Origin of the sequence: Aquabacterium sp. (assembly GCF_041909175.1) — a bacterium.
GTDB lineage: Bacteria > Pseudomonadota > Gammaproteobacteria > Burkholderiales > Burkholderiaceae_C > Aquabacterium.
This window is the reverse complement of the sequence record NZ_JAYRDZ010000010.1, coordinates 1-57,671: the sequence shown is the minus strand read 5'-3', so window position 1 is coordinate 57,671 and position 57,671 is coordinate 1. Positions and strand designations below refer to the sequence as shown.

Genomic DNA, 57,671 nt, shown 5'->3' with positions numbered 1-57,671 from the left:
CGATGGAGCAGATCAGCGGTACGGTCCAGCAAAGTGCCGACACGGCCCGTCAGGCGACCCAGTTGGCCACGTCGGCCAGTTCGGTAGCAGAGAAAGGCGGGCAGGTGGTCAACCGTGTGGTCTCCACCATGGAAGACATCTCGGCCAGCAGCAAGAAGATTGGCGACATCATCGGTGTGATCGATGGCATCGCCTTCCAGACCAACATCCTGGCCTTGAACGCCGCCGTGGAAGCGGCTCGTGCCGGTGAGCAAGGCCGGGGCTTTGCCGTGGTGGCGGGAGAGGTGCGCAACCTGGCACAACGCTCGGCAGAGGCAGCGCGCGAGATCAAGAGCCTGATCAACGCCAGTGTCGAAAAGGTGGAAGCGGGCTCGCAACTGGTCGGAGATGCCGGCGCCACGATGGCCGACATCGTCACACAGGTACGGCGTGTGGCCGATCTGATTGGCGAGATCAGTGCGGCCACGCAGGAGCAGACCTCGGGTATTGGCGAGGTGAGCACGGCCGTGGGCCAGCTCGACCAGGTAACCCAGCAGAACGCGGCCCTCGTCGAAGAAAGCGCAGCGGCAGCGGAGAGCCTGAAACAGCAGGCCATTTCGCTGGTCGATGCGGTCAGCGTGTTCCGGTTGGCAGCACACTGAGCTGCTGCAGCAGGGCAACAGAAGGGGGCGGTCAGCCCCCTTTTTTTCATGGGCTCACTGCACCGCGAAACTGCGCGAAATGCCCACGAAGCCGGATACCTGCCCCAGCAGGTTTTTGGCGTCACCATAGTGGACGACGCGGTAGGTTCCGGCAGACGTGCCGGCTGGAATGATCCAGGTGATGTTGGCCCACGAGTCAGAGATGCCCTGGCGCGTCCATTTGTAGCGGGTCGACCAGTCTCCGTCGTCGGCCACGCGCTCCCAGGACGACCCCGTCCAGCGTTGTACTTCCAGGAAGGTGCCGTTGCGGCGCAGGTTGTTGCGGGGGTGCCCGCTGTAGAAGGTCACCGACACCGTATCGCCGGCCGCATAGCTGCTCAGCGGCTGAGTCACCACATCGCCAAACTTCTTGCCCAGTGGCGTGGTGTCCAGCACCACCCCAGGTTGCAGGTCAACCTGCTGGCTGCTGAGGTCTTGTGGGGTGAGCGTGTTGGTGGAAGCCTGCCCGAGCGACAGGTCCTGCGCCAGCCGGTCCAGCTCCTGCATGTAGGCGGTTTGCGTCCACTTGCCGAAGTGGGTGGCGCCACCTTCATAGTCCTGGACGTCATATTCCTCGGGCGTGGTGATGTAGCCGCTGTAGGCATTGCTGTAGCCCAGCGTGATGACCCGCGTGATGTCCACACCCAATGTGCGTGCCAGTTGCCGGCGGATGCGGTAGCCCGACATGATGGTGGGCTCACCCGGCACCGTGGCCAGGTAGACGTTGCCCAGCTTGATCACCTGGATGGGCATGATCTCCGGGGTCCAGTGGATGGGCATCATGGTTCCGGAGGGGATGAAGATCTCCTTGGGTGCCTGGCAGGCCTTCAAGGCAGCAGAAGGTGCAAACACCAGTCCACCCACGAAGGCGACAAAGGGGTTGCTCTGACCTTCGTTGATGAAGTCGGGTCCGGGGCCGTCTTCTTCGCTGCCCGCGGCAAAGGTGGTGCCCAGGGCTGCGGGGCAGGTGGTGTGATTCTGACCGTCGGTGGTGTAGGCGCCTCCCACCGTGATGGCACTCATGTCGATGTAGCGCATGCGGTAGTCGATGCTGCCGCTCAGCGTGCTGACGGTGTCAGCCGACAAGGTTCGGGCCTTGTCGGACTGGCGCAGGCCGATCAGCCGGGTGTTTTCAACCGGGTCTTCCGTGGGGCCGCTGCCGGGTTGGAGGTTCAGGTTGGGCGACATGTCCCCGGCGTTGGTCTGGGCGAAGGCCGCGATGAAGCTGGCATGGTTGTCCAGATAACGCACACCGGCGACATCATGCTCCCATTGATAGGCCGCATAGCCCTTGTTGTCCGGGCTGATCAGGCGGTTGCTGGGCGGCATGCTCGTGCCGTGTGTGGGAAAGAAGCTGATCGCACCGACCGGCGTGCCGGATTTGCGGACGGTCAATACGCTCATGAGCGGGTCGATCTCGTTGGGAAACACGGCCCGGTCGGCAGCCTTGTTGGCCCGAAACGCGGTTGCCGAGCGGTTCACGCTCGCGGTGGTGAGCTGCCCTTGTGCGAAGCTGATGTCGGCTGACGAGCGGTTGTTGTGCGCCTTCACTGCCGCATCGACCATGCCGTCCACCATGGCGTTGAAGGTTTTGGCCTTGAAGCCGAACGTGGTGATCGAGTAGAGGATGCGGTGCGAGTAGCCCCCTGGGCCCGAATGCGTGTGCGTGGCCGTGAGCACCACATTCTGCTCGGTGTAGGTGCTGCCGTAGCGCGCCTTGAGCGCCTTCATCACCGCCTGGTGAACACCCTGGCTGATGATGTCGACATCGGCCACGATGAGCAGCACCCGCTTGCTCGTGTAGGGGTCTTCGAAGACAAAAGCCCGGGCGCGCTGGCGCTGGTGGATGCCGGCTGTGGTCTGCGCCGGATCGGCATACCCGAACATGCCGACTTCAGCCGCTTCGCCCGTGATGTCGCTGATGCCGACCCCGACGTTGTAGCTGGCAGCCAGGGTGGCTGAGGCCAGGCTGGTCAGTGCCAGCGCGGAAACGAAACGGGCCGCAGTGCGGCCCAGATTGGCAGAAGGCATAGCAGTCACCTCGTTGTCGTCTGGATTGATTGCCGTTGAACGATAGGCAATCCGATCCATTCGATGTGTCAGGTGGCTGTCAGTCCTTCCCCCAGGTTTTCCTTGATGGTGTTAACCAGCTATCACGCTGCAGCCAGCTGGCGTTGCGGGCGGCTTGGGAAGGCGTGGCGGATGATGCGCCAGATCACCTGACCGAACTGGGTGAACAGCGAGCCGGTGTTGTAGTAGATGCCATAGCGGGCACAGATCTCGCGCACCTGCTTGCCCATTTCGGCATAGCGGTTGGCCGGCACGTCAGGGAAGAGGTGGTGCTCGATCTGGTTGCTGAGGTTGCCCGACAGCAGGTCCATCAACTTGCCGCCCGTCAGGTTCGACGACCCGCGGATCTGGCGCAGATACCAGTGACCGCGGCTTTCGTTCTTCAGCACCTTGGCAGGGAAGAGCTGCACATTGCTGGTGAAGTGGCCGCAGAAGATGATGGTGTAGGTCCAGATGTTGCGAATGCCGTTGGCCACCAGGTTGCCAGTGAAGACGGACCAGAAGCTCGGCAGGGCCAGCAAGGGGAAGACCACGTAGTCCTTGATCAGCTGGCGTGCCACCTTGCGACCCACCGGGCGGGCCTGACGAGCCAGTCTGGCCGGTGTGGTGTGGCCCGTGAACAGACGACCCAGCTTGAGGTTCTGGATGGCCACGCCCCACTGGAACATCAGCGCAAAGATGATGGCGTAGATGGGCTGCAGCAGGTAGACCGGCGACCAGCGCTGTTCAGGGAACAGGCGCATCACACCGTAGCCGATGTCGTCGTCCATGCCCTGCACATTGCAGTAGGTGTGGTGCTTGTAGTTATGGGTGTGACGCCAGTTGTCGCTGGTGGCCACGATGTCCCATTCGAAGGTCTTGCCGTTGAACTTGGGGTCGCCCATCCAGTCGTACTGACCATGGATGACGTTGTGGCCCAGTTCCATGTTGTCGAGGATCTTCGACAGGCCCAGCATGATGGCGCCCGTCAGCCAGGCGGCAAACAGCCAGGTTTCAGGCAGGAAGATGCCCGCCATCAGCAGGGCGCGGCCACCCAGTTCCAGGTAGCGCACGGCCGCCGCCACACGGCGGATGTGGCGTGCATCCCGTTCGCCCAGGTCGGCCACCGTGCGGGCACGCAAGGCGTCGATTTCGGCGCCAAAGCGTTCCAGTTCTTCGGGGGAGAGAGTGCGGTTCTGAATGTTGCTCATGTTGCGCGTGCTTCAGAGGTCAAGGGAAATGTCGGTACAGGGACGGCTGACGCAGATGCGTACCGTCGTGTCGGGTTCGGCGTCTCGGTCGCCGGTGTAGGTGTCTTCTACCGTGCCTTCCAGCTTGGTGCAGACACAGGTATGGCAGATGCCCATGCGGCAACCGTGGCGAGGGTGCACCCCTTGCGCCTCCAGGGCTGACAGCAGGGACAGGCCAGCCGGCACGGTCAAGGTCTTGCCGCTGCGGTTGAGCTTGAGCTGCACCGTTTCGTTGCCTTGGTGCAGATTGATCGGGGTCGCAGGGGTAAAGGCCTCGGCCTTGAACAGCTGAGCTGCGCCAGTCACGGCGCGGGCAGACTCTACAAAACCACCAGGGCCGCAAGCGTAGATCTGCTGCTCGCCCAGGTTGTCCACCATCTGTGTCAGCAACGCGCTGCTGATGCGGCCAGACAATTCGTCAGCCAGGCGGTGCGGTTCGCGTGTCAGGATGAGGTGCAGCTTGAAGCGAGGGTAACGCTGGGCCAGTTCCTGCAACTCGCGTGCGAAACACACATCAGCGCGGGTCCGGGCCCAGTAAGCCAGCGTCAGGTTCACCGGCATGTTCTGGTGGGCCAGTTGGCGGATCAGGCTCATCAGCGGGGTGATGCCACTGCCGGCAGCCAGAAACAACCAGGCACCTTCAGGCTTGGCTGGCAGGGTCAGCTCACCAAACGCGGGCCCGATTTCCAGCACGTCGCCCACCTTCAGGTGCTGGCACAGATGGGTACTGACCACGCCACCAGGCACATGCTTGATGGTGATTTCCAGGCGGCCATCACGACGCGGTGCGTTGCTGAGGCTGTAGCTGCGGGTCACGCGGCGGCCATTGACCTCCACGCCCACGTTCACGTGCTGGCCGGCAACAAAGCCGCCCACGTGACGATTGGGCTTGAGCACGAGCGTCACGGCGTCGTGTGCTTCGACACGGCGCTCGACCACGCGGGCGAGCGCACGTGACCACGACCAGGCAGGGTTGATGTGTCCGGCCCAAAAGTCGAAAACGGACGAATCAACCAGGGGTTGAATCAGGCGGGCCAGCGGGCCTTGGGTAGATACGGATGTGGACACAGATACTCCGACAATCATTCGGCTACTTGAAAGTATACGATAAAAGACATCTGTCTATACAGCTGTGCATCAATTTGTATAGATAATGGTGTCAGTTCTATTTGACGCAGCCATGACGTTTCAACAGCCCAGCCCGTCATCTTTGACAGCCGACAGCAGTCACCACGCGACGACATCGCCTGGGCGCAAGGCAGTCATTTCGCGCGATGACATCATTGCCGCCGCGCTCAAGCTGCTGGGCCCGCACCGCAGCCTGTCGACGCTCAGTCTGCGTGAGGTGGCTCGAGAGGCGGGCATTGCGCCCAACAGCTTCTACCGACATTTTCGCGACATGGACGAGCTTTCTGTGGCGCTCATCGATCTGGCTGGACAATCTTTGCGCCAGATCATTGGCCTGGCTCGCCAGCGGGCGACCACCCATGGCAGTGTGGTACGGGGCTCGGTCGAGGCGTTCATGGACCAGATGCGTGCCGACGACAAACTCATGCACATTCTGCTGCGTGAAGGTACTGTCGGGTCGGATGCCTTCAAGCAGGCGGTGGACCGCCAGCTCAATTTCTTCGAAGAAGAGTTGCGGCTGGATCTGATCCGGCTGGCCAAGGCGCATCGCACGGGCTTGTACGAGCCGGCGCTGACGGCCAAGGCCATCACGCGGCTGGTGTTTGCCATGGGCGGCTCTGCCATGGAGATGCCGGAGAGCCGTCAGAAAGAGTGGGTTGATCAGGTCTCGCAGATGGTGCGCATGATCGTGACCGGCACGCAAGCGTTGGCTGGCAACGTCATCCGTGATTCATCGACCCAGAAATGAGCTCGGCATGTCATGTGCTTTACATGACAGCGTTATAAATAAACAGCTGTTTCATGTTGGCTGACCATCCGGGGTGCTGATGCCTGATCTGCTGGTTCGACTGTTGCTTGCGCCTGTGCTGCTGTTTCAGGGGCGCTGGGTAAGGCGTGTCACCCCGGTGTTGCCTGAGCCGCCTGGGCCGCGAGAGGGGGTGGCAGGTGCCGGCCCCACTTTGAGGTTGCTGATTCTGGGAGACTCGGCTGCTGCGGGTGTGGGTGTCAGTACCCAGTCCGAGGCCCTGTCCGGCCAATTGCTGCGGGCTCTGGGCAGCCGGTACCGGGTGGAGTGGAAGATGCTCGCCCGTACGGGTCAGACCACCGACGATGTGCTGCAACAGATACGGGCCATGCCCGACGATCGTTTCGACGTGGTGGTCACATCGCTGGGTGTCAATGACGTGACCTCGATGGTCGAGCCTGATGCCTGGCTGTCAGAACAGAATGAGCTGGTCTGCCTGCTGGCAGAGCGCTTCCATGCACGGCATCTGTTGTTGTCCGAGGTGCCGCCCATGCATGTCTTCCCGGCCTTGCCGCAGCCCTTGCGGTGGTATCTGGGGCAACGGGCCTTGTGGCTCAACCGCCTCTTGCCCGAACTCGTTCGTCATCACCCCGAATGCGAGGTGGTGCATGCGCGCTTCCCTCTGCAGCCGGCCTTTGTGGCACGAGATGGCTTCCATCCCGCTGCGCCAGCCTATGCTTTCTGGGCTGACGAGTTGGCGCGTGCCATCAGCCGTCGCATGGCCGTCACCACGGTGTCATCGGCCTGAGTCACAGTAGACGCTGGCACAATCGTCAGCTTCCGCACTGCTGTTTTCGGTCAACCATGCGATTGCGCCCCGGTTTCACTCCCTGTGTCAGGTTGAGGGGGCGCTGCGCCCGATGTGAGGTGCGGCCATGATTCCGGGGCTGGTTCTGCTGCTGGGGTGCCAACTGCTGGGCGAGGCTTTGGTGGTCCTGACGGGCCTGCCTGTGCCGGGCTCGGTGGTCGGGATGGCCATGGTGCTGGTCGCGATGATTCTGCGAGCGGGGCGCATGCCTCAGGTTCGGCAGGCAGGCAATGCCATGTTGATGCTGGTGCCGCTGTTGCTGGTGCCGATCAGTGTGGGCGTGATGGAGCAATGGGACGTGTTGAAAGCCGCATGGCTGCCTCTGGTGGTGGCGCTGGTGGTCAGTGTGGTGCTGGGGATGGCCGCGACAGTGTGGACCATTCGCCTGATGCGCCGTTGGGATGACAGGAGCGACACATGAACGCCGATGTCTGGCTGCATGCGGGGCAGGCTGTGGTGCATCACGCCCTGTTTCCGTTGTTTCTGACCCTGGCCGCTTATGCGGCTGGCAACTGGATGTACCGGCGGGCAGGGCAGTCGCCTCTTGTTCACCCGCTCATCATGGCGGTGGCCATCGTCATCATCGTGTTGAAGACGCTGGGTCTGTCCTATCACGACTATTTCGAATCGACCCGTTTCCTGCATTGGTTGCTGGGTCCTGCGATCGTGGCCCTGGCGGTGCCCCTGTATGGCGAGCTCAAGCAGTTGGGCGCCCGCTGGCGCGCCCTGATGGCTGGCCTGGTGGTGGGCAGTGTGGTGGCGGCTGTGTCGGCCATGATGCTGGTGTTGCTGCTGGGCGGTGGTGTGGCCCTGGCCAAGGCCATGAGTACGAAATCTGTCACGACGGCGCTGGCATTGGTGCTGGCTCAGGAGATCGGCGCATCGGCGCCCATTGCCTCGACCATCGTGCTGGTGACTGGTTTGCTCGGTGCCGTCATCGGGCCCTGGTTGCTGCCGAAGCTGGCCCCGGGTGACGAGGCTGCACATGGCATGGCCTACGGTACCTGCGCTCACGCCATTGGCACCTCCAAGGCGCTGCAGATCAGCGAGACCTGTGGCGCCTTTGCGGCCCTGGCCATGGGCATGAATGGCTTGCTGACAGCCTTGCTGTTGCCCATGCTGATGGCATGGTGGGGGCACTGATGGGATGCACCAAGTTGGTGGCCCGTAACTTGCTCATGTTTTTGTCATAAGCGAACTGATCGCTGATTTGTCCGGAGATCTGTGTGTCTATTCATGTCGCCCTGAACCACGTCACGCACTACCGTTACGACCGTCTGGTCAATCTGTCTCCACAGGTGGTCCGGCTCAGACCGGCGCCCCATTGCCGTACACGCATCCTGTCCTACTCGCTCAAGGTCGAGCCTGCCAACCACTTCATCAACTGGCAGCAGGATCCGTTCTCCAACCACCTGGCCCGTCTGGTCTTTCCCGAGCAGACCCAGGAATTCAAGATCACGGTCGATGTGGTGGCCGAGATGGCCGTCTACAACCCCTTCGACTTCTTCCTGGAGCCGGAGGCCGAGAACTATCCCTTCACCTATGAAGCGGGCCTGAAGCACGATCTGGCGCCCTATCTGGTCAAGGATGAGCCTACACCTGCCTTCCAGGCGTTCATCGACACGATCGACCGCTCCGAAGTCCGCACCATCGACTTCCTGGTCGGCCTGAACCAGCGCCTGCAGCACGACATTGCTTACACGATCCGCATGGAGCCAGGGGTGCAAACGCCGGAGCAGACCCTCACATTGAAGTCGGGCTCCTGTCGCGACACCGGCTGGCTGCTGGTGCAGACCTTGCGCCACATGGGGCTGGCCGCCCGTTTCGTGTCGGGCTACCTGATCCAGTTGAAGGCCGACGTGGCTGCGCTGGACGGCCCCTCGGGCACCGATGTTGACTTCACCGACCTGCACGCCTGGTGTGAGGTTTATTTGCCCGGGGCTGGCTGGATCGGTCTGGACCCGACCTCCGGTCTGTTGGCCGGTGAAGGCCATATCCCGGTGGCCTGTACACCCGAGCCCACGACGGCTGCGCCAGTGACCGGCGCGGTCGATGAGTGCAAGGTCGAGTTCGAGCACGCCATGAGCGTGACACGCATCTATGAGTCGCCGCGGGTGACCAAGCCTTACACCGAAGACCAGTGGCAGGACATTCAGATCCTGGGCAAGGCCGTCGATGCCACGCTGCAGCAAGGCGATGTGCGCCTGACCATGGGTGGTGAGCCCACCTTCGTGTCTGTGGATGACCGCGAAGGCGCTGAATGGAACACCGATGCCCTGGGCCCGACCAAGCGTGGCCTGGCCACCAGCCTGGTTCACAAGCTGCGTGAGCGTTACGGCAAGGGGGGCTTCCTGCATTTCGGGCAAGGCAAGTGGTATCCCGGCGAGCAGTTGCCGCGCTGGGCCCTGTCGATCTTCTGGCGCACCGATGGGCGCCCGTGCTGGCATGACCCCAGCCTGTTCGCCGACGAGCGCACCAGCCCGGTCTACACCAGCGAGGACGCCAAGCGTTTCATCGACTCCCTGGCGATCCGGCTGGGCGTGGGCCCGTCGTTCATCCAGCCCGGTTACGAAGACACCTGGTACTACCTGTGGCGTGAGCGTCGACTGCCGGTGAACGTCGACCCCTTGGATTCCCGCGTGGATGACGAGCTGGAGCGCGTGCGCCTGCGCCGGGTCTATGACCAGGGTCTCAAGCACGTGGTGGGCTATGCCTTGCCCCTCAAGCGCGACTGGAACGTCGGCATGAGCGGTCCTGCCTGGGTGACCGGACCCTGGTTCTTCCGTGATGAGCGCATGTACCTGATCCCCGGTGACTCGTCCATGGGCTACCGGCTGCCGCTGGATTCGCTGCCTTGGGTCTCCAAGGGCGACTACCCCTTCATGCACGAGCACGACCCCTTTGCGCCCAAGCCTGATCTGGCAGACAACGCCATGCTGCGTGCGCAGTACGGTTCCCACCAGGTGGGGGCTGGTTTTGCACAGGGCGGGGCGGTTTCTGTGCAGGGTCAGACCGTCACTGGCCTGGGTGGCGCCGCACAAAATGGCGAGTGGGGCAACCTGCGCGCCAACCCGGTTCTCGGCGCAGCCGGCCCCGCTACGGCGACGAATGTCGACACGAGTCGCGTGCCCAGTCGTTTCGAATCGGCCCACTGGATCACCCGTACGGCTTTGTGCGTGGAAGTGCGCAACCCGGATCGCGCCAGTGGCCCCAAGGTCGAGACCGAAGGCCAGGGTGGAGGCGTCATGTACGTCTTCATGCCACCCTTGACCAGCCTGGACGATTACCTCGACCTGTTGGCAGCGGTGGAAGCCACAGCCGCCGACCTGCGCTACCAGATCGTGCTGGAAGGCTACCCGCCGCCGCGCGATGCCCGCCTCAAGCTGCTGCAGGTCACTCCTGACCCCGGTGTGATCGAGGTGAACATCCATCCAGCGTCGAACTGGGACGAACTGGTCGATCACACCGAGTTCCTGTACCAGGCCGCCCATGAAACCCGTCTGTCGACCGAGAAGTTCATGGTGGATGGTCGGCATACCGGCACGGGTGGTGGCAACCACTTTGTGCTGGGTGGTGCCACGCCGTCGGACAGCCCCTTCCTGCGCCGCCCCGACCTGTTGTCGAGCCTGCTGACCTTCTGGCACAACCACCCGTCCTTGTCCTATCTGTTCTCGGGGCTGTTCATCGGCCCCACCAGCCAGGCGCCGCGTGTGGACGAGGCCCGTACCGATCAGGTCTACGAGGTCGAGCTGGGCCTGCAGGAAATCGAGCGCCAGATGGCCATCTGGAACCAGTGCCCGCCCTGGATGATCGACCGCACGCTGCGCAACCTGCTCATCGACGCGACCGGCAACACCCACCGCAGCGAGTTCTGTATCGACAAGCTGTACTCGCCCGACGGCCCCACCGGCCGCCTGGGTCTGCTGGAGTTGCGTGCGTTCGAGATGCCGCCCCATGCCCGCATGAGCCTGGTGCAGCAGTTGTTGTTGCGCTCGCTGGTGGCGTGGTTCTGGCGCGAGCCCTACAAGGGCCACGGTGCACAGCGCCTGACCCGTTGGGGCACCGGCCTGCATGATCGCTTCATGCTGCCGAGCTTTGTCGAGCAGGATTTCGACGACGTGCTGGCCGAACTGGCTCAGGGTGGCTTTGAGTTCCAGCGCGAGTGGTTCGCCCCCCACTTCGAGTTCCGCTTCCCATACATCGGTGAAGTGGCCGTGTCGGGCGTGCGCCTGACCCTGCGTGGGGCCCTGGAGCCCTGGCACGTCATGGGTGAAGAGGGGGCTCCAGGAGGAACGGTTCGCTATGTGGACTCGTCGATGGAGCGTCTGGAGGTGCGCGCCACCGGTCTCAATGGCAACCGCCATGTCGTGACGGTGAACGGCCAAGTCGTGCCTTTGCACCCCACGGGGCGTGTCGGCGAGTACGTGGCGGGTGTGCGCTACCGCGCCTGGCAACCGCCGTCGTGCCTGCACCCCACCATCGGGGTTGATGCGCCGCTGGTGTTCGACCTGGTCGACAGCTGGCTCAAGCGCTCGGTGGGCGGGTGCCAGTATCATGTGGCTCACCCAGGTGGACGCAATTACGATACCTTCCCAATCAATTCGTACGAGGCCGAAAGTCGGCGTCTGTCACGGTTCTTCCGCATGGGGCATACCCCGGGCGTGATGAACATCAAGCCACTCAAGCCCGGCATCGAGCATCCGCTCACGCTGGACCTGCGGGCGACCAAGATCGGTGGTATCTGACACTTGACCGGGCGGGGGCGGGCTGCCCCCAGCGCCGGACACCACTGTCTTCTCCGACAATACGGGCAGTTCATGTGAATTGCCCCTTTTTTATTTTTAATGTCTTCTTTGCAGCTGTTCGACGACGAGCCCGATCCTTCCGTGACCGCGGAGGCGCTTTTGCGCCGTGCCCGGCCGGCTGAGGCAGGGCATTACGACGAGCTGCGCGAGGCCGATGGCAGCCTGCGCCCCGCATGGCAGGCGTTCGCCCGTAACCTGGGTGGCCCGCTGGATGACCTGACCCAGCGTCAGGACCTGCTGGGACGCCAGATCCACGAAGACGGCATCACCTACAACGTCTACAGCTCGCCAGATGGCATGACCCGTCCCTGGTCACTGGAGGTGTTGCCCTATCTGATTTCGGCTGACGACTGGCGTGCGCTTGAAAAGGGCGTGGCCCAGCGCGCCCATCTGCTCAACCAGATCGCCAGTGACATCTACGGCGATCAATCTCTGCTGCAGCAGAACCTGCTGCCGGCTGCGCTGATTCAGGGCCATCCGGGGTACCTGCGGGTTTTGCGTGGCACCCAGCCGCGTGGGGGCATCTACCTGCACCTGATGGCGTTTGACATGGCCCGCGGCCCGGACGGCAACTGGTGGGTCGTCTCGCAGCGTACCCAGGCACCATCGGGGCTGGGCTACGTCATGCAGAACCGCCTGATCGTCTCGCGGCTGTTTCCCGAGGCCTTCCGGGCGCTCAACGTGCAGCATCTGGCCAGTGGCTTCCGGCGTTTGCTCGACACGGTGCAGATGCTGGCCGAACCTTGTGCCCAGGGTGAGTCGCCTCGCCTGGCGCTGCTGACGCCGGGCCCCTTCAACGAAACCTATTTCGAGCAGGCCTACCTGGCGCGCTATCTGGGTGTGCCGCTGGTTGAAGGTGGCGACCTGATCGTGCGCGACGAGCGGTTGTATTTGAAGACCGTGCAGGGGCTGGAGCCCATCCACGGGCTGCTGCGCCGGCTGGACGACGATTTCTGCGACCCGCTCGAGTTGCGCTCCGACTCCACGCTTGGGGTGCCTGGGTTGATGCAGGCTGTGCGCGCAGGCAATGTGGTGATGGCCAATGCGCTGGGTACGGGCTTTCTGGAGTCACCCGCCATCCACGGCTTCTTGCCGGCCTTGTCTCGCCATTTGCTGGGTGAAGACCTGTCTCTGCCATCCCTGCCGACCTGGTGGTGCGGCGAAGAGGCCGCCTGGCATGAGGTCGAGCCGAACCTGGAGGATCAGGTCATCCGCGCGACCTACCCGAACCAGCATTTCGATGCGGTGATAGGGCGCTCCTTGTCGCCCGAATCACTGGAAAACTGGCACCGGCGCATTGCACACAACCTGGAGGCGCACACCGTTCAGACCTTTGTGCCCTATCCACAGGCCCCGGTGTGGGCGCAGGGGCAGTGCACCATGCGAGGCGCATCCTTGCGTGTTTATGCCCTGGCTGACGGGCGTGGTGGCTGGCAGGTGCTGCCAGGTGGCATGACACGCATTGCCACCCGTGACGCAGGCCCTGTGTCAATGCAGTTGGGCGGCTCCAGCCTCGATACCTGGGTGATGACCGACGGCCCGGTGGATACCTTCTCGATGCTCAAGCAGTCGGTCAAGCTTGACGAACTGCTGCAGCGGCAGCGCCCGGTTGCCAGCCGCATCGGTGAAAACCTGTTCTGGATGGGGCGCTATACCGAGCGCACTGAATTGCAACTCCGCCTGATGCGCGGCCTTGCCAGCGTGCTGTCCGATGACGAAGATGCCGACCCCGATGTGGGGGAGGCCCTGACCGACCTGGCCATCTACAACGGGCTGGCCCCTCGTGAAACGCCCAGTCTGGCCAAATCGCCCAGGGTGTTCGAACGGGCGGTGGTGGAGGCGCTGGCCGATCGCCAGGCCACGCAAGGCGCCTACAGCATCGCCTTCAACCTGACCTCGCTGGAGCGTGTGGCCCAGGCTCTGCGCGAGCGGCTGTCGCCTGAGCATTGGCGTCTGTTGCGCGACATGGGGTCGGACTTCAAGGACCGCCTGCACGGTGACGACGATGCCCTGGCACGCCTGCCAGACCTGTTCAAGGCCGACATGGCGCTGGACAACCTCGCCATGCAACTGGCTGCCGTCACGGGCGCCCAGACCGACCGCATGACCCGCGATGCTGGCTGGCGCCTGCTCACCGTGGGTCGACTGATCGAGCGCCTCATTGGCTACGCCAGCTTCCTCAAGGCTTTCTGGCTGCATCATGCAGTCCACAGCCACAAGGGGTTCGATCTCTTGCTGGTGCTGTTTGACAGCACCATCACCTTCCGCGCGCGCTTCCAGCGTCGGCTGGAGTTGCCCGCGCTGGTGGCGTTGCTGGTGCTGGACGAAGCCAATCCGCGGGCGCTGGCTTGTGTGTTGCGCCGCCTGCGCACAGAGCTGGGCAAGCTGCCCGACCGCGGTACCCGTGATGACTTGTTGGCGCTCTTGCCCCAAGAGGGGGTTGGCATGAGCCTGGAAGAGCTTTGTGAGCCCTTGCTGGGTGAAATTGCGATGCTCAATCTGTCGCAACGGCTGATCGAGGCCGGTTGGCGCTTGTCTGATGAGCTGGGCCGCATCTACTTTGCCCACGCCGAGCCCAACGAACAGATGGTGAGCGCCTGATGGACCACCCCACGCCCACTGCACGGCTGAGTGTCGAGCACGAAACGACCTACCGCTATGCCCATCCGGTCGAGATGGCGCAGCACATTGCCTGTTTGCGGCCCTTGAGCGATGCCGGTCAGAGCCTTGAGATGTTCGAGATGGATGTCGAGCCTGAGCCCGCCCAGCACAGCACCCGTAGCGATGGCTTTGGCAACAGCCGGGCCTATTTCGCCCTCAACGCGGCACACAGCGAGCTCTGTGTGGTGGCGCGCAGCGTCGTATCGGTGGTTGACCGCTATCATGGCCTGAAGGCGGACCAGAGCCAGACCTGTGGCGAGGTGCGTGAGCTGTTGCGTTACCGCGCAGATGGGACCTTTCAGGCGGCCAGCGAGTTTGCCTTCACCTCGCCATTCGTGCCCCTGCACGAAGAATTGCGTGAATACGCGATGCAGTCCCTGCGTGACGACTGGCCTTTGGCCGAGGGGGCCATCGAACTGATGCAACGCATCCACGCCGACTTCACCTACGCCCCGGCTTCCACCGACATCTCCACCCCCATTCTCGATGTGTTCGAGCGCCGCAAGGGGGTGTGTCAGGACTTCGCCCATCTGATGCTGGGCTGCCTGCGTGCCTGCGGTCTGGCTGCGCGCTATGTCAGTGGTTACCTGCTCACACGGCCTCCCGCAGGGCAGCCTGCCATGGTGGGGGCTGATGCCTCTCATGCCTGGATCAGCGTCTGGTGCCCCGGCCTGGGGCAAGCGCTGGCTGATGACTGGCTGGATCTGGACCCGACCAACGACTGCATTCCGGGCACGCAACACGTACGCGTGGCCCATGGACGCGATTTCGGCGATGTCACGCCGCTGCGCGGCGTGATCCGAGGTGGCGGCCGGCACACCTTGTTGGTGCGCGTGACGACGCGATTACTGTCTGATCATGTGGTCGAATAGGTCAAATGCACCACATTTGATTCATGTCGCACTTTTGTGTGGCGTGGCGCCCGAAACCTGTGCCAAGTCAACCCTGCGGCAATCAGGGTTGGCACACTCTGTGCATTGCTCAGACTGACCGCTGTTTTCAAGGGACCCCTGACGGGACGAAGTGAATGCGATTCTTCGACGAAATGAACGTCAGCAGCGCCCAGGTGCGCGACCATTACAAGACCTACGAGCGCTGGTTGGCTCGGCAGCCTCGCGAGCTCATGCAGTCCCGCCGAGAGGAAGCCGAGATGATCTTCCGGCGTGTCGGGATCACCTTTGCCGTCTACGGCGACAAGGATGAAACCGGCGCAGGCACCGAGCGCCTGATCCCGTTTGACCTGATACCCCGCATCATCCCGGCCGCAGAATGGCGCGAGATGGAAAAGGGCCTCAAGCAACGGGTCACCGCTCTCAACCGTTTCCTGCAGGACATCTACCACGACCAGGAAATCCTCAAGGCGGGGGTCGTGCCAGCCGAGCCGGTCCTCAACAATGCCCAGTTCCGCAAGGAGATGATGGGGCTGGATGTACCCGGTGGCATCTATTCGATCATCTCGGGCATCGACATCGTGCGGGCCTGCAACCCCGACGGTTCGGGCACCTACTACGTGCTGGAAGACAACCTGCGCGTGCCCAGCGGTGTGAGCTACATGCTCGAAAACCGCAAGATGATGATGCGCCTGTTCCCTGACCTGTTTGCAGAGAACCGCATTGCGCCGGTCGCGCATTACCCCGACTTGCTGCTCGACACCCTTCGCTCGGTGGCGCCGGCTTCGGTCAACGAGCCCACGGCCGTGGTGTTGACACCAGGCATGTACAACTCGGCCTACTTCGAGCACGCCTTCCTGGCGCAGCAGATGGGTATCGAGCTGGTCGAAGGTCAGGATCTGTTCGTCAAGGATGACTTCGTCTACATGCGCACCACCCGCGGTCCGCAGCGTGTCGATGTGATCTACCGCCGTGTGGACGACGACTTCATGGACCCCGAGGTGTTCCGCAAGGACTCTTCGCTGGGTGTGGCTGGTTTGCTGCGCGCCTACCGCGCGGGTAATGTCACGCTGGCCAATGCCTTCGGTACGGGGATCGCCGACGACAAGTCGATCTACCCCTATGTGCCCAAGATGATCGAGTTCTATCTGGGCGAGAAACCCATCCTGCACAACGTGCCGACCTACGTCTGCCGTGAAAAGGATGATCTGAAGTACACCCTGGACAACCTGGGCGAACTGGTGGTCAAGGAAGTGCACGGGGCAGGGGGCTACGGCATGCTGGTGGGCCCTGCGTCCACCAAGGCCCAGATCGAAGAGTTCCGCCAGGCCCTGCTGGCCAACCCCTCGAATTACATCGCGCAGCCGACGCTGTCGCTGTCGACTTGCCCGACCTTCGTCGAATCCGGCATCGCACCGCGGCACATCGACCTGCGCCCCTTCGTGCTGTCCGGCAAGACCGTGCAGATGGTGCCTGGCGGTCTGACCCGCGTGGCGCTCAAAGAAGGTTCGCTGGTGGTCAACAGCTCGCAAGGCGGTGGCACCAAGGACACCTGGGTTCTCGAATCATGAAAGGGTTGTGGCCATGCGCTATGACGGCTCTCGCGCCCAGACTTCACCTTTCCAGCCGGATGACCGCTCTGGTGGTTACCACGGCGCCGAACTGAACCTCCATACTCCCCGAACGGAGTCCCGTATGCTTTCTCGTACCGCTGACCACCTGTTCTGGATGGCCCGTTACATGGAGCGGGCCGAAAACACGGCTCGTCTGCTTGACGTCAACTACCAGGCAGCGTTGTTGCCCCAGTCCAGCGAAGCTGCCCTGCAGGGCTGGAAAGGCTTGCTGAGCATCAGTGAACTGCTGGGCCAGTATTCGAGCCGTTTTGAGACCATCAACGCGACGGACGTCACGACCTTCATGGTCAGCGATCCGAACAACCCGTCGAGCATCCTGTGCTGCCTGAAGGCAGCCCGCGAAAATGCCCGTGCGGTGCGCGGTGCGCTGACGACCGAAGTGTGGGAAACCATGAACCACACCTGGCTGGAGTTCAACCGCCTGCTCAAGACCAATGCCCTGCAGAAAGACCCGGCCGACCTGTTCGAGTGGGTGAAATTCCGCTCGCACCTGTCACGGGGTGTGACCTTGGGCACCATGCTGCAGGACGAGTCTTTCCACTTCCAGCGCATTGGGACCTTCCTGGAGCGTGCCGACAACACCGCTCGGTTGCTCGACGTGAAGTTCCATGGTCTGGATACCGAGTTCTTTGGTTCAGGTGCAGGCAACGAAACCAAGGAAGTCGACTTCTATCACTGGTCTGCCGTGTTGCGCTCGGTCTCGGCCTTCGAGATCTATCGCAAGGTCTACCGCAACGTGATCCGTCCGGAAAAGGTGGCCGAGTTGCTGATTCTGCGGGCCGACATGCCGCGCTCGCTGCTGGCCAGCATGAACGAGGTGGTGACCAATCTGCGCGCCGTGGCCAACGACCACAGCGACGAAACCATCCGCCGCGCAGGCCGCCTGCGCGCTGACCTGCAATACGGTCGCATCGATGAAATCATGGCCACGGGTCTGCACGCGTATCTGACGCAGTTCCTTGACCGAGTCAGCGACCTGGGCTTCGGCGTCAGCCGCGATTTCCTGATGCCCAGCAATTGAGCTTCCCGTGTGATGTAGAAGCAAAAAGCCGGCTGATGCCGGCTTTTTTGTGGTTGATCGAGGCTGATCAGGCTGCAGGTGGTACGTAGCCTTGTACCTGTTCGGCACCAGCGCCGAAGAAGAACTGCTCCATCTGGCGGGCCAGATACTGGCGCGCACGGGCGTCAGCCAGGTTCAGGCGGTTTTCGTTCACCAGCATGGTCTGGTGCTTCAACCACAACTGCCAGGCTTCCTTGCTGATGTCGTTGTAAATGCGCTTGCCCAGCTCGCCCGGGTACGGTGCGAAATCCAGGCCTTCGGCTTCCTTGTCGAGGTGCTTGCAGTGGATGGTGCGTGCCATATTGTCGTCAGTCCAGATGAGAAATCACTTGAGTGGCTTGACCAGCACCTGAGAGCGCCGGTCCCATTTGTAATTGCGTTTGCGCGCTTCGGGCAGCCAGTCGGGGTCAACCGGGGCAAAGCCACGTTTGATGAACCAGTGCATGGTACGCGTTGTCAATACAAACAGTGAAGATAAGCCCATTGCCCGAGCACGTTGCTCGATTCGCTTGAGGATGCGTTCGCCATCGCCCTGGCCCTGAACCGAGGGCGAGATCGTGAGCGCAGCCATCTCGGCCGTGCTGGCTTCGGGGAAGGGGTAGAGCGCGGCGCAGCCGAAGATCACGCCGTCGTGCTCGATCACGGTGTACTGGTTCACATCGCGTTCGATTTCCGTGCGGCTGCGCTTGACCAGTGTGCCGTCGCGCTCGAATGGTTCGATCAGTTGCAGGATGCCGCCGACGTCATCCGAGCTGGCCTCGCGCAGGCTTTCGAGCTTCTCGTCGACGATCATGGTGCCCACGCCATCATGGGTGAACACCTCCATCAGCAGGGCGCCATCGACCTTGAACGGGATGATGTGGACCCGCTCGACCCCGCCTTCAGCGGCTTTGACTGCGTGTTGCAGGTAAAAGCCGGTGTCGGTCGGTTGCAGCGGGTTGGGCAGCGCGGCCAGCAGGCGCTTCGCGTCAGCCAGGGCCAGTTCCTGGTCTACCTCTTCGTCCGGGTCGTTCTGGTTGGCTTCCAGTTCGACGGCCTTGTCCGGGTACTGCACGATGCTTTGCAGGATGCCGCGCACCTCGGTCACGAAGACCAGCTTGTCGGCCTGCAAGGCGATGGCGGCACTGGTGGCCACGTCTTCCATGCTGAGGTTGAAAGCCTCGCCGGTGTGAGAGAAACCGAAGGGCGACAGCATCACGAGCGCCCCGGTGTCGATGGAGCGGCGAATGGCCATGGCGTCGATCTTGCGCACCAGGCCGGTATGCATGAAGTCGACCCCATCGACGATGCCGACCGGGCGTGCGGTGACGAAATTGCCGGAGATGACACTCACCGAGGCGCCTGCCATTGGCGTATTGGGCAGCCCTTGTGAGAACGCGGCTTCGATTTCGTAGCGCAACTGGCCGGCGGCCTCTTGCGCGCAGTCCAGCGCCACGGAGTCGGTGATGCGCATGCCGTGGCTGAAGCGGGATGTCTGCCCCTTGGCACGAAGTTGCTCTTCGAGTTGAGGGCGGAAGCCGTGCGCCAGCACGATCTTGATGCCCATGGCATGCATGAGCGCGAGGTCCTGCACGAAGTTGCCGAGCTTGCCTGCAGCAACCAGTTCGCCAGACAGCCCGACCACGAAGGTCTTGCCGCGGTGGGCGTGGATGTGCGGGGCCACCGAGCGGAACCACGGCACGAAGGTGTGGGGGAAGACCAGATCCATGAAACAGAAGCCAGATGTGTCAGTCGTGAATGTTACGACGAGCGCTTGGTGCAGGCGAGCCTGATCCTCGCCGCATCAGTGTAATTTCATCTCTCGAACCAGGGCGTCAGCTATGAGCTTCGAGCCGATAGTCGACAGGTGGTGGTTGTCGGTGTAGAGCAACCCCTCGACTGCTCTTGCACGGCAGGTGCTTGCGTCGCAGAGGTAGGGTATGGGCGAGAACACCCGAACCGACGGAAAGTCGTTCGTTACCTTACGAACGAGGTCCCAATAGGGTTTGTTGCGTTGATCTACGGCAGGCCTGGGTATGTCACAGGAGGGGTGTTGTGCACGGCGGGTCATGGACGGAGTAGGGATATCGACGCAACTCAGCGGGTCGAAGTCCAACTCTGGGACATCGATGACAAAGACCACGGCTTTATGGGCTGCAGTCAGTTTTTGCAGTGTGTCGCGCATGGCTTGTTCGAATACCGCGGGGTTCGGGGTGTCATCTGCCAAGTCTGGGCGGGTAATTCTGGAGTCAAAACGCTCTTCCTGTGGGCCGAATCCATGGCCTTCTACATGCAGTGCGCCGCGGCTCGACAGAATGACAGTCTTGACTTCAGCCGAAGATATGGCAAGTTGGAGCGCCTGGTTCATGATCTCTGTGCATTTGTATGTCATTCGATTGCCTGTTCGTTTGACATCAAAGAATGGCAGGCACCCAGGCTCGCCTAGCTGCAGGAAATGGCCATTGATCTGGTTGAAATATTCTTTCAAGCCTAAGCCAAGACGGTTGGCGTGGGAGTCTCCAATCAGCATGGTTTCCGGATCGGGTTTTCCGGTAGTCTGGCAAAACTTGGCATGAAAAGGCAGATTCAGTGCATCGCATTGGGGGTCATATTTGGCCGATTGGGGCCATATGAATGCGTTGGTGCTTGCTGAGCCATGCAGGATTCGATATGGGAGGCCGTTGCGTTTGTCAGAGTATGAGCCGATGGCAGCGCACGCTACGAGGCCAAGGCACAAGCTGGCTGTGATTTTCCAACCTTTGTGCTTGAATCGCATAGGTGATTCAATGAATTTATATGTTAACCACGCTAGCGCTACGGTCAGTGCCAAAAATACCCATTTTTGTGATGTGGATGGTGGGGTCGATTGAATGATCCTGGAAAATGCCAGAATTGGCCAGTGCCACAAATAGATCGGGTAGCTGATCAATCCGACCCATACCATCCATCTGTTGCCAAGCAGCCACCGGTTTCCGAAGGTTTGAGGGCCGGAAAGAATAATCAGTATTGTTCCCAAGACCGGTGGCAGTGCCCACCAGCCAGGGAAAGGTTTTTGACTGTCTACTATCCACAAGGATGCCAGTAGCAGAGCCAGTCCTGCACTGCCGGCGATGTTGCTGAAAAATTGAGTAAACACTCTGTGCGGTGAGAGCTTGATGGGGTGTGTACTATTTGGGTTGATGGCTTTATTGGTGTGTTGAACTGATGCCAGAATGCCGCCAGCAAGCAATTCCCAGAAACGTGTTTGTGGCAGGTAATATGCCTGCGCATCGGGTTGGCTGGTTGCTAATATATTGTAGGTAAACGATGCAATGCCCACGGAGCCGATGCTGATGATGGGTGAAATGCGCAGGGCTGACATCGCCCATAGAAAGAGCGGGTATATTATATAAAATTGCTCCTCTATGGCCAGAGACCAAAGGTGCATCAGAGGCTTTACTTCAATGGCTTGGTCGAAGTAGCCGATCTCATTCTGAAGCTGAAAATTTTCGATGAAAATGGCGCCACTTGCCAAATGCTCCCCGAGGGATTTCAGTTCATCAGGTAGTAGAGTGGCATAACCGAATACATAAGTGCAGCTCAGCACGGCAATGAGTGCCGGGAATATTCTGCGGGTTCGGTGTGTGTAGAAATCAAGGAAGGAGAAGTTCTTGTTGGTCAACCCCTTCAATATGATGCTGGTAATCAGGAATCCAGATATCACAAAGAAAATGTCAACGCCAATGAATCCGCCTGGTATGGCGTTGGGGAATGCATGAAACAAGACCACAGATATAACCGCCAAGGCGCGGAGCCCGTCAATGTCTGGGCGGTATGAGGCTGGCGATATCAATGAAAACTCCCTGCATGCCAGGACTCTTTGTGTGCCGCGTGAGTCCTTTGTTTGTATTGTGGTCAAGTGTATATCAATATTTGCCGAGGGCTGTCACCCCGCTCTGGAATCAGGTGCTGCGTACTGTTCTATTGCGCCCCTGCGCTTTGGCGTCATATAGCGCCTGGTCCACACGGGTCAATAGATCGTTGATGGGCTCATCAGGCTTGTGCTCAGCGATACCTGCAGAATAGGTCACCACCAGTTTTTGGTCTTCCGTATGAATGGGGTTATGGCAAAGCTGGTGTCTGAAGCGTTCCAGCCCGATTGAGGCCTGCTCGATGCCGCTGCCGTTGCAAAGCAGCAGGAATTCCTCGCCGCCCCAGCGGGCCAGGGTGTCCGAATCGCGCAGATTGTCTTGGGCCACCTGTGCAAAGTGGCGCAGTGCCTCGTCGCCCACCTGGTGGCCATGGCGGTCGTTGAACAGCTTGAAATGGTCCAGATCCAGCAAGGCCAGGCTGAAAGGCGTGCTGGCAGCGCGTTCCTTTGCCAGGGCATCCTCAATGAGGGTCAGCATGTGGCGTCGGTTGGGCAGCCCGGTTAGATCGTCGCGGGTGGCCAGGTCATTGACGCGCACCAGTGCGGACGCCAGTTCGCTGCGGTTGTGTTCCAGCGTGATGCGCCAGCGGCTGACGATCTGCGCGATGCGTGATGTGAGCAGGGTGACACCGCTGATGTAGAGCAGTTGCGTCACATCCATGCTCAGGTTGACGTCTTCGGGGTGCCATGTCCACCAGACCAGCAATGCGGCTGTCAACAGGGCGATGGCGGACAGGCCCAGTCGGCTCAGTTGGGCCGGCTGCAGCGTGAACTGCCCAAACATCAGCACCAGCGGCACGATGATGAGCACACCGCCGCGCAACTCGCGGATCACACCCACATAGCCGATCGCGATGGTCAGCAGGCAGAAAAGCGCTTGCACCATCACCAGGGATGGGTCGCGGAAGGCTCGGGACAGGCCCCTGCGCACCAGCACGAAGAAACACAAGGGGCCGGCTGGCAGCACGCCCAGCAGCAGTCTGCCTACGTGGCGGTCAATCAGGCCATGCTCCATGGCAAACCAGCACAGCACCGTGTTGAATCCATACAGTGCGCCACCGAGCAGGATGAGCTTGAGCATCCATTGGGTGTGTGCGTCGGTCGTCAGCAGCCGTTGGGCTAGCTTGGACGGGGTGGGAGTGGGGAAATCGTTCACGCGCGTCAGACCTTACGGCTGGGGGCCTTCCGGGTTGTCGGCCCCACCGGGGCAGACTTGATGCGAGATTGCCCAAGAATTGACTATGTGTTGACCGCGGGGCGTTTGTCGAACCAGGGGCGGGCCGTTTCAAGCTGATGGGCCAACTGCAACAGGCGGGCTTCGCCGTTGAGGCCAGCAACGAATTGCACGCCCAGTGGCAGGCCATCTGGGGTCCAGTACAGGGGGACGGACATGGCCGGGCGGCCGGTGAGGTTGGCCAACTGGGTGTAGGGCGTCCACCCCAGGTTTTGCAGGATGGTCCGCTTGAATGCCGGTGCTTCGCGCAGCATGCCCGCCAGCCCCAGGCGCGTCACGAGGTCACTGACAGCGTTGAGCACCCAGGGGGTGTCGAGTTCGCCCACCTTCAGGGGCGGGGCGCTCAGGGTGGGCGACAGCCACATGTCGAACTGGCTGTGGAACTGGGCCAGGCGGATGTTGTGGTCATTCCAGCGGCCCTCGCAGCGCAGCAGTTTCAGTGCGGACATGCTGCGGCCCAGCGCGGCCATCAGGCGGGTGTCGGGTTCAAAGTCCGATACCCTTACCCCGGTGAGCTCGCAGATCGAGTCGACCATCATGGCCTGCACGCAAAACCAGGCGGTGAGGAAGTCTTCGGCCAGCGCCACGCCGTCGAAGGGAGTGTCGACTTCTTCGACGTGATGCCCCAGGGATTCGAGGAGCCGTGCAGCGTCTTGCACTGCCGCGATGGCCTGTGGGTCAACCGGGGTGCCGGTGGGCGAAGCCGTGCTGAAGCCGATGCGCAGACGTCCGGGCGCGGTCCGCATGGTGCTCAGGTAGGGCTGTTCGGGCGGTGCCATGTAGTAAGGGGCATGGGCTTCAGGCCCCTGCAGCACGTCCAGCATCGCGGCAGTGTCTTGCACGCTGCGCGACACCACGCCCTGCACCACGGCCCCATTCATGCCTTCGGCCATCAGGGGGCCGGAGGGAATGCGGCCGCGGCCGGCCTTGAATCCGAACAGCCCACAGGCTGCTGCGGGAATGCGGATGGAGCCGCCGCCGTCGTTGGCCCCCGCCATGGGGACCACACCAGCCGCCACCGCCGATGCCGAGCCACCGGAAGACCCGCCTGGCGTGCGGAGCGGGTCCCATGGGTTGCGGGTTGGCCCGAAGGCCTTGGGCTCGGTGACGTTGCGCGCCCCGAACTCGGGGGTATTGGTCTTGCCGAAGATCACCACGCCCGCGTCCAGCCAGCGGCGAACCACGTCGGCGTGTTGAGGGGCGGGAATCTGCCGCATGGCCTGGCTGCCAAACGAAGACGGCAGGCCGGCGTAGTCCTGGAACAGATCCTTCACCAGAAAGGGCACGCCCGCAAAAGGCTGGTGAGTCTCAAACCCTTCGGTGCAGCGTTGGCGGGCGATCTCGTCCATCCGCATGACGATGGGGTTGAGTACCGGCTGGACGGCGTCGGCGCGCTGCATCGCCAGGGCCAGCAATTCGGATGGGTGCACCTCACCCCGGCGGACCAGATCGGCCAGGCCCAGGGCGTCGAATTGAACGTATTCTTGAAAATGCATGGCGGTGGTGCTCGGTCAGATGACGGGGTAGGCAGCAAGGTGGCGTGCGGCCCTGGATAATGTGGCACCTTTGGGTTTCGTTTCCCCTCGTGTCTTTCCCCGTGTCTGTGCCAGCCATCACCTTTCCGGAATCCTTGCCCGTCAGCGGCAAGCGCCAAGAGATCGAAGCCGCCTTGCGCGAGCATCAGGTCATCATCGTCTGCGGGGAAACCGGCTCGGGCAAGACCACGCAATTGCCCAAGATTGCCCTGGCCATGGGCCGAGGCGGCTGGGGCCAACCACGCGACCCGAAGGCGCCCCGGCACCTGCGACCCAAGCTGATCGGTCACACCCAGCCACGCCGGATCGCGGCGTCCAGCGTGGCCAAGCGCATTGCCGAAGAGCTCAACAGCCCGCTGGGTGATGTGGTGGGCTACAAGGTGCGCTTCCAGGACCGCCTGCAGCCGGGCGCCAGCGTCAAGCTGATGACCGATGGCATCTTGCTGGCCGAAACCCAGGGCGACCCCGATCTGCGGGCCTATGACACCCTGATCATCGATGAGGCACACGAGCGCAGCCTCAACATCGACTTCCTGCTGGGCTATCTGCGCCAGTTGCTGCCGCGTCGGCCAGACCTGAAGATCATTGTCACGTCGGCCACGATCGATGCCGACCGCTTTGCGCAGCACTTTGCCTCGGCCAAGGGGCCGGCGCCCGTCATCATGGTGTCGGGCCGGCTGTACCCGGTCGAGCAGCGCTATCGTCCCTTCGAGGACAGCCGCGAATATGGTTTGAACGAGGCCATCACCGACGGAGTGGACGAACTCTGGCGCGAGGGCTCAGGCGACATCCTGGTGTTCTTGCCGGGTGAACGCGAAATCCGCGAAGCGGCAGACCACCTGCGCAAGCACCTGGCGGAGCACCGCACGGTGGCGGAGGTGCTGCCCTTGTTTGCCCGACTGAGCCAGCAGGAGCAAGACCGTGTGTTCCAGACCGGTGGCCCCAAGCGCATCGTGCTGGCCACCAATGTGGCAGAGACCTCGCTGACGGTGCCCGGCATCCGCTATGTGATCGATGCGGGTCTGGCCCGTGTCAAGCGCTACAGCTTCCGCAACAAGGTCGAGCAGTTGCAGGTGGAGCCCATCAGCCAGGCGGCTGCCAACCAGCGCGCGGGGCGTTGCGGGCGGGTGGCCAACGGCATCTGCATCCGTTTGTACGACGAGAAAGACTTCAACGGCCGCCCCCGTTTCACGGACCCGGAAATCCTGCGTTCTTCGCTGGCAGGCGTCATTTTGCGGATGAAGTCGCTGCATCTGGGCTCGGTCGAGGACTTCCCCTTCATCGAGCCGCCCCTGCGCAAGGCCATTGCGGACGGCTATCAGTTGCTCAACGAGCTCGGTGCGGTTGACGACAACAACGAGATCACCGAATTGGGCCAATCGCTGGCGCGGTTGCCGCTGGACCCCCGTGTCGGCCGCATGATCCTGGAAGCCAAGGACCGTCAGGCCCTGGCCGAGGTGCTGGTGATTGCAGCGTCCCTGAGTGTGCAGGATGTGCGCGACCGGCCCATCGAGCAACAGCAGCAGGCGGATCAGAAGCACAAGCAGTTCGACGATGAAAAGTCGGAATTCATGGGCACCATCAAGCTGTGGCAATGGCTGGACCAGTCACGTGGCGGCCATGGGCAGCACGCAGCTGGTGAGGGCGACAAGCACAAGCTCAGCAACCGCAAGTACGAGCAGCTCTTGCGAGACAACTTCATCAACCCACGACGCGTGCGCGAGTGGCGCGATGTCTACTCCCAGCTGCACACCGTCGTGGCAGAGCACAGTTGGCGCCTCAACGGCGCGCCAGCCACCTACGAGCAGATCCATCTGTCGCTGCTGTCGGGCCTGTTGGGCAATGTGGGCTGCAAGAGCGACGACGAAGACTGGTACCTGGGCGCCCGCGGCATCAAGTTCTGGAAGCACCCCGGCGCCAACCTGAGCAAGCGGCCAGGCCGCTGGATACTGGCTGCTGAACTGGTCGAAACCACCCGCCTGTATGGGCGCGGCATCGCCACCATCGAGCAGCCCTGGCTGGTGCTGATGGGTGGGCATTTGCTCAAGAAGCAGTTGCTTGAGCCGCACTGGGAAAAGAAAGCAGCCGAGGTGGTGGCGCTGGAGCGGGCCACGCTCTATGGGCTGGTCATCTACAACAACAAGCGCGTCAACTACGGGCTGGTCAATGCCCGAGAGGCCCGCGAGATCTTCATCCGTGAGGCGCTTGTCGGGCAGGAGTGGGAAACCCGTCTGCCTTTCCTGGCCCACAACCGCAAGCTGATTGGCCAGGTCGAGCAGTTGGAACACAAGTCGCGCCGCCAGGACGTGCTGGTAGACGACGAGCTGATCTACGCCTTCTACGACGCCCAGATTCCGCCGGAGGTGATGAGCGGTCACAGCTTCGAGAAGTGGTATCGCCACGCTGGCAGAGAGAACCCGAAGCTGCTCTACCTGAGCCGCGACGAGCTGATGCGCCATGAAGCGGCTGGCATCACCAGCAGCGCCTTCCCGAAGGTGATACGCCTCGGTGGCGTCGACTGCGGCGCCACCTACCTGCATGAGCCCGGCGATGCGCGAGACGGGGTGACGGTGACCGTGCCCATCTACGCCCTCAATCAGGTCAGCGAAGAGCGTGGCGAGTGGCTGGTGCCTGGCATGCTCAAGGACAAGGTGCTGGCGCTGGTCAAGAGCCTGCACCAGAAGCCACGGGCGCGCCTGGTGCCCTTGCCGGACTATGCCGAGTCCTTTGTCGAGTTGGCCGAATTTGGCCAGGGCAGCCTCATGGACGCCTTGCTCAAGGCCGTGCGCGACAAGACCCAGCTGGATGTCAAGCGCAACGACTTCAAGCTCGACATGCTGTCGCCGCACCTGTTCATGAACTACCGGGTGGTCGACGAACATGGGCGCCAGTTGGGCATGGGGCGCAATCTGGCTGCATTGAAGGCCGAACTGGGGTCGCAGGCTCGCGGGGCTTTTCAGGCCCTGGCAGCACTCAAGGCCAAGGAAGTGGTGCAGGGCGGTGAGCCTGCGGCCACCACAACCGCACCATCGTCTGCGGTGCAGGTTCGCAAGGCCTCGCCCAAAGGTGATGCCGGTGGGGTACACCAAGGGTCAGAGCGCAAGGCCGCTGCCGCCCAGCCGCTGACAGACTGGACCTTTGGCGAGCTACCGGAGCTGATGGAAATCCAGCGTGGCGGACACACCCTGATCGGTTTTCCGGCCCTGATCGACAAGGGGCAACACGTCGAGATCGAGGTGTTCGACGAGCCTGATGTGGCTGCAGCCAAGCACCGTGCCGGTTTGCGTCGCCTGGTGGCCTTGCAGATCCGCGAGCCGCTCAAGTACCTGGAAAAGAACATCCCTGATCTGCAGAAGATGGCGATGGCCTACATGGCCCTTGGCACAGCAGAAGAGTTACGCGAGCAGATCATCGAGGTGGCGCTGGACAGAGCCTACCTTAGCGAGCCCTTGCCGACCGATGCTGCCCACTTCAAGGCCCGGCTGGAAGAGGGGCGCACACGCCTGAACCTCATTGCCCAGGAAGTGGCCCGTCTGGCTGGCACCGTGCTGGTTGAATACGCTGCGGCGGCGCGCAAGCTCAAGGATGCCCGCCCACCCAAAGATGTGGCCGACGACATTGCGGCGCAGTTGCAGCGTCTCGTGCCCAAGCGTTTTGTGGTGCAGACCAGCTACACGCAGTTGCAGCACTTTCCGCGGTACCTGAAGGCCATCACCCTGCGGCTTGACAAGCTCAAGGGCGACCCGGCGCGTGATGCGCAGCGTCTGGCCGAGCTGAAACCGCTGGACCAGCGCTACACACGCCGCTTGGCCGAGTTGAAAGGCACGCATGACGCGCGACTGGACGAGTTCCGCTGGATGCTGGAGGAGTTGCGCGTCAGCCTGTTCGCGCAGGAGTTGCGCACGCCTCAGCCGGTCAGTGTCAAGCGGCTGGAAAAGGTGTGGACCCAGCTCAGCCACTGAGGCGGGTGGGCTGACCCGCTTCGGCGCTGCGATCAAAATCGCATCAGTGCCGCCAGCTGTTGGGCCAGGGCTGCGTTCAGCCGGCCCATGGCGGCTGCTTGCCCTGCGGCTGATGCGGGGTTCACGGCCTCGCTCAGCTGCAGCTGACCGGACCGTGGTGCCTTGCCCGCCGCGGCAGGGATCAGCCGCCAGCTGACCTGGGCTTGCAGCATGCCGGTGGCAGGCCGGTAATCCAGACTGAGGTAATCGACCACCAGCTCGCCCCCATCCGCAGACGTGCTGCATACGGACTCGCACACCGCACCGGTGCCCAGTTGAGCTTGCAGGCTTTGCAGCAGGTGGCGGCTCAGGCCGATCTCCAGCCGCTCTGCCCAGCGGGCCTGTGGCCATTCGGCCAGGGTGCTGTCGGTATCGCGGTAACGCACCTGTGTGGCTTGCAGGTATTCCGGAATCTTCACCCGGCGTACGGCCCACAGCGGTGTGGCGGGCGCAGTGGTGGAGGTCGTGGGTGCAGACAGGCTGGGTAGCGCCAGGAGGGTGGTGGCAGGCGGTGCGCTGGCACAGCCAGCCAGCGCCAGGGGCAGAAGCAGGCAGAGCAGAGGGCGGCGCATCATCAGTTCTTCCTTCCGAAGATCACGGCATTGGGTTGTTGCTCGACCTGATCGGCAAACGAGCGCAGGCTGCGGGCCGAAATGGCCAGGTCGGAGGCGGCGCCTTCAAGGTCGGCGCGCAGGGGCGAACTGGAGCCCGTCAGATCCGATAGCGACTGCATCGCGCGCTCGGCCGAGGCGGCAGCCTGGTTCGCCTTCTCCAGCGTTTTGACCAGTTCAGGCTGGACCTGGATCACCGTCTGTCGGGTGGTGTCCGACAGCTGCTGGATGGATGCCAGAGTGGTGTTGGTTTGGCCTTGCAGTGCCTGCAAGGAGGTCGTGGCAGTCGTCAGGGTGTTGCGCACCTCTACGGCCGTCGCATCAAACTGCTTGCTGCTGCTTTGCAACGCCTGTTGGGTCACTTTCAGTGTCTGGTCCAGGGTGGCCACTGTCTTGCGCAGTTCCGAGACCATTTCCCCCAGCGGCAACTCCTGCACCTGGGTGATCAGGGCATCCAGCTTGTCTTGCATGGTCGGGATTTCGGGGAGCGAGCTTTGCCCTTTGGCGTAGAGGTTGGCCGGCGTATTGGGCTTGAAGTCCAGTTCGATCGCTGTCTGCCCGGTGACCACGCTCTGCAGGGTCAACTTGGCACGCAGTCCGCGCTGCACGAGGGCATTCAAGTCAATAGGTTGGTCAACAGCCGTACCCGCGCCAATTTGCAGGGTTTCGGTGCTCAATGCCATGCGCACCGGAATGCGCGTTTCAAGCGTCTTGGGGTCAACCTGCACGCCAATGCGGGTCACCTCGCCCATCTTGACGCCACGGAAGGTGACCGGGGCGCCCACATACAAGCCTTTGACGCTGCCGCCAAAGTAGACGACAGCCTGGTAGCGGGTCGCAAACAGACTGCTTTTGCCCAGGGTGATGACGCCTGCCACGGCAAGCACCAAGGCCAGCAGAACGAAGGCGCCAACGAGAAAAGCGTGGCGTTTCATGGCGTGGTGATCTCCTCGCGGTGCATGAAGGCCCGCACGGTGGGGTGAGTGGATGTGTCTCGCAATTCGGCCGGTGGGCCCTTGGCGATGGGTTGCTTGGTGTCCGCATCGAGAAACAGCCCGTCATCGGCAATGGCATAGATGCTGGGCAGCTCGTGCGTCACGATGATGATGGCTGCGCCTGTTCGGGCGCGGATGTCGAGAATCAGGTTGTCAAGCCGTCTGGAGCTGATCGGGTCCAGCCCAGCTGAGGGCTCGTCCAGAAACAGCAGGCGCGGCCCGGTAGCGATGGCGCGGGCCAGCCCCACACGCTTCTTCATGCCGCCGCTGAGGTCCGATGGGTATTTGCTCGCCGCTTCGGCCATGCCGACCCAACCCAATACCTCCAGCGCATGGGCCTGACGATCGGTCGGTGACAGGGCCCCTTGCAGATCAAGTGGCAGCAGCACGTTTTCCAGCACGGTCATCGACGACCACAGCGCGGCACTCTGGAACAGCACGCCCATGTGCGCGCGCAACTGGTTGCGTTGCGCTTCGCTGGCCAGCCAGTAGTCCTGCCCCTCGTAGAACACCTGACCCGCAGATGGCTCCAGCAGCCCGATGAGCGACTTCATCAATGTGCTTTTGCCACAACCGCTGCCGCCCATCACGGCCATGATGGTGCCGGGCTCCAGATCGAAGCTGATGTTGTCCTGAATCAGCGTGTCGCCGTATTGCAGTCGCAGGTCTTTGACGCTGAGTATCGCCATGTTCAGATTCCCAGGGCGTTGGCACACACGGCAAACACGGCGTCCAGCGCAATGATGCCCACGATGCCCGTGACCACCGCTTGCGTGGTGGCCTGCCCGACCCCTTCCGCATTGCGCTTTGCAAAGAGCCCGTAGTAGCAGCCTGCCATCGCGATCAACAGACCAAAGATGATGCTCTTGGAGAAGCCCAGCCCCAGGTGGGTGTAGGTCAGCGCCATCAGGCTGCGGTCAAAGTAGACGGCAGAAGGCAGGTGCAGCAGGCTGGCACTGACCGCGAAGCCGCCCAGCAGGCCACCTACGCAGGCAAACAGATAGAGCAGGGGCAGCATCAGCACGAGGGCCAGCACGCGGGGCATCACCAGAAAGTCGACCGGATCCAGCCCCAGCACTTTCAGCGCATCGATTTCCTCGTTGGCCTGCATGGTGGCCAGTTCGGCCGCAAAGGCGGCGCCCGTTCGGCCCGACATCACGACCGCAGTGATGACCGCAGCCATTTCGCGGGATATGGCGATGGCCACCAGGTCAGCCACATAGACGCCCGCCCCGAACTTCATCAATTGAACCGCGCCGACGAAAGCGATGATGGCGCCGACCAGGATGTTGACGATCAGAACGATGAGGGTGGCCCTTGCACTGGCATCGGCCAGCACCCGCAGGAAGTCCTGGCGGCGGAACCGCCATCCGCCTTTCAGGCCTCTGACCATGGCCAGCAGGACGTCACCAAACAGGGTGACCGGACGCTCCAGGAGTGTTGTCATGACTGCTTTATAGCGCGGGCAGATCCGTATCTGTTGGCGTTACATGTGGACACGAGGCCGTGTGCACATCCTCGGGGGCTCCTCAAAAATGCACTCACCGGGTGTCGTTGAACCCATTTCCTCGTGTGGAGCGTCTCGTGAACAAGTGTAAGTTTTCTCGTCTGATCGGTCTGACTGTTGTCGCCGCACCCGTGTTGTTTTTGGGTTCCGCGCATGCTCAGGTCACCCTCGCAACCGGCAACTGGTCTTCGCAGTACACCTTGCTGCTCAATGGCAAGAACTCCCAGACGCTGCTGTCCCTGGCCCAGACCGATCTGGTCAATTCGCTGCCGACTTCGATGCAGGCCCAGGCTACATCCACGTTGAATGCTGCCAAGACCAAGGGCATTGCCACCGTGTGTCTGGGCTCGACGGATGTGGCCAGCATCAATTCGCCGGCCAAGATCTTCAACACCTTGTCGACCATGAACCCGTACTGCTCGTTCAAGGTGACCAAGACCACTTCGTCGGCTGCCTACTTCTCGGGCACTTGCACGGACCCGCTGGGCTACACCGGTCCTTTGTCTGGCTCGCTGAAGGTGGGCTCGGCCAAAAAATGGACGGCCAGCTTCTCCGGTATCGGCACCGTGCCCACAGCAGTGCTGACCGCCATGGGCCTGACGGCCGGCTCCAAGGTGTACATGTCTTCGAGCTCGACCAGCAGTTGGGTTTCTGCGACGTGCCCGACCACAACCGTAGCGTCTGCAAATTAAGTCCAAAGTCGCGCTATACTCTTGCTTCTTCGGGGCGTAGCGCAGCCTGGTAGCGCATCTGCTTTGGGAGCAGAGGGTCGTGAGTTCGAATCCCACCGCCCCGACCATATCCAGCAAAAGCCCGCATGTGAAAGCATGCGGGCTTTTTGTTGTCTGAATGGAGTCGTGAAAGGCGTCACACCCCTTTCATGGCGTGGTGTGACGGCATGTTGGCGGGCTGTGAACGCATGTAACACAGCCATGTCTGGGCACTATCAGTTATCTGTGAGATGTCTCACGCTTGGCTGCCAGGCCCCTGCCATCACGACAGCACTTCGTAGCCCTCTTCGGTGATCAAGGCCGCCACCGTGTTGCGGTCCAGTGAGGTGGCTACCGATACCTTGCCCTCCGGCAGGGTGACCTCGACACCAGCCTGGGGGTCTTTGTCCTGAATGGCCCGGGTCACAGCTTTCACGCAGTGCTGGCAGGACATGCCTTTGACGGTCAGTTGATGGTGCTGAGTGCTGCTCATGGTTGTTCCTTTGCGCTTGTCGGCTGATTCGGGATGTCAGGGATACTGTCAACTCTGACACGATAGCGCTTTGATGATGAGCACGCAGACAGCGGACCGTTTTCCCGACACAACAGAAGAGGGGGCTCATGTCACCCTCGCCATCCGTGGCATGACCTGCGCTGCGTGTGTGGCCCGTGTGGAGCGAGCCTTGTCCAAGGTGCCCGGGGTCGCCCAGGCTCAGGTCAACTATGCGACCGAAACCGCTGCGGTCACGCTGGGCGACGCTGAAAGTGAAGCCGACATGGCCGATGCACTGTGCTCGGCAGTCGAGAAAGCTGGCTACGAGGCCCATGTGCAGGCGCCCGACAAGGTGCTCGATGATGCGCAGCAGTCCTGGTGGCAGATCTGGGGGCCGGTTACCCTGGGGCTGGTGGCCAGCGTGCCGCTGGTGCTGCCCATGCTGTGGGGACAACATGACTTCTGGCCGGCCTGGGTACAGTTCGCCCTGGCCACGCCCGTGCAGTTCGGGTTGGGCTGGCGTTTTTACAAGGCCGGTTGGGCAGCGCTGAGAGCCGGTAGCGGCAACATGGATCAATTGGTGGCCCTGGGCACATCGGCTGCCTATGGGCTGTCATGCTGGTTGTGGCTGACCCATGACGACGGCATGGCCGGCATGCATGGTGGCGTGCCGCTGTATTTCGAGTCCGCAGCCGTGGTGATCACCCTGGTCTTGTTGGGCAAGGCGCTCGAAGCCCGTGCCAAGCGGCAGACCACAGATGCCATCCGTGCCTTGCAGTCACTGCGCCCCGATACCGTCTGCAGACTGGGTCCCCAAGGCGAGGTGGAGGTGCCTTTGTCCCAGGTGCTTGTGGGCGATGTCGTGGTGGTGCGGCCAGGCGAGCGCATTGCCGTCGATGGCGTGGTGCAGGAAGGCAGCAGCCACGTCGATGAAGCCATGCTCACGGGCGAGCCCTTGCCCGTAGCGAAGCAGTCGGGTGATCGACTGACCGGTGGGGCCATCAATGGCGAAGGTCGTCTGGTGATGGTGGCACAGGCCATTGGCGGCGACACGATGCTGTCGCAGATCATCCGGCGCGTGGCAGACGCGCAGGCCGTCAAGGCACCCATTCAGCGCGTGGTCGACAAGGTGTCGGCCATCTTCGTCCCTACGGTCTTGCTGGTGGCTTTGCTGACAGGGCTGGGCTGGTGGCTGGCTGGCTCGGCCGCCGAAGTGGCACTCATTCGTGCCGTGGCCGTGCTGGTGATCGCATGCCCCTGTGCGTTGGGGCTGGCCACGCCAGCTGCCATCATGGCCGGAACGGGGGCGGCCGCCAGGCAGGGCATCCTCATCAAGGACCCTGAGGCGCTGGAGACCGCATGCCGTATCCAGGTGGTGGCCTTTGACAAGACCGGCACCCTCACGATCGGGCAACCCAAGGTGATCGAATGGGCCGTGGCCGGAGATGCCGGTTTGAGCCTGGATGTGGTCCGCGCGATCACCGCGGCCATTCAGTCCGGCAGTGAGCACCCCTTGGCCAAGGCCGTGCTGGCTGACGTGCCAGTGTCGCAGCGTGGTGCCTGGGTTGCCAGCGAGGTGCAGGCTGTGCCGGGGCAGGCGGTGCAGGCGCGCGTGGCACTGCCGGGCCAGTTCACCAATGTCTGGAGCCTGGGCAGCGGGCACTGGTTGCAGAAGAACTGTCCAGACTGGCCAGACCCCGAGTCATCGGTGCACGAAGAGATCTTTTCTTTGGCAGAGCGCTTGCAAGGGCAGGGGGCTACCGTGTCATGGCTGTTGCGGCATGACGAGGGGCGCGCAGCGCCTGCGGTGATCGGCATGCTGGCCTTTGGCGATGAGCTCAAGCCAGATGCGGCGCAGGCGGTGGCGCGCTTGCAGCAAATGGGCCTGGAAACCGTGCTGATATCGGGTGACAACCGGGGTGCGGCGGAAGCCGTCGGGATGGCGCTCGGCATTCGGCAAGTGGTGGCCGAGGTCTTGCCCAATGACAAGGCCGACCATGTGCGGGCCTTGCAATCGCCGCAAGGGCAGGGGCGGCGCGTGGTGGCGATGGTGGGCGATGGTCTCAACGATGCACCGGCCCTGGCTGCTGCCGATGTGGGCATGGCCATGGCCAACCCGCACGGCAGCACCGATGTGGCCTTGCATGCCGCCGGCATCACGCTGATGCGAGGCGATCCGTTGCTGGTGCCGGCTGCCATCGACATTTCCCGGCGGACAACACGCAAGATTCACCAGAACCTGTTCTGGGCCTTTGGCTACAACGTGATCGGCATTCCCCTGGCAGCCATGGGCGGGCTCAACCCGATGGTGGCGGGGGCGGCCATGGCTTTCAGCTCGGTGAGTGTGGTCACGAATGCACTGCTCTTGTCGCGCTGGCGGCCTGGCAAGGGGTAATGCCTTTAAACTTGCACTTGGCCGTCCGTAGCTCAACTGGATAGAGCAATTGCCTTCTAAGCAATAGGTCGGGGGTTCGAGTCCCTCCGGACGGGCCATGTCGTCTTTCCTGTGCGTCCGAATGACAAGCTCATTGAGCGAGTGCAATACGCTGTTTTTTCATGCGTGTTACGGTAAGACGATGCAGTGGCCCCTCTGTCGTGGTGGGGTGCATGAAAGGGAAGTGTCATGCCGTATCTAGACGCCAAGCTAGCCCCGGATGCCGTGTTCAAACGCACACGTGCCGGTCAATGCGAGCTCATTGCTCGTCGTATCCAATTGTCGGAAGCCGACCGGCGCCTGCTGTCGGTGATGACGGGTTTCACCAGGCTTGCTGACCTTGCCGGGTTGTTGGGCGAACCGGAAGTTCCTCATTCGGTGGTGGCCAGCTTGCTCGAACTCGGGTTGATCAAACAGGTGGTCGACGGGGAGGGGCATGGCTTGCCCGGCGAGTCATTGCTGAGCTCCGGCACCGATCGCCGTTTCACTTCGCATGCGTGAAGCGGTGCGAGCCCCGGTAGGGGGCTGAACATCTGTTCAAGTTGTACAAGGTACGGTCGATAAACCGTGTGACCCCGTTCCTCTGCATCAGAGTCCAGTGCAGACAGGGGTCTTAACGGAGTATCGACATGGGAAACCTGAGTATTGGAAAACGCCTGGCACTGGGCTTCGGGCTGCTGCTGTTGCTTGCAGCCTTGATGTTGGGCACCGCCGTCTGGCGTCTTCAACACGTGGATAACGCCACCCACGCCATGATGAACGAGCCGCTTGCCAAAGAGCGTTTGGCTGGCGATGTTTATCGGAATGTGTTTGCGGCAGTTCGCCGCACTTCGGCTATTGTCAAGAGTACGGATGCGTCCTTGACGGACTTCTTTGCCGACGACACCAAGATGACGACCAAGGCATCGACTGAAGCGCAGGCTGCGCTCGAGAAGCTGCTGCGCACCGACGAAGAACGGGCCGCCTTTGCCAAGATGGGTGAGGTTCGCGCACGCTACATCCAGGCTCGTGACAGTGCGGTCAAGGCCAAAGCCAGTGGCGATACCCTGGAAGCAACACGGATCTTCGAGTCGGCCTATCAGCCGACCGCTCGTGAGTACCTCGATGTCGTGCTGGCGTTTCAGACGCTGGAGCGTCAGCAGATCGATGTGATGGCCAAAGAGTTGAGTGCATCCAATGATGCAGGGCGCTTGATGCTGATCCTGCTGGGTGTGCTGGCCATTGCCCTCGGTGCGGGCGCAGCCTGGTTCATCACCCGGTCGATCACGCAGCCCCTGGCGCATGCGCTGGAAGCCGCCCGTCAGGTGGCACAAGGCAATCTGAAGCGACTGGAGCATGATGGCGCCAAAGACGAGATGGGGCAGTTGATCAATGCACTGGCTGAGATGCAGGACGCCCTCTCTCGCGTGATTGGCGGCATCCGTGACGCCACCGAGTCCATCACCACGGCCAGTACCGAAATTGCGGTCGGTAACCAGGACCTCTCCAGCCGCACCGAACACACGGCGTCCAGCCTTGAAGAAACGGCCAGCTCCATGGAGCAATTGACCGGCACGGTCAACCAGACGGCAGACTCAGCCCGTACGGCCAACCAGTTGGCGTCGTCTGCCAGCACCTCTGCCGCCAAGGGCGGTGAAGTGGTGTCGCAGGTGGTGCGCACGATGGAAGAGATCAACACCAGCTCCCGCAAGATCTCCGACATCATCGGTGTGATCGACGGCATTGCCTTCCAGACGAATATCCTGGCTTTGAATGCCGCTGTTGAAGCCGCCCGTGCCGGCGAGCAAGGCCGTGGATTTGCTGTGGTGGCTTCTGAAGTACGCAATCTGGCGCAGCGCTCGGCCAATGCTGCCAAGGAAATCAAGACGCTCATCGTGGCGTCTACCGAGCGGGTCGAGTCGGGTTCACGCCTCGTGTCCGATGCCGGTGAAACCATGCAGGAAATCATGGCATCGGTGCAGCGGGTGGCTGACATCATTGGCGAAATCTCGTGTGCTGCGACCGAGCAATCGGATGGCATTCGCCAGGTCAATGTCGCTGTCAACCAGCTTGATCAGATGACCCAGCAGAATGCCGCCCTGGTTGAGCAGAGTGCTGCCGCAGCTGAAAGTCTGAAGGAGCAGGCGCGCAAGCTCACGGATGTGGTCGGTGTGTTCAGACTGGCTTGATCTTCACGGGAGTTGAGCATGGGGCAAATGCACGACGCCACACTCATGTCGGATGACTTTCGTGAGATGGATGGCGTGGTGCATGCCCGCTTCGGGCCGTTGTGGTTGGGCTCGCATTTTCAGCCCATCTACAGCGTGGTCCATGGTCGTGTCGTAGGCCATGAGGCACTGTTGAGAGGGCTGGATGCTGACGGGCATCGGGTGTCCCCTGTGGAGGTGTTCGCTGCCTGCTCAGGCTTGCAGGACATCGGGCGGTGCGACACGCTCAGTCGCCGTGCGCACCTGCTCAACTTTGTGAAGGCGCGTGCGCAAGATCAGTGGCTCTTCCTCAATGTCCATGTTGATGCTTTTCTGCATGGCATGGAGGGGGACATGGCCTCCAGCAAGGTCGGCTGGTTGCAGGGTTTGCAGGTGCGCCCTGAACAGATCGTCATCGAACTGCTGGAAGATTCCATCGATCGCCTGGCGCCGCTGGAACAGGCCGTCCAGCAGTTCAAGTCTCATGGCTTCCTGATCGCGCTGGACGATTTCGGGGCAGGGCACTCCAATTTTGATCGCGTCTGGCGCCTCAAGCCCGATATCGTCAAGCTGGACCGCAGCATGGTGGTTCGCGCCGCCAAAGATGCAGGAACCGCTCGCATGCTGGGACAGCTGACCTCGCTGCTGCATGAGTGTGGCGCGCTGGTGTTGATGGAAGGGGTGGAGACCTATGACGAAGCCCTGCTGGCCATGGACTGCGATGTCGATCTGATGCAGGGGTATTACTTCTGCCGGCCTCAGCCCATGGTGCAGACCGGGCTCAGCACCCCTGACCAGTTGACCGACCTCTACAAGGGCATGGACTTGCGCCGTCGTGCGCATCAACGCGCGCACAAGGAATTGATTGCCCCCTACGTCAACGCGACTGGATCTGCCTGGCGGCCAGCTGTGCTACCTGCTGGATGCCGAAGGTCGCCAGATTGGCGACAGCGTGTGGCGGCCCGATGGTCAGTTGGGGCCGCATGCAGCCTATCTGCCCATGAAAGAGACGCAAGGGGCCACGTGGGCGAGTCGCCCCTATTTCCGCCGTGCGCTCGATGCGCCGGGCAAAGTGCAGGTAACCCGCCCCTACAGAACCCTGCAAGGGCGGCAGTTGTGCTTCACGGTGTCGTCACGCTTCATACGGCGCCATGACTGCTTCCAGACGCCGGCCGTGATCTGTGGTGACGTATTGCTTCAGGAGCTGCCGGATGGCAGCTTGAGCGCAGACCAGCACTGAAGGCCGTGAGGCCAGGTCAGGCAATGATGTGGGTGCCGCCGTCCACGTACAGCGTGTTGCCACTCATGCGGCGGGAGTAGGGCGCAGCCAGGTTGGCTGTGGCGTAGCCCACATCCATGATGTCGACCAGCTCGCCCAGGGGGGCTTTTTGCGCGGCTTCGTGCAGCAGGATCTCGAAGTTCTTCAGGCCTGAGGCTGCCCGTGTCTTCATGGGGCCCGGTGAAATGGCGTGAACGCGGATGTTGCGGTGCCCCAATTCATAGGCCAGATAGCGGCATGAGGCTTCCAGTGCCGCCTTGACCGGGCCCATGACGTTGTAATTAGGCACCACCTTTTGCGCGCCGTAGTAGCTCATGGCGAACATGCTGCCACCTTCCTTCATCAGCGGGGCGCCGAGATGGGCCATGCGGACGAACGAGTGGCACGAGATGTCCATGGCCTTGGCGAAGCCGTCTGCCGAGCAGTCCAGCAGCCCGCCCTGCAGGTCATCCTTGGGCGCCCAGGCGATCGAGTGCAGCATGATGTCGAGCTGACCCCATGCCTGTTCGATCTGCTGGAACACCGTTTCCAATTCGCCAGGCACAGAGACGTCCAGCGGGGCAAAGATCTCGGCACCCAGCTCTTCGGCCAGGGGCTGCACGTAGGGCAGGGCTTTGTCGTTCAGGTAGGTGATGGCCAGATCCGCCCCCAGCTCGCGAAAAGCCTTGGCGCAACCATAGGCAATCGAGTGCTCGTTGGCCACGCCGACGATCAGGGCCTTCTTGCCTTGCAGCGGCAGGCGGGGGTTGGGGATAGGAACCATGTGCTCACTCCTTGGGCATCAGCCAAACTGGCGACGGAAACGGTACAGACCTTGTCCAAACAGCAGCGCACCGATCCCGGCCAGAATGGTGATGGGTTCGGCGAGCGACCGGGCATCCTGATTTTTCAGCAGGATCCCGAACGCAATATCCATGAAGTGATGTAACGGGGAGATGACCATGGCTTTAGCCAACCAAAATGGCATGGCTTCTGGTGGTGTCCATGCTCCTGAAAGAAACAGCATGGGCGCCAGCACCAGAATGGTCAGCATGCCGACCTGAGCGAGGTTGCGCGCGATGGTGGCGATGAACAGCCCCAGCCCTGCGGTCGAGAAGATGTAGAGCGCGCACATCGCGAAGAAAAGGGGCAGGCTGCCGCGGCAGGGCACATCAAAGATGGGCCACAACACCGCGTTGAGCGACAAGACCACCGCCAGCAAGATGACGCCCCCCATGGCGATCACCTTGGGCAGCAGGATCTGCAGGGGGGACAGCGGCGAGACCAGCAACTGCTCCACCGTGCCACGTTCCTTCTCGCGCACGGCTGCGGCAGCCGGCAGCAGGATGGCAAAAGCCGTGATGATGTTGAGCAACTCCGAGATGGCCATGAACCATGAGTCATCCTGGTTGGCGTTGTACCAGGCCCGGATGCGGTTGTCGGTGGTCGGCAGCGAGGTGATGCCCAGCGAGCCGGCCTGACTGCGCAGTTGCTGGATGCCGGACTCCAGCCCGAACTGGGTGACCACACGGGTCATGTAGCTGGCGGCCAGAAAGCCCTGCACCGAGTTGGAGGTGTCCACCCACAGGCCCACGGTGGTGTCGCGCCCGGCGGCCAGGTCTGCCGTGAAATTGGGCGGGATGTCGACTGCCATCATGGCGTCTCCCCGGTCCAGGGCATCCAGCGCCTGGTTTCCAGACACGCTGCCAGCCTGTACAGAAAAGGACGGCTCGACCAGACGGCCCACCAGCTCGCGCGCTGCCGAGCCGTGATCTGCATCGCTGATGACGGTCTTGGCATGGCTGACTTGCAGGGTCACCCCCGTGCCAGCCAGAAAAATGTCGACCGTGAAGGCATAGATGACAAAAGCCAGCAGGACACGGTCGCGCCACAGCTGGGTCAGCTCCTTGCGGGTCAGGGCCACCAGGGGCCGGAACCAGTTGATCCATTGCATCATGTGGCGCCTCTCATTGCTTGGGCCGCTTCGTCATGAAGCGGTAGCCGAGCGTGAAGAGCGTGAAGCTGTAAAGGGCCAGCACCAGGCATTCCTGCCAGAGCTCTTTCAGCCCGTTGCCCTTGAGGAAGCACCCCACGGCGATGTCGGTGTAATACATGGCGGGCAGCAGGTGGGCGATCACCTGTCCCGTCGGGCCCAATGAAGGCACCGGAATCAGCACGCCCGAATACAGCACGGCGGGCACGATGGTGATGATGGCGGTGACGATCATGGCTGACACCTGGCTGCGGGTGACGATGGACACCAGCAGCCCGATGCCCGTGGTGCACAGCACATAGATGACGCTGGCCAGACTGAAAAACAGCATGGAGCCGCGGAAGGGCACGCCAAAACCCCATAAGGCAATCAGCCACAGCACCCACGAGTTCAGAAAGGAGATGCCGACATAGGGGGCCAGCTTGCCCAGCAGGTATTCGCCGCGGGTGAGGTTCGAGGCATACAAATTGAAAATGGCGCCAGTTTCTTTCTCGCGCACCACCCCCAGGGCGGTGAGGAAGGGCGGGGCCACCATCAGGATCACCATCAGCAGCTTTGGCCCGAGCGACCACAGTGATTCGACGGCCTCGTTGTAGAGATAGCGCACGGACAGCTTCACGGGCGACAGGCGCTTGCGGGCGGCATCTTCGGTCATGCCCGTGGTGTGCGAAATCAGCTGCCCGATGCGGTCCAGACTGGCCTGGGCGTTGATGGCATCGATGTAGCCTTTGGTCGTCAGTGCCCGTGAGGGGAAGGTGCCATCAATGACCGTCTGCACTTCAGCGGGCTGATTGGCTGCCAGCTTGCGGCCGAAGCCGTTCGGGATGATGAGTGCCGCTCGCACCTTGCCCCGGGCCATCAGCTCATCGAGCTGTTTGGGGTCGGTCAGCTCGCCTTCCAGGTTGAAAAACACCCCGCTGCTGAATCTCGCCGCATAGTCGCGGCTTTCCTGGGTCTTGTCCTGATCCAGCACCACAAAGGGAATGTGCTCCACGTCCAGCGACAGGCCGACGCCGAACAGCACCATCAACATCGGCGGCACGATGAAAGCCAGGCTGAAAAACAGGCGGTCCCGGGCGATTTCGCGCCATTCCTTGTAGGCATACGCCACGATGCGCTGGATGTTCATTTGCCCTCCTGCTCAAGCTCGGTCATCAGGGCCACGAACACGTCTTCCATGCTGGCCAGCCGCTCCACACCGCCGCGCAGTTGCAGGCCTTTGCCAGCCAGCAGTGTGCCCAGTCGGTTCAGTTCGGTGGCGGTGTCCTGCGAAGCGAAGCAATGCAGTTTGCGACCATGCAGGCTGGCATCCAGCCCGGCTGCCTGCAACACAGCCAGGGCCTTGCGTGGTTCGTCGGTGTCCAGCTCCAGCAGGCGACCACGGCGCTGTGCCAGGTCTGCCTTGAGCTTGGCCGGCGTGCCATCGGCCACCACCTTGCCGGCGTACATCAGGGCCAGGCTGTCGCAGCGCTCGGCTTCGCTCATGTAGTGGGTGGTCACCAGCACGGCTACCTGGTCTTCCCGAGCCAGACGGAACAGGATGTCCCAGAAGCGTCGGCGCCCAATCGGGTCCACGCCTGAAGTGGGTTCATCCAGAAAGATCACCTTGGGCGAGTGCACCAGCGCACAGCCCAGGGCAAGGCGTTGGCGCAGGCCCATCGGCAGGCTGGCGGCCAGGGCATTCTCGTGTCCGGCCAGCCCGGCCATGTTCACGATCCATTCCGCGCGTTCTTTGGCTCGCTGCGGGCTCAGGCCGTAAATCGAGGCATACAGGCGGATGTTTTCCAGCGCCGTGAGGTCGGTATAGAGCGAAAACGCCTGCGACATGTAGCCAATGCGGGTTTTGATCTCCCGCCCGGCCTTGCGCATGTCCGCCCCGGCCACCTGGCCCTCGCCGCTGGAAGGCGGCATGATGCCGGTCAGCATTTTGATCACGGTGGTCTTGCCGGCGCCGTTGGCCCCCAACAGGCCAAATACCTCGCCCGGCATCACGCGGAAGCTGGCGTTCTCCACCGCATGGAAGTCACCAAAAATGCGGGTCAGCCCCCGGGCTTCGATAGCAGGCTCGGCCTGCTCGTCAATGTGGGCCTTGAGGGCCACCGCATCGTCTGGCGTGTCGCCTCCGCCCACCAGGGCAATGAAAGCGTCTTCCAGTTCAGGGTCGCTGGGTGTGGCGGTCAGTGGGCGCCACACGGTATCCACCAGGGCTTGGGCGGCGTCTTGAGGTGCAAGCCCGCTCATGAACAGGCGCAGATCGTTGCCGCGTGGCTCCATGTAGCCAAAACGCTGGGACACCCGCTGGGCTTCCTCGCGTGCCAGCCCGGTCATGGTCATCACGGTACCGGGGCAGCGGGCCACCACCTCGTCGGGGCGACCTTCAGCCAGGGCCTTGCCCTCGTGCATGAGCAACACCCGGTCGAAGCGGCTGGCCTCGTCCAGATACGCGGTGGAAACCAGTGCCGTGGCAGATGCTTCTTCGAGCAACTCAGCCAGGATGGCCCAGAAGTCGCGACGTGAAACCGGATCCACGCCGGTGGTGGGCTCGTCCAGCACGATCAGCCGCGGGGCATGGATCAGCGTGCACACCAACCCCAGCTTCTGCTTCATGCCGCCTGAGAGCTGCTTCATCGGTCGGGCGCGGAATTTCTCCAGCCGCGTGATGCCGAACAGCTGCTTCTTGCGCTGGGCCGCTTCGTCATGCGGCACCAGGCGCAGCCGCGCGAAGAAGTCGACGTTTTCTTCGATGCTCAGCTCGGGGTAGAGGTTCTGTCCCAGCCCCTGGGGCATGAGTCCGAGACGGTCCTTGATCGACTCGGCTGCGGCATCGCTGTCGAGTTCGGTGCCAAACACCTTGAGCGAACCACCATCAAATTGCAGCACGCCCGCCACAGCCTTCATGAAGCTGGACTTGCCCGCCCCATCGGGGCCGATGAGCCCAAAGACCTCGCCGCTGCGGACGGTCAGATCCAGGCCGGAAACGGCCGGCTCCTTGCCATAGCGCTTGGCGAAGCCCCTGGCTTCGATGATCACCTCGCTCATGACGCTCAGCTCTTGGGAGCCTGCCAGGGGGCGTTGTCGTTGTAGCGGATGGCAGCATCACCCGGCAGGCCGGGGGCGAGTCGGGCATCAGGTTGCGGCTTGACCAGCAGCTTCACGCCAAACACCTGCTTGGCGCGCTCGTTGCGAGTCTGCACTTCCTTCGGGGTGAATTCGGCCCGGTTGGCAATGTTGGTCAGGCGTGCTTCAAAGGCGCGATCAGGGTAGGCGTCCACCCACACGCGGGCAGCCAGCCCCAGCTTCAAGCGGCCCACATCGGTTTCAGGCACGTAGGCGCGCAGGTACAGCTGGTTCGGGTCATACAGCTCAAAGAGCGTGCCGCCAGCGCCAGCCACTTCACCGGGTTCACGGGCACGGATCGCCACCACCCCATCGCTGGGTGACTTCACCACGGTTTCATCCAGCGCGGCCTGGGCTTCCGCCAGCGTGGCACGAGCGGCGTTGAGCTGAGCCTCCAGGGCACCCAGTGCGGTTTCTGCTGCGGCCACCTTGTCGATGGCCAGCTTCGATTGAGACAGCTGGCGCTCAGCCTGATCCAGTTGAGTGGCCGCAGCCACGGCGGCCAGTTCGGCTTGCTCCGCCCGGTGGGCATCGATGGCACCTTCCTTCTTCAGGTTAGCCAGGCGGTTGGCGTCGCGGCGGGTTTGCTCGGCTTGGGCCGCAGCGCGGGTACGCTGAGCCTGGCTGGCGGCAATGCCCAGCGGGGCTTCCTTGCGGGCCACAGCCACTTCTTCTCGCTTGGCTTTCAGCTGGGCTTCGAGTGCTGCCACAGCTGCCTTGGCCTGGTCTACCTTGGGCTTGATCTGGGTGTCGTCCAGCCGCGCCAGGACCTCGCCAGCCTTGACCGCATCACCCTCTTGCTTGAGCATTTCCACGATGCGGCCAGGCACCTTGCTGGCCACGGCCACGCGGTCGCTCTCCAGGCGGCCATTGGCGTAGATCAGCCCTTCGGGCGCGGCGCTGCTGGCGCGGTGGTTCAGTGCGTAGGCCACCAAGGCGGCCAGTACCACCACCACGGCAACAGGGGTCAGGCGTTTGATCGGAAAAGACATGAGGTTCCTCTGTTGTTCAGGTCACAGCTCGCCCATGGCGCGCAGAAGGCGCAGGCGAGCCAGCTGGACATCGAAATGGGCATTGGTGCGGGCCCGGCGCGCATCGGCCAGGCGGGTTTCGGCGGCAAGCACTTCGGTTTGAATGGCCTGGGCGTTCTGGTAGCGCAGCTTCGTCAGGCGCAGCGACTCAACGGCCAGGTCCTCTGCGGCCGTGGCCACCGACAGGCGCTCGCTGGCCGAACGGTTGCCCAATTGGGCGTTGAGCACATCCAGCCGGATCAGTGATTCGGCGTCACGCTGCTTGTCAGCCAGTGAGGCTGCCTCGGCCACCAGGGCGTCACTCTTGCCCTTGTTGAGGCCGCCATCAAACAGGTTCCAGCTCAGCATCACCCCAATGGTGCCAGTGTGGTTGTCGTTGGTCGGCAAGCCGTTCCAGCGCCAGTAGGAAGCCTGTGCTGCAATCTGCGGCCCATCTTCGCCTCGTTGTGCTTTGGCTTGTTCCCGCAAGGCCAACTGGCCTGACTGCAGCGCCTGTAACTCGGGGCGCTGGTTGAGGGCCTTGTCCGCTGCCTCCGGGCTCATGTCGGGAGCAGGGCCATCGGCCAGCGCATCCAGCTGCACAACTTGCGTCAGCGGCCGCGCGAGCAGCCGGTTATAGGCGGCCCGGGCCAGCTCGGTTGCTTGACGGGCATCGATCAGTTGTCGTTCGGCATCGGCGAGCGCCACATCGGCCGTCATCCGTTCAACCGGGGCTGCCAGGCCTTGCTTCTCCATGGCCTTGACGTCGTTGCGATGGGCGACCAGGCTGTCGCGCAGCTGTTTCGCTACCTCTGCAGCGGCATCGGCACGCTGCACGTTGAGGTAGGCCTCTGCCACACTGAGTTTCAAGTCCTGCCGCGTCTTGTCCGTCTGGGCTTGGGTCGATTTCAGGTTGGCGTCGGCTGCTTGCTGGGTGGATGTGATGCGGCCACTGGTGTAGAGGGGGTAGCTCAGCCCAAGCTGCCCCAAGCTGACCGTGCTGTCTGTCAACGGCATGGACAGTGAACTGGGTATGCCCAACGGGCTCAGATCAATGCTGGTGGTGGGGGGCTGACTGAGGTGCGTGACACCCGCAGCCAAGCTCAAGGTGGGCCAGTTCAGGGCCTGGGCAGCATTTTGCCTGGCCTGGGCCGCCGCCACCTGTTGAGTCTGGGCCGCGAGCGCAGGGCTGGCTGCCAGAGCAGCGTTCCAGGCTTCTTCGAGTGTCTCCGCTTGTCCGGAAGCCGCGTGCAGGCACAGGGCCAGTGAGAACAGGGTCTTCCGCTTGAGTCTACGCATGACGTGAAGTGGCATTTGCATCCAATTTGCTGCATGACAGCATAAGTGCATTGTCCATCACCTGCCGATCCGGGGGCGGTTGGGCTGGCCTGTTTGTCTCAAAGCCGACGTTCTGCTGGGGGTGATACCACCTGATCAGGGGAAATGCCCTGCACGCATGGTGTTAACGTGGCTTTGAGTGCGCACTTGTTCGGATGCAGAATGCGCAGGAACAACCTCTGTCATCAGTCTGCCGGGTTCAGCCTGGCCCGTCCGCATGTTTGGATCATTCAAGCGTCTACTAGGTTCTGGACCATCCCGCAAGGGCGGTCAGGGTTCGGTCTTGTCTGATTGGGCGCATGCGCAGGGGCATGCCTTCAAAACGGTGAAGGACAAGGGCGGTGGCGGCTTCGTGGTGCTGTCGTCGTCCGGTTTGTGGCGGCTGGAGTGGGGTGCATCTCAGCGCTCTTATATTGACGGACAGGAGTTGCGATTCCGTTGCGAGAGCACGCTGGCGCCGGACGTTCAGGTGCTTGTGATCAGCAAGGTACTGGCTCAGGCCCTCGAAACGGAGGTCTACAGCAGCTTCACCAACGCCATGCAGACCCAGGTGGACAACACCATGCCTGATGAAATGCGCTGGTTGCCCATGCACCCCAAAGTGGCGGTGTCGGGTGCCGAGGTGTTGTCGCGGCGCTTTTCCATCCTGTCGAACGCCGATGTCATTACCCGGCGGTGGCTGGATGGGGACTTGTTGGCGGCGCTGGAAGAGGCCGCATCTGGTTGGTGGACCGACGCCTTGATCGTGGTCATGACCATCAACCGAGGTCGGTTGACCTTGCGGATGATGGGCGACGATCTGGATGCGGCACAACTGACGGCGGTGTCCGAGCTGTTCGAGGTGGCGTCTCGCAGTCTGCGCGCCGTTGCGATCGCACAGCCAGCCCAATCCTGATGGCGGGCGGCCTGACCTTTGGTTTGAAACGTTCGCCTGCCCAAATTGCTGCCCTCGTTGATTGCTTGTGGTTAAACGAAGAAAATCAATGTGTTGTGCAATTGCATGACAAATGTGGGCAAAAGTCCCCCCCGTATTTCCGGTGCATAGCTTTACATGGAAGCCAGATGCTTCGTGCTAGAGTGAAAACATGGGCGAAGCACGCACCGATATGAATCCAATCACAAGAATATCGGCCGCAGTCCTTGTCGGTATGGCGCTGTATGGGGCGTCGGGGGTATCCCACGGCTTGGGCTTTGGCCGGCCCGCCAATCGCGCCGTATTGGGTGAAAGACTCAATCTGGCGGTGCCCGTTCGCCTGGAATCTGGCGAAGAGCTCAGTTCGTCATGCGTGGCGGTAGACGTCTATTTTGGCGAAGACAAGGTTTCCGCTTCTGATATCCAGATGCAGCTTCTGGCGAACGGGAGCATGGGCCGAATCGTCAAAATTACTTCTTCGCGTACCGTCTATGAGCCGGTCGTCACGGTGTATGTCGTGGCGGGTTGCCAGACCAAAGTCACGCGTAAATTCGTTACCTTCGCTGATCCTCCCGATTTGTCACAATCTGCGGCAGGTGGTGCTACGGCCGCGCCCGAGCCCAATTTGCCGCGTGCTGATGTGGCACCCGGAGTGGGTTTTGTCGGCGGTCAGATTGTGGGTACCGGTAACTATTCGGCCACGGGGGCTGATGCCGGGGGCACCCATGTTGCGGCGCCTGCGTCTGGCATCGGTGGCAAGGTTGCCAGCTCGCAGAAAGTGCCGCGCCGACGGGGCGCTGCCCTGCCGGCTCCGGTTGCGGCTTCGCAGACAGCTGCCCCCTCGGTCGACATGAAGGTGGATGGCAGCGCACGCAAGTCGGGGCAGCCTGGTGTCGATGTGGCTCATGCTGCTTCGGCTCGCCATGAGCGGCTGCAACTCGATCCAGTCGATGCTGATGCCACCAACATCCCTGCTTTGAAAATGAGCATGGGCATGCTGGCGCAACCTGCTGGTGACGACCCGGCCTCCGACATCCAGGCCAAGCGTGCTGCAGCGGCTGCCTTGTGGCAGGCGCTCAACTCGACGCCAGAACAATTGGCCAGAGATCGCCAGCGCATTCAAGAGTTGGAGCAGCGCCTGGCGAGCTTGCAGCGCGAATCAGAAAAAGCGCGTCGTGCTGTTGCGGGCATGCAGGCCCGTGTTGCCGATGCAGATGCCGGGCAGCGCAGTCCCATTCTGTTCTACGCAACGGCATTGGTCTCGCTGATCCTGGGGGGCGGGCTTGCCACCCTGGTGATGTCCTGGCGTGGCAAGCAGAAAGCCAGGAAAGATGAGTTGGCCTGGTTGTCGGCACAGTCTTCTGTGCTTCCTGAGGTCAAGGCCGCAGACGCAGAGTCCGAGACCCTGTTGGAGCGCACATCTGCAGGCTTCAAGTCGGTTGAGCCGGTTGCGGTGAAGCCCGTCACTGTGGCCGCACCGCAGCCAGCCAAGGCAGCCAGCGGCCCGGTGATGTCGCCGGCTCCTGCCAGAGGCCCCGCGCCGACCTTCACAATGGATCAACCCCAGTCAGGGGGCGTGCCTGGGGGCTCTGGTGCGGCAACGCCCATGACACGTACAGGTGCGCGTGCTGTCAACCCCAATGAGCCTCTGCGTGCCGTGTCGGTCGAAGAGTTGATCGATCTGGAGCAACAGGCCGAGTTTTTCATTGTGCTGGGGCAAGACGAGGCCGCCATCGACCTGCTGGAAGGCCATGTGCACAGCACAACGGGGGCCAGTCCGCTGCCGTTCCTCAAATTGCTGGAAACTTATCAGCGCCTCGGACGAAAAGAAGACTATGAACGCGTCCAAGGCGAGTTCAATGCACGCTTCAACGGCTATGCGCCATCCTGGGATGCCGATCTGAATCAGGGGCATAGCCTGGAAGACTATCCGGGCATCGTCGAGCGCGTCCAGGAGTTGTGGGCGACGCCCGCGCGTGCCATGGGTGTGCTTGAGCGTTCGCTGACGCGTTCAGACGAAGACGTCGAAACCTTCGATCTGCCGGCTTACCGCGAACTCTTGCTGCTGTACTCGGTCGCGCGAGATCTCTCTGAGCGCGATACCGAGTCGCGTCAGGCGGTTGACCTGAGGCCACGTTTTCCTGGCCATGAAGACGGCGCGTCTGATGTGGATGACTCGCTTGAGCCCTTGATGGCGACGCGCCCTGTCAAGGCGGTGCCCCATGCGCAGCCCAGCCTCAGCGTGGACTTGTCACTGGATGATCTGGAGCCGCTGAACGATCCAGAACCCATGCCGCAGGCTGTGCAGCAGGACAATCACATCGAGTTCGAGCACATCGATATTTCCAAGCCGGGCAAAGCGCTCTGATTGGCGCGTCAGAGTGCGTCGTCCTGGCTACCCGTGCTGGGGCCTTGCATGGCCTGCAAAATCAGCTGGCGACTCAATCTGTCTGACACCAGTTCAGCAAACGCCAATACAAACTGGCGCAGATAGGCACCACGCTTGAAAGCCAGGCGCGCCACGTTGAAGCCAAACAGGTGACCCACAGGGCGCCACACCAGGTCGGAGCCGCCAGGCACCACTGGTTGCTGGTCCTCCTTCATGGCCATTTCGGCCACCAGCCCAATACCAAGGCCCAGCTTGGTGTAGGTCTTGATCACATCTGCATCGATCGCTTCCAGCACCACGTTCGGGTGCAGGCCGCGCTGGGTAAAGGCGCTGTCCAGCCGCTTGCGACCGGTGAAAGAGGGGTGGTAAGAGATCAAGGGCTCTTTGGCCAGCATCTCCAGCGTGAGGTTCTGTACCTGCGCCAGGGGGTGGTCGGCGGGCATCACCACCACATGCTGCCACTCGTAGCAGGGCAGTGTCACCAGATCAGGGAAGTCGCTCAGTGATTCGGTGGCCAAGCCAATGTCGGCTGTTTCGTCCAGCACCATCTGTGCAACCTGCTCTGGTGTGCCCTGATGCAGGCTCACGGCCACCTTGGGGTATTTCTTGCGCAGCGCAGCCACAGGCTCAGGCAGCACATAACGGGCCTGGGTGTGGGTGGTCGCAATCGAGAGGGTGCCTGCGTCTTGCTTGGCGTATTCATCGCCAATGCGTTTGAGATTGCCTACCTCTCGCAAGATGACCTCAATGGCTTGAAGCACCTGTTGCCCCGGCTCGGTGATGCGTTTGAGCCGCTTGCCGTGGCGCACGAAGATGTCCACCCCCAACTCTTCCTCCAGCTCCAGGATGGCTTTGGAAATGCCGGGCTGAGACGTATGCAGCGCCTTGGCCGTTTCTGTCAGGTTGAGATTGCGACGGGCCGCTTCGTGAACAAACCGAAACTGATGCAGGTTCATGTGAGGTCAGTTGTCTGGTTGAGACAGCAGCCATGCCGTGTCGGCCATGGCCTGGATCAGTTGCGGCGTTTCGCCCAGCGCTGGGCTGAGGTGCCAGGCCACATCTGGAAAGCGCGCGGCCAACTGTTCAACAAGCAGAGGCAGGTCCTTGCGGACATGGCCCCCTGCGCCAAGGAACATGGGAACCACGGTGACGTCGGTGCATCCGGCCTCTGCCAACTCTGTGCCGGCCACCGGTAGCGATGGTTGCATGAACTCCAGGTAGGCATTGCGCACATGCAGGTTGGTCCCGGCGTCTTGGGCGCGGGCTTGCAACTGCTTGGCGGTAGCTTCAAACGGGGCTGCCCATGCGGGGTCCCGTGCACCATGGGCAAACAGGATGACGGCTTTCATCGGGCTTCCTTATCGGTTGCGCACCAGCCATGCAAAGGTGGCCATGGACAGCAGCAAATAGATGATGCTGGGCATGGTTGCCGCAATCCACGGCTTCCATTGTTGCAGCAGGCCCAGGTGGCCGGAGATGTGGTTGACCAGCATGAAGCTGATGCCCAGCATGATGCCGCCGAAGATCTTCAGGCCTGCACCACCTTTGCGCGAGTTCAGGTAGGCAAAGGGCAGGGCGAGCGCCACCATCACCAGGCAACCCAAAGGCGCGGCGGCGCGTTTCCAGAACTGGATCTCATAGCGCTGGGCGGCCTGTGCGTTGTCGGCAAGATGCTGGGTGTAGCGCCACAAGTCCATGGTTGACATGGTTGAAGGCGGTAGCACCGACGCAGCCACCACGGTCGGCGTGAGTCGGCTTTCCCAGGCCAGTTCAGGCAGGTGTACCTCGCGCACATGCGTGGTGTTGTCCGCAATGGCCTGTTCTGGGTTCTCTACCGGTGCAGGCCAGTGGGTATCCGTCACTCCCTTGAGCAGCCAGATCGAGCCTGCGCCAGCCTGGCTTACGCGGGCCTCGTCTGCGCCAATTCGTCTGATGAGTCGGCCTCCCTCGTCAAACTCAAAGATTCGGATGCCCAGCAAATGAGATTGCCCCTTGGCAGCGTTCACGTTGACAGTCAGGGTGTGCTCGTTCCCGGAGGGCTGCGCCCGCTTTTCTCGCAGCCAAGCCCCGCTTTGCCCCAGCTTGAGCGTTTTGCTGTTGCGAAACGCGGCCTTGTGCTGGGATGCGTGTTGCTCGGCCACAGGCATCAGCCAATCACCTACCGCCACCAACAGCACTGCCGCGCCAATGCCCAGCCCGCCGAGCACCATCAGTGCGCGCTGGGGACTCAGGCCGCTGGTACGCAAAATAGTCAGTTGCGAGCTCTGAGCCAGTTGGGACAAGGCGAGGGTGGTGCCAATCAGCAACGAAATCGGAAAGACGTCGTAGAGGTGCCCAGGTTCGGAGAGCAAACACGTCCATATGGCGTCAGCAAGGGTGTAGCCCTTGTGTCCCATGTCCTTGAGCGCATCGATGAAGTCGATGAAAAAGAACAAGGCCAGGAACGCGATCGTGACGTAAGCGACCGAAGTGATGATCTGCCGGTAGAGCAGTCGGCGAACGGTTTTCATGCGCGCCTCCTGGTCAGCATGCTCAGGCCGCCATCACGCAGCCAGACACGCAGCAGGGCCAGCATGGTCACGCCGCCATGCACGCCAAGCAGGCTGCCCAGGGCGCTGAGTTTGCCCTGAGCGACCCAGGACTGCATCAAGGTCAACAGATTGAAATAGACCACAAATACCAGCAAGGCCAGCACCAGGTTCCAGTTGCTGGAGCGGCGGGTGTTGCCTGCTGCCAGCCCGAGTCCGATCAACATCATGTTGAAGGTAGCCCATACGAGGCCCACACGCCAAACCAGTTCGGCACGCTGCTCCGCTTGAGTGGACGTCAACAGATCCAGCGTGGGCGTGGCACGCACCTCCAGTTGTGGGTCGGCACCTCGGTCCACTTCGCCGATGAGCACGCGCGCAGAGTCAAAACGCGAAACCACCTTCTCGCCGGAAGACAGGTCAGTCTGGGTGCGCTCCCCGTGGTTGAGCAGCAAGTAGCGTTGCCCGGCAACGGTCTCGACGAACCCTTCCTTGGCTGTGATGACCGCTTCCTGGTCTTCACGTGTGATCACCATCAGCACGTTCTTGCCTGTTTTCTCGCCATCGCTGTGGCTGTCAATGAAGAACACGCGGCTGCCATCGGCTGAAGATTGAAACTGGCCAGGTTGAACCCGGGCAATGTCCGAGCGCTTTTCATAGCGGTCTTTCAGCAACTGAGTCTGAGTTTGGGCCCATGGGCGTGCGACCAGTGTCAGCATGGCCACGGCAATCAGGACCGGCCACGCCATCTGCCACAGCGGGCGCACGAAACGCATTTGAGGTGTGCCGCTGACCTGCCAGATCACCATCTCGCTGTCGCGCCAGTAGCGGCTCAGCACGCTCACGACAGCCACGAAGACTGACAGACTGAGCAGCATGGGCAATTGACCGATCAGGGTGTAGCCCAGCATCAGGCTCACGTCACTGGGCGCGAACACGCCACCCGCAGCGTCGGACAGAATGCGCGTCAGCACCATGGTCATGACCACGGTCAGCAGCACGATCAAGGTGCCTACAAAACTGCGCCAAAGTTCACGGCGGACAGAGGAATCGAATAACATTGCTTGGATACGAATCAATCCGTCCATTATGGACGTGCATCAGGCATGGACTACCGCTTTTCCGCTGCCGAAGGCGCAGCACTGTCGCAGATTGCCGCAGACGCGTTGCTCGTGGTGCTGACGGCTGATCAAACCACAACCGGCTCTGAGGCCCTGGACAAGCTGATCAAGGATGCTGTGTCGTCCAAGGATTGGGAGTGCAAGGCAGGCAAGACGCTGTACATCCATCGCCCGGCGGGCGTGAAAGCGCCCCGTCTGGTGTTGTCGGGTGCTGCAGACGCTTCTGTCAAGGCGATTCGTGCCGCAGTGGGCAAAGCCCTGGCTGAAGTCAAAAGCCGCGGTGGGGTTCAGCACGTGGCATTGACCTGTTCTGCCGTGCTGGATGCCGCACATGCCCAGGCCCTGGTGCAAGCTGTGGACGAAGCCACCTATGTGTACCGGCAGACCAAGCCGTCTGCGCCCAAGCCTGCTGCCTTGTCGAAGTTGACCGTGGTGGCCGCTGCAGAGCAAGGCGCGGCGATCAAGGCCGGGCTGTCTGCTGGGCAGGGCGTGGCCGCCGGGGTGGCTTTGGCGCGTGAGCTCGGCAATCTGCCGGGCAACCACTGCACGCCCACTTTCCTCGGGCAGGAAGCACGTCGTCTCAGCCGCGAGTTCAAGCACATCAAGGCTGAAGTGCTTGACCGTGCCGCCATCGAAAAACTGGGCATGGGCTCTTTCCTGTCGGTGACCAATGGCAGCGCACAGCCGCCCCGGTTCATCGTGCTGCGCTATGAAGGCGGGGCCAAGTCGCAGGCGCCCATCGTGTTGGTAGGCAAGGGCATCACTTTTGATACGGGCGGCATCTCGCTCAAGCCCGGTGCCGGCATGGACGAGATGAAGTACGACATGGGCGGTGCGGCGAGCGTGCTGGGCACCTTCCGTGCGCTGGCTGACCTCAAGCCCAAGCTCAATGTGATCGGCCTGGTGCCCACCTGCGAGAACATGCCCAGCGGCACGGCCACCAAGCCGGGTGATGTGGTGACCAGCATGTCGGGGCAGACCATTGAGGTGCTCAATACCGATGCCGAAGGGCGACTCATTCTGTGTGATGCGCTGACCTACGCCGAACGCTTCAAACCGGCTGCCGTGATCGACATCGCGACGCTGACAGGCGCCTGTGTGGTGGCTTTGGGCCATGTCCACAGTGGCTTGTTCTCGGCTGACGACGAGCTGGCCGATGCCCTGCTGGCCGCCGGTCGTCAGGCGCTGGACACGGCTTGGCGTATGCCGGTGGACGAAGAATACGGCGATGCGCTCAAGAGCAACTTTGCCGATATGGGCAATGTGGGTGGGCGTGATGGCGGAGCCATCACTGCGGCCATCTTCCTGAGCAAATTCACCAAGGCCTACCGTTGGGCTCACCTCGATATCGCCGGTTCGGCCTGGAAGTCCGGGGCCGCCAAGGGTGGCACGGGGCGCCCGGTCGGGTTGTTGACCCAGTTCCTGCTGTCGCAAGCCGATGCCGGGGCTGCAGCCATCAAGCCCATGGCTGACAAGAAGGCCAAGCCGGCGCCTGCCGCACGACGTGTGCCGGCCAAGCGTGTCGCTACCAAGCGGCCAGCTTGATGGGGGCAGGCGTGAACACGGTCGAGTTCCACCACGGTGTGCCTGACAAGCTGGCCTATGCCTGCCGGCTGTTGCGCAAGGCATACCGCAGTGGGGCAAAGGTGCTCGTGACCGGTTCACCGGCCATCTTGAAAAGTCTGGACCGGCAGTTGTGGGTGTTTGATGACCAGGAATTCCTGCCGCACGTTCTGGTGCAGCCTGACAAGGCCGTTCCGGAGCGTCAGCACATCACCCCAGTGTGGTTGAGTGCGGATGGCGCAGGTGTGCCCGCTGAATGCAGCATCCTGGTCAACCTGGGGCCTGACATGCCCGCTGATGTTCAGCGCTATGAGCGTCTGTTTGAGGTTGTGTCGCGTGATCCGGAAGATCGCCAGCAAGGCCGACAACGCTGGAAGCGCTATGAAGCACTGGGGCTGCAGATCCAGCCGCATGAGGTCAAGGAATGAGTGAGTTTGGTCGGGCGCGCCCCCTGCATGTGCCCACATTGACCGAGGTGGTGGAAGTACCCACAGCCAGCCCGGCGCCGTTGCCTGATGAGGCGGTCGCTGTGGTCGTGGATGAGGCGCCGATCGCGCCTCCTTCGCCTCCACCTCCACCTGAGCCGTTTTCACCCCCACCGCCGCCGCCAGTGCAAGAAATCGAGGTAGAGGCGCCATCGGTACTACCGGCTTCCCCCGATATCAACGAAGCTCAATTGGCGCAGAAAATTCTGGTTGATGTGCAAAAGCGCATTGACTCGATGCTGGAGTTCCGACTGCGGGAATCCATGCAGCCCCTGCTGGCCCAGTTCATCGAAACCCTGATGGCCGATTTGCGTGACGAGCTGTCGCGCACCATGCGCGATGTGGTCAATCGGTCGGTGGCGCAAGAACTGGCCAAGTGGCGCAACCGTGACAAGCCCTGAAGAACGTTACTGACTCAATGGAGAAGACATGACTCAACGTTTTGTTTTGCGCTCGGTGGCTGCTGCCACGCTGCTGGCATCCGGCTTCGCCGCCACCACGCAGGCCCAGGCGGCTGATGCGGTGGTGCGGATCGGTCACGTCGCACCGATCTCGGGCCCTCAGGCTCACTTCGGTCGGGACAACGAAAACGGCGCCCGGATGGCGATTGACGATCTGAACGCACAAGGTCTCACCATCGGCGGCAAGAAGGTCCACTTCGAGCTGGTGGCAGAAGACGATGCAGCGGACCCCAAGCAGGGCACCGCCGCTGCACAAAAGTTGTGTGATGCCAAGGTCAACGGGGTGATCGGTCACCTCAACTCTGGCACTACCATCCCGGCTGCCAAGGTCTACAACCAGTGCGGCCTGCCGATGATCACCCCCTCGGCCACCAACCCCGAGTTGACCACTTTTGGCTACAAGGGCGTGTTCCGCATGCTGGCCAACGACAAGGCACTGGGCGCAGGGCTGGCGAAGTACGCTTCGCAGACACTCAAGCTCAAGAAGGTGGCCATCATTGACGACCGCACGGCCTATGGCAAAGGCGTGGCTGAAGTCTTCCGTGACACCGCCAGGACCCTGGGCATGGAGGTCGTGAGCGAGCAGTACACCAATGACAAGGCGGTGGACTTCATGTCCATCCTCACCTCGATCAAGAGCAAGAAGGCCGAAGGCATCTTCTTTGGTGGCATGGACCCGCAAGCCGGCCCCATGCTGCGCCAGATGCAGCAACTTGGCCTGACCAAGGTCTACATGTTCGGTGGTGATGGCATCTGTACCGACAAGCTCAAGGACCTCTCCAGCAATGCCCGCACGCTGGGCAATGTGGTGTGTGCCGTGGGCGGCGCTTCGCTCGACAAGCTGCCCAGCGGCAAGGCCTGGCGCACCAAGTACGACGCCAAATTCCCGAACCAGTTCCAGGTGTATTCGCCCTACACCTATGACGCCACGATGGTGCTGGTTGACGCCATGAAGCGAGCCAACTCGGTGGACCCGAAGGTCTATGGCCCGAAGCTGGCACAAGCCAACTACCAGGGGGTCACGGCCAAGGTGCAGTTCGAGTCGAACGGTGAACTGAAGAACCCGGCAATGACGCTTTATACCTACAAGGATGGCAAGAAGGCTGCATTGAATTAAGCAGATTCATGCTATAGTCTCGGTCTTCCTGGAGAGGTGGATGAGCGGTTTAAGTCGCACGCCTGGAAAGCGTGTGTAGGTTAATAGCCTACCGCGGGTTCGAATCCCGCCCTCTCCGCCAGATGCCAAGCCCTTGCAATTCAGTGATTTGCAAGGGCTTTTGCTTTTCTGCTCAGCGATAACGCGGCAGGCGGTCCTGGCCGATCAGCGTGGCATCGAAGAAATGCAGCGCGGTAGAGCTCACCTTGTCGTGTGTCCCACGCGATCCACGCCATCGTGGCCGCAGAGCCACCGGTGCCGTGCGATATGACGATCAATGGCAGCTTGTCAGGGCTCGCTGCAAGCGGCGCATCTCGTGCATTCTTGCCCGCGTTGAAAATGCTGACCTGCCATGCAGTCTCTGTCGTGCCCGTTGGTGCGTGTGCTCAGAGCCACCGACGCACGGTCTTGCTGTACGCAGTGAACGCTTCGCCAAACTTGTCACGCAACACGCGTCCCTCAGGAATGATCTGAAAGTGTGTGATGTAGGCCGCGAAGAGCGCCGGCCCCAAGTATCGAGAAGGTGAGGCCAAGCATCAGCAGCGACAGGGCCAGCCCAATGCGCAGCCTGGTTTCGATGCCGACAACCGTCGCCTGTTGTGCGCCGAGCCACATGGCAGCCCCTATCAGCAAGCCAACGAAGGGAGGGGGACTTTGTGTTCAAGACCTCGCATGTTGTTCATTCCTTCCGCGTTCTCTGCGGCGAGCGCGCCAAAGCAGCAGCTCGGCATAGGCGTAGACAAATGGGAAAGGCATGGCCAGCAACATGTAACCAATGCAGTTGTCACCAGAGCAAGTGCGTGCAACTTCAATGTTGTACCCGGCCCAGATGACAGCCAACCAGAACTGAAGCGCCCCGGGTTTTGCGGAGGCTCCAACACTGGAGAATGGAGCCATGAAGAAGTCCGCAAAGTTTTCGCCAGAGGTCCGTGAGCGCGCTGTGCGCATGGTGCTGGAGCACCGCTCAGAGCACC

At 62.0% G+C, this 57,671-nt stretch carries 47 protein-coding genes and 3 tRNA genes (1 of these 50 running past the window's edge); 25 read left to right on the top strand and 25 right to left on the bottom strand.

Annotated features, from left to right (window positions below; translation table 11 throughout):
• A protein-coding gene (locus ACE3PH_RS14075; protein WP_374320152.1) for a methyl-accepting chemotaxis protein crosses the window boundary here: on the top strand, window positions 1-641 show its final stretch. It extends 925 nt beyond the left edge of the window; 641 of the gene's 1,566 nt are visible here — the last part of the coding sequence; its start codon lies beyond the left edge, outside the window; the stop codon is at window positions 639-641.
• A 54-nt stretch (window positions 642-695) separates the two neighbouring features.
• Here the strand turns inward: ACE3PH_RS14075 and ACE3PH_RS14070 are convergent, their stop codons facing one another.
• The 3 genes from ACE3PH_RS14070 to ACE3PH_RS14060 all read right to left on the bottom strand — a co-directional run bounded on the left by ACE3PH_RS14070 (window position 696) and on the right by ACE3PH_RS14060 (window position 5,047).
• Complete coding sequence (locus ACE3PH_RS14070) at window positions 696-2,711, bottom strand: neutral/alkaline ceramidase (protein ID WP_374320150.1); 2,016 nt, start codon at window positions 2,709-2,711, stop codon at window positions 696-698.
• A gap of 122 nt (window positions 2,712-2,833) precedes the next feature.
• Complete coding sequence (locus ACE3PH_RS14065) at window positions 2,834-3,940, bottom strand: fatty acid desaturase (protein ID WP_374320147.1); 1,107 nt, start codon at window positions 3,938-3,940, stop codon at window positions 2,834-2,836.
• Window positions 3,941-3,952: 12 nt separating this feature from the next.
• Window positions 3,953-5,047: a ferredoxin reductase gene (locus tag ACE3PH_RS14060; RefSeq protein WP_374320144.1), complete on the bottom strand. Its 1,095-nt coding sequence runs from the start codon at window positions 5,045-5,047 to the stop codon at window positions 3,953-3,955.
• A gap of 112 nt (window positions 5,048-5,159) precedes the next feature.
• Here ACE3PH_RS14060 and fabR point away from each other — a divergent pair, with 112 nt between their 5' ends.
• From fabR to ACE3PH_RS14015, 9 genes are all read left to right on the top strand, one after another.
• On the top strand, window positions 5,160-5,855 hold the full coding sequence (gene fabR / locus ACE3PH_RS14055; protein ID WP_374320142.1) for an HTH-type transcriptional repressor FabR: 696 nt from the start codon (window positions 5,160-5,162) through the stop codon (window positions 5,853-5,855).
• Between the two features lie 79 nt (window positions 5,856-5,934).
• Window positions 5,935-6,660, top strand: coding sequence for an SGNH/GDSL hydrolase family protein (locus ACE3PH_RS14050; RefSeq protein WP_374320139.1), 726 nt, complete (start codon window positions 5,935-5,937; stop codon window positions 6,658-6,660).
• A gap of 127 nt (window positions 6,661-6,787) precedes the next feature.
• Window positions 6,788-7,141, top strand: coding sequence for a CidA/LrgA family protein (locus ACE3PH_RS14045; protein ID WP_374320137.1), 354 nt, complete (start codon window positions 6,788-6,790; stop codon window positions 7,139-7,141).
• The gene (locus ACE3PH_RS14040; protein WP_374320135.1) at window positions 7,138-7,863 is read left to right on the top strand and encodes an LrgB family protein; all 726 of its coding nucleotides are present in this window, start codon (window positions 7,138-7,140) and stop codon (window positions 7,861-7,863) included. The genes ACE3PH_RS14045 and ACE3PH_RS14040 overlap by 4 nt, the downstream gene beginning before the upstream one ends.
• 83 nt (window positions 7,864-7,946) lie before the next feature.
• Window positions 7,947-11,465, top strand: a complete 3,519-nt coding sequence (locus tag ACE3PH_RS14035) for a DUF2126 domain-containing protein (RefSeq protein ID WP_374320132.1) — start codon at window positions 7,947-7,949, stop codon at window positions 11,463-11,465.
• A 99-nt stretch (window positions 11,466-11,564) separates the two neighbouring features.
• Window positions 11,565-14,126 (top strand): circularly permuted type 2 ATP-grasp protein, encoded by a 2,562-nt coding sequence (locus ACE3PH_RS14030; RefSeq protein ID WP_374320129.1) that lies wholly within the window; start codon window positions 11,565-11,567, stop codon window positions 14,124-14,126.
• Entirely contained in the window at window positions 14,126-15,058 is a 933-nt protein-coding gene (locus ACE3PH_RS14025; protein WP_374320126.1) for a transglutaminase N-terminal domain-containing protein, read from the top strand. Before ACE3PH_RS14030 ends, ACE3PH_RS14025 begins: the two co-directional genes overlap by 1 nt.
• Window positions 15,059-15,213: 155 nt before the next feature.
• On the top strand, window positions 15,214-16,647 hold the full coding sequence (locus ACE3PH_RS14020; RefSeq protein ID WP_374320124.1) for a circularly permuted type 2 ATP-grasp protein: 1,434 nt from the start codon (window positions 15,214-15,216) through the stop codon (window positions 16,645-16,647).
• A gap of 124 nt (window positions 16,648-16,771) precedes the next feature.
• A complete protein-coding gene (locus ACE3PH_RS14015) occupies window positions 16,772-17,731 on the top strand; it encodes an alpha-E domain-containing protein (RefSeq protein ID WP_374320121.1) in 960 nt (319 codons plus the stop codon).
• A gap of 67 nt (window positions 17,732-17,798) precedes the next feature.
• Here the strand turns inward: ACE3PH_RS14015 and ACE3PH_RS14010 are convergent, their stop codons facing one another.
• From ACE3PH_RS14010 to ACE3PH_RS13990, 5 genes are all read right to left on the bottom strand, one after another.
• Window positions 17,799-18,071: an oxidative damage protection protein gene (locus ACE3PH_RS14010; protein ID WP_374320118.1), complete on the bottom strand. Its 273-nt coding sequence runs from the start codon at window positions 18,069-18,071 to the stop codon at window positions 17,799-17,801.
• A 24-nt stretch (window positions 18,072-18,095) separates the two neighbouring features.
• Window positions 18,096-19,478: an amino-acid N-acetyltransferase gene (gene argA / locus ACE3PH_RS14005; RefSeq protein WP_374320116.1), complete on the bottom strand. Its 1,383-nt coding sequence runs from the start codon at window positions 19,476-19,478 to the stop codon at window positions 18,096-18,098.
• A 75-nt stretch (window positions 19,479-19,553) separates the two neighbouring features.
• Window positions 19,554-21,581, bottom strand: a complete 2,028-nt coding sequence (locus tag ACE3PH_RS14000) for an acyltransferase family protein (RefSeq protein ID WP_374320233.1) — start codon at window positions 21,579-21,581, stop codon at window positions 19,554-19,556.
• Window positions 21,582-21,690: 109 nt separating this feature from the next.
• Window positions 21,691-22,815 carry a GGDEF domain-containing protein gene (locus ACE3PH_RS13995; protein ID WP_374320114.1) on the bottom strand — a complete coding sequence of 375 codons (1,125 nt, stop codon included), beginning with the start codon at window positions 22,813-22,815 and terminating at the stop codon, window positions 21,691-21,693.
• 83 nt (window positions 22,816-22,898) lie between these two features.
• A complete protein-coding gene (locus ACE3PH_RS13990; RefSeq protein WP_374320112.1) occupies window positions 22,899-24,389 on the bottom strand; it encodes an amidase in 1,491 nt (496 codons plus the stop codon).
• 89 nt (window positions 24,390-24,478) lie between these two features.
• Between ACE3PH_RS13990 and hrpA the strand changes: the two genes are divergently transcribed.
• Window positions 24,479-28,390: an ATP-dependent RNA helicase HrpA gene (gene hrpA, locus ACE3PH_RS13985; protein ID WP_374320110.1), complete on the top strand. Its 3,912-nt coding sequence runs from the start codon at window positions 24,479-24,481 to the stop codon at window positions 28,388-28,390.
• 32 nt (window positions 28,391-28,422) lie between these two features.
• Here hrpA and ACE3PH_RS13980 read toward each other — a convergent pair whose 3' ends face one another.
• From ACE3PH_RS13980 to ACE3PH_RS13965, 4 genes are read right to left on the bottom strand one after another with little or no spacing between them, the layout of a single operon-like run.
• A complete protein-coding gene (locus ACE3PH_RS13980; RefSeq protein WP_374320107.1) occupies window positions 28,423-29,004 on the bottom strand; it encodes a membrane integrity-associated transporter subunit PqiC in 582 nt (193 codons plus the stop codon).
• Complete coding sequence (locus ACE3PH_RS13975) at window positions 29,004-29,975, bottom strand: MlaD family protein (protein ID WP_374320104.1); 972 nt, start codon at window positions 29,973-29,975, stop codon at window positions 29,004-29,006. The genes ACE3PH_RS13980 and ACE3PH_RS13975 overlap by 1 nt, the downstream gene beginning before the upstream one ends.
• A complete protein-coding gene (locus ACE3PH_RS13970) occupies window positions 29,972-30,724 on the bottom strand; it encodes an ABC transporter ATP-binding protein (protein ID WP_374320102.1) in 753 nt (250 codons plus the stop codon). The genes ACE3PH_RS13975 and ACE3PH_RS13970 overlap by 4 nt, the downstream gene beginning before the upstream one ends.
• 2 nt (window positions 30,725-30,726) lie before the next feature.
• Complete coding sequence (locus tag ACE3PH_RS13965; RefSeq protein WP_374320100.1) at window positions 30,727-31,482, bottom strand: MlaE family ABC transporter permease; 756 nt, start codon at window positions 31,480-31,482, stop codon at window positions 30,727-30,729.
• Between the two features lie 137 nt (window positions 31,483-31,619).
• Between ACE3PH_RS13965 and ACE3PH_RS13960 the strand changes: the two genes are divergently transcribed.
• Together ACE3PH_RS13960 and ACE3PH_RS13955 are read left to right on the top strand one after the other, a co-directional pair.
• Window positions 31,620-32,234: a hypothetical protein gene (locus ACE3PH_RS13960; protein WP_374320097.1), complete on the top strand. Its 615-nt coding sequence runs from the start codon at window positions 31,620-31,622 to the stop codon at window positions 32,232-32,234.
• Window positions 32,235-32,264: 30 nt separating this feature from the next.
• Window positions 32,265-32,341, top strand: a tRNA-Pro gene (locus ACE3PH_RS13955).
• 194 nt (window positions 32,342-32,535) lie between these two features.
• Here ACE3PH_RS13955 and ACE3PH_RS13950 read toward each other — a convergent pair.
• A complete protein-coding gene (locus tag ACE3PH_RS13950) occupies window positions 32,536-32,745 on the bottom strand; it encodes a heavy-metal-associated domain-containing protein (protein WP_374320094.1) in 210 nt (69 codons plus the stop codon).
• Between the two features lie 76 nt (window positions 32,746-32,821).
• On the opposite strand from ACE3PH_RS13950, the gene ACE3PH_RS13945 reads away from it, so the two are divergent.
• The 5 genes from ACE3PH_RS13945 to ACE3PH_RS13925 all read left to right on the top strand — a co-directional run bounded on the left by ACE3PH_RS13945 (window position 32,822) and on the right by ACE3PH_RS13925 (window position 38,520).
• Window positions 32,822-35,140: a heavy metal translocating P-type ATPase gene (locus ACE3PH_RS13945; protein ID WP_374320231.1), complete on the top strand. Its 2,319-nt coding sequence runs from the start codon at window positions 32,822-32,824 to the stop codon at window positions 35,138-35,140.
• Between the two features lie 21 nt (window positions 35,141-35,161).
• Window positions 35,162-35,238: transfer RNA gene (locus tag ACE3PH_RS13940), tRNA-Arg, on the top strand.
• A 130-nt stretch (window positions 35,239-35,368) separates the two neighbouring features.
• On the top strand, window positions 35,369-35,680 hold the full coding sequence (locus ACE3PH_RS13935) for a hypothetical protein (RefSeq protein WP_374320092.1): 312 nt from the start codon (window positions 35,369-35,371) through the stop codon (window positions 35,678-35,680).
• A gap of 128 nt (window positions 35,681-35,808) precedes the next feature.
• Window positions 35,809-37,347 carry a methyl-accepting chemotaxis protein gene (locus tag ACE3PH_RS13930; RefSeq protein WP_374320089.1) on the top strand — a complete coding sequence of 513 codons (1,539 nt, stop codon included), beginning with the start codon at window positions 35,809-35,811 and terminating at the stop codon, window positions 37,345-37,347.
• Between the two features lie 18 nt (window positions 37,348-37,365).
• Window positions 37,366-38,520, top strand: coding sequence for an EAL domain-containing protein (locus tag ACE3PH_RS13925; protein WP_374320087.1), 1,155 nt, complete (start codon window positions 37,366-37,368; stop codon window positions 38,518-38,520).
• 101 nt (window positions 38,521-38,621) lie between these two features.
• Here the strand turns inward: ACE3PH_RS13925 and fabI are convergent, their stop codons facing one another.
• The 6 genes from fabI to ACE3PH_RS13895 are packed head-to-tail and all read right to left on the bottom strand — an operon-like array spanning window position 38,622 to window position 46,042.
• The gene (gene fabI / locus ACE3PH_RS13920; protein ID WP_374320085.1) at window positions 38,622-39,407 is read right to left on the bottom strand and encodes an enoyl-ACP reductase FabI; all 786 of its coding nucleotides are present in this window, start codon (window positions 39,405-39,407) and stop codon (window positions 38,622-38,624) included.
• 18 nt (window positions 39,408-39,425) lie between these two features.
• Window positions 39,426-40,580, bottom strand: coding sequence for an ABC transporter permease (locus tag ACE3PH_RS13915; protein WP_374320082.1), 1,155 nt, complete (start codon window positions 40,578-40,580; stop codon window positions 39,426-39,428).
• A gap of 10 nt (window positions 40,581-40,590) precedes the next feature.
• Entirely contained in the window at window positions 40,591-41,745 is a 1,155-nt protein-coding gene (locus tag ACE3PH_RS13910; RefSeq protein ID WP_374320079.1) for an ABC transporter permease, read from the bottom strand.
• On the bottom strand, window positions 41,742-43,655 hold the full coding sequence (locus ACE3PH_RS13905; RefSeq protein ID WP_374320076.1) for an ATP-binding cassette domain-containing protein: 1,914 nt from the start codon (window positions 43,653-43,655) through the stop codon (window positions 41,742-41,744). The genes ACE3PH_RS13910 and ACE3PH_RS13905 overlap by 4 nt, the downstream gene beginning before the upstream one ends.
• 5 nt (window positions 43,656-43,660) lie before the next feature.
• Window positions 43,661-44,725 (bottom strand): HlyD family secretion protein, encoded by a 1,065-nt coding sequence (locus ACE3PH_RS13900; RefSeq protein WP_374320074.1) that lies wholly within the window; start codon window positions 44,723-44,725, stop codon window positions 43,661-43,663.
• A 21-nt stretch (window positions 44,726-44,746) separates the two neighbouring features.
• Window positions 44,747-46,042 carry a TolC family protein gene (locus tag ACE3PH_RS13895; protein ID WP_374320072.1) on the bottom strand — a complete coding sequence of 432 codons (1,296 nt, stop codon included), beginning with the start codon at window positions 46,040-46,042 and terminating at the stop codon, window positions 44,747-44,749.
• 322 nt (window positions 46,043-46,364) lie between these two features.
• Here ACE3PH_RS13895 and ACE3PH_RS13890 point away from each other — a divergent pair, with 322 nt between their 5' ends.
• Both ACE3PH_RS13890 and ACE3PH_RS13885 read left to right on the top strand, forming a co-directional pair.
• Window positions 46,365-46,976: a hypothetical protein gene (locus ACE3PH_RS13890; protein WP_374320070.1), complete on the top strand. Its 612-nt coding sequence runs from the start codon at window positions 46,365-46,367 to the stop codon at window positions 46,974-46,976.
• A 190-nt stretch (window positions 46,977-47,166) separates the two neighbouring features.
• Complete coding sequence (locus tag ACE3PH_RS13885; RefSeq protein WP_374320068.1) at window positions 47,167-49,362, top strand: FimV family protein; 2,196 nt, start codon at window positions 47,167-47,169, stop codon at window positions 49,360-49,362.
• Between the two features lie 8 nt (window positions 49,363-49,370).
• Here ACE3PH_RS13885 and ACE3PH_RS13880 read toward each other — a convergent pair whose 3' ends face one another.
• Genes ACE3PH_RS13880 through lptF form a run of 4 tightly spaced genes read right to left on the bottom strand, consistent with a single transcriptional unit; the run spans window position 49,371 to window position 52,972 of the window.
• Window positions 49,371-50,339 (bottom strand): CysB family HTH-type transcriptional regulator, encoded by a 969-nt coding sequence (locus ACE3PH_RS13880; RefSeq protein ID WP_374320065.1) that lies wholly within the window; start codon window positions 50,337-50,339, stop codon window positions 49,371-49,373.
• Between the two features lie 6 nt (window positions 50,340-50,345).
• Window positions 50,346-50,732, bottom strand: a complete 387-nt coding sequence (locus ACE3PH_RS13875; protein WP_374320064.1) for a sirohydrochlorin chelatase — start codon at window positions 50,730-50,732, stop codon at window positions 50,346-50,348.
• Window positions 50,733-50,741: 9 nt separating this feature from the next.
• Complete coding sequence (gene lptG, locus ACE3PH_RS13870) at window positions 50,742-51,893, bottom strand: LPS export ABC transporter permease LptG (RefSeq protein WP_374320062.1); 1,152 nt, start codon at window positions 51,891-51,893, stop codon at window positions 50,742-50,744.
• Window positions 51,890-52,972 (bottom strand): LPS export ABC transporter permease LptF, encoded by a 1,083-nt coding sequence (lptF, locus tag ACE3PH_RS13865; protein WP_374320060.1) that lies wholly within the window; start codon window positions 52,970-52,972, stop codon window positions 51,890-51,892. Before lptF ends, lptG begins: the two co-directional genes overlap by 4 nt.
• Before the next feature lie 45 nt (window positions 52,973-53,017).
• Here lptF and ACE3PH_RS13860 point away from each other — a divergent pair, with 45 nt between their 5' ends.
• The 5 genes from ACE3PH_RS13860 to ACE3PH_RS13840 all read left to right on the top strand — a co-directional run bounded on the left by ACE3PH_RS13860 (window position 53,018) and on the right by ACE3PH_RS13840 (window position 56,779).
• Window positions 53,018-54,577 carry a leucyl aminopeptidase gene (locus tag ACE3PH_RS13860; RefSeq protein ID WP_374320057.1) on the top strand — a complete coding sequence of 520 codons (1,560 nt, stop codon included), beginning with the start codon at window positions 53,018-53,020 and terminating at the stop codon, window positions 54,575-54,577.
• Between the two features lie 11 nt (window positions 54,578-54,588).
• Window positions 54,589-55,023 (top strand): DNA polymerase III subunit chi, encoded by a 435-nt coding sequence (locus ACE3PH_RS13855; protein WP_374320055.1) that lies wholly within the window; start codon window positions 54,589-54,591, stop codon window positions 55,021-55,023.
• A complete protein-coding gene (locus tag ACE3PH_RS13850; protein WP_374320052.1) occupies window positions 55,020-55,481 on the top strand; it encodes a hypothetical protein in 462 nt (153 codons plus the stop codon). Before ACE3PH_RS13855 ends, ACE3PH_RS13850 begins: the two co-directional genes overlap by 4 nt.
• A 28-nt stretch (window positions 55,482-55,509) precedes the next feature.
• A complete protein-coding gene (locus tag ACE3PH_RS13845) occupies window positions 55,510-56,658 on the top strand; it encodes a branched-chain amino acid ABC transporter substrate-binding protein (RefSeq protein WP_374320050.1) in 1,149 nt (382 codons plus the stop codon).
• 30 nt (window positions 56,659-56,688) lie between these two features.
• Window positions 56,689-56,779, top strand: a tRNA-Ser gene (locus ACE3PH_RS13840).
• Between the two features lie 377 nt (window positions 56,780-57,156).
• On the opposite strand, the gene ACE3PH_RS13835 is transcribed toward ACE3PH_RS13840, so the two are convergent.
• Both ACE3PH_RS13835 and ACE3PH_RS13830 read right to left on the bottom strand, forming a co-directional pair.
• Complete coding sequence (locus ACE3PH_RS13835; RefSeq protein ID WP_374320047.1) at window positions 57,157-57,312, bottom strand: hypothetical protein; 156 nt, start codon at window positions 57,310-57,312, stop codon at window positions 57,157-57,159.
• 45 nt (window positions 57,313-57,357) lie between these two features.
• Window positions 57,358-57,671, bottom strand: a 314-nt coding sequence (locus ACE3PH_RS13830; RefSeq protein WP_374320044.1) for a hypothetical protein, incomplete at its 5' end; no start/stop codon positions are given.

Coding starts and splice junctions, on each gene's coding strand:
- ACE3PH_RS13910 (WP_374320079.1), bottom strand. CDS start 41,745: ATGAACATCCAGCGCATCGTGGCGTATGCCTACAAGGAATGGCGCGAA.
- ACE3PH_RS14070 (WP_374320150.1), bottom strand. CDS start 2,711: ATGCCTTCTGCCAATCTGGGCCGCACTGCGGCCCGTTTCGTTTCCGCG.
- ACE3PH_RS13860 (WP_374320057.1), top strand. CDS start 53,018: ATGGACTACCGCTTTTCCGCTGCCGAAGGCGCAGCACTGTCGCAGATT.
- ACE3PH_RS14030 (WP_374320129.1), top strand. CDS start 11,565: ATGTCTTCTTTGCAGCTGTTCGACGACGAGCCCGATCCTTCCGTGACC.
- ACE3PH_RS13895 (WP_374320072.1), bottom strand. CDS start 46,042: ATGCGTAGACTCAAGCGGAAGACCCTGTTCTCACTGGCCCTGTGCCTG.
- ACE3PH_RS13990 (WP_374320112.1), bottom strand. CDS start 24,389: ATGCATTTTCAAGAATACGTTCAATTCGACGCCCTGGGCCTGGCCGAT.
- ACE3PH_RS14065 (WP_374320147.1), bottom strand. CDS start 3,940: ATGAGCAACATTCAGAACCGCACTCTCTCCCCCGAAGAACTGGAACGC.
- ACE3PH_RS13885 (WP_374320068.1), top strand. CDS start 47,167: ATGGGCGAAGCACGCACCGATATGAATCCAATCACAAGAATATCGGCC.
- ACE3PH_RS14020 (WP_374320124.1), top strand. CDS start 15,214: ATGCGATTCTTCGACGAAATGAACGTCAGCAGCGCCCAGGTGCGCGAC.
- fabR (WP_374320142.1), top strand. CDS start 5,160: ATGACGTTTCAACAGCCCAGCCCGTCATCTTTGACAGCCGACAGCAGT.
- ACE3PH_RS13925 (WP_374320087.1), top strand. CDS start 37,366: ATGGGGCAAATGCACGACGCCACACTCATGTCGGATGACTTTCGTGAG.
- ACE3PH_RS13905 (WP_374320076.1), bottom strand. CDS start 43,655: ATGAGCGAGGTGATCATCGAAGCCAGGGGCTTCGCCAAGCGCTATGGC.
- ACE3PH_RS14040 (WP_374320135.1), top strand. CDS start 7,138: ATGAACGCCGATGTCTGGCTGCATGCGGGGCAGGCTGTGGTGCATCAC.
- ACE3PH_RS13915 (WP_374320082.1), bottom strand. CDS start 40,580: ATGATGCAATGGATCAACTGGTTCCGGCCCCTGGTGGCCCTGACCCGC.
- ACE3PH_RS13930 (WP_374320089.1), top strand. CDS start 35,809: ATGGGAAACCTGAGTATTGGAAAACGCCTGGCACTGGGCTTCGGGCTG.
- ACE3PH_RS13945 (WP_374320231.1), top strand. CDS start 32,822: ATGAGCACGCAGACAGCGGACCGTTTTCCCGACACAACAGAAGAGGGG.
- ACE3PH_RS13845 (WP_374320050.1), top strand. CDS start 55,510: ATGACTCAACGTTTTGTTTTGCGCTCGGTGGCTGCTGCCACGCTGCTG.
- lptG (WP_374320062.1), bottom strand. CDS start 51,893: ATGAAAACCGTTCGCCGACTGCTCTACCGGCAGATCATCACTTCGGTC.
- ACE3PH_RS13975 (WP_374320104.1), bottom strand. CDS start 29,975: ATGAAACGCCACGCTTTTCTCGTTGGCGCCTTCGTTCTGCTGGCCTTG.
- ACE3PH_RS13950 (WP_374320094.1), bottom strand. CDS start 32,745: ATGAGCAGCACTCAGCACCATCAACTGACCGTCAAAGGCATGTCCTGC.
- ACE3PH_RS13875 (WP_374320064.1), bottom strand. CDS start 50,732: ATGAAAGCCGTCATCCTGTTTGCCCATGGTGCACGGGACCCCGCATGG.
- ACE3PH_RS14050 (WP_374320139.1), top strand. CDS start 5,935: ATGCCTGATCTGCTGGTTCGACTGTTGCTTGCGCCTGTGCTGCTGTTT.
- ACE3PH_RS13980 (WP_374320107.1), bottom strand. CDS start 29,004: ATGATGCGCCGCCCTCTGCTCTGCCTGCTTCTGCCCCTGGCGCTGGCT.
- ACE3PH_RS13935 (WP_374320092.1), top strand. CDS start 35,369: ATGCCGTATCTAGACGCCAAGCTAGCCCCGGATGCCGTGTTCAAACGC.
- ACE3PH_RS14010 (WP_374320118.1), bottom strand. CDS start 18,071: ATGGCACGCACCATCCACTGCAAGCACCTCGACAAGGAAGCCGAAGGC.
- ACE3PH_RS13880 (WP_374320065.1), bottom strand. CDS start 50,339: ATGAACCTGCATCAGTTTCGGTTTGTTCACGAAGCGGCCCGTCGCAAT.
- ACE3PH_RS14045 (WP_374320137.1), top strand. CDS start 6,788: ATGATTCCGGGGCTGGTTCTGCTGCTGGGGTGCCAACTGCTGGGCGAG.
- argA (WP_374320116.1), bottom strand. CDS start 19,478: ATGGATCTGGTCTTCCCCCACACCTTCGTGCCGTGGTTCCGCTCGGTG.
- ACE3PH_RS14015 (WP_374320121.1), top strand. CDS start 16,772: ATGCTTTCTCGTACCGCTGACCACCTGTTCTGGATGGCCCGTTACATG.
- ACE3PH_RS13850 (WP_374320052.1), top strand. CDS start 55,020: ATGAGTGAGTTTGGTCGGGCGCGCCCCCTGCATGTGCCCACATTGACC.
- ACE3PH_RS14025 (WP_374320126.1), top strand. CDS start 14,126: ATGGACCACCCCACGCCCACTGCACGGCTGAGTGTCGAGCACGAAACG.
- ACE3PH_RS13965 (WP_374320100.1), bottom strand. CDS start 31,482: ATGACAACACTCCTGGAGCGTCCGGTCACCCTGTTTGGTGACGTCCTG.
- fabI (WP_374320085.1), bottom strand. CDS start 39,407: ATGGTTCCTATCCCCAACCCCCGCCTGCCGCTGCAAGGCAAGAAGGCC.
- ACE3PH_RS13835 (WP_374320047.1), bottom strand. CDS start 57,312: ATGTGGCTCGGCGCACAACAGGCGACGGTTGTCGGCATCGAAACCAGG.
- ACE3PH_RS13970 (WP_374320102.1), bottom strand. CDS start 30,724: ATGGCGATACTCAGCGTCAAAGACCTGCGACTGCAATACGGCGACACG.
- ACE3PH_RS13900 (WP_374320074.1), bottom strand. CDS start 44,725: ATGTCTTTTCCGATCAAACGCCTGACCCCTGTTGCCGTGGTGGTGGTA.
- lptF (WP_374320060.1), bottom strand. CDS start 52,972: ATGTTATTCGATTCCTCTGTCCGCCGTGAACTTTGGCGCAGTTTTGTA.